The sequence below is a fragment of the Zunongwangia atlantica 22II14-10F7 genome (assembly GCF_002094855.1).
Lineage (GTDB): Bacteria > Bacteroidota > Bacteroidia > Flavobacteriales > Flavobacteriaceae > Zunongwangia > Zunongwangia atlantica.
On sequence record NZ_ARYN01000001.1, the window covers coordinates 288,358 to 346,028 of the forward strand.

General features: G+C 36.1%; 37 protein-coding genes (2 of these 37 only partly in view). 27 read left to right on the forward strand and 10 right to left on the reverse strand.

From position 1 onward, the window contains the following. On the reverse strand, positions 1–58 hold the 5' end (the start) of the coding sequence (locus IIF7_RS01230; protein WP_084839844.1) for a response regulator. Its footprint begins 1,142 nt before the window's first position; 58 of the gene's 1,200 nt are visible here — the first part of the coding sequence; it begins with the start codon at positions 56–58; its stop codon lies beyond the left edge, outside the window. 176 nt (positions 59–234) lie between these two features. Here IIF7_RS01230 and IIF7_RS01235 point away from each other — a divergent pair, with 176 nt between their 5' ends. Genes IIF7_RS01235 through IIF7_RS01245 form a run of 3 tightly spaced genes read left to right on the forward strand, consistent with a single transcriptional unit; the run spans position 235 to position 6,093 of the window. Next, on the forward strand, positions 235–3,324 hold the full coding sequence (locus tag IIF7_RS01235) for a hypothetical protein (RefSeq protein WP_084839845.1): 3,090 nt from the start codon (positions 235–237) through the stop codon (positions 3,322–3,324). Beyond that, a complete protein-coding gene (locus IIF7_RS01240; protein WP_084839846.1) occupies positions 3,324–4,550 on the forward strand; it encodes a hypothetical protein in 1,227 nt (408 codons plus the stop codon). Before IIF7_RS01235 ends, IIF7_RS01240 begins: the two co-directional genes overlap by 1 nt. After that, entirely contained in the window at positions 4,540–6,093 is a 1,554-nt protein-coding gene (locus IIF7_RS01245) for a cellulase family glycosylhydrolase (protein ID WP_245801468.1), read from the forward strand. The genes IIF7_RS01240 and IIF7_RS01245 overlap by 11 nt, the downstream gene beginning before the upstream one ends. 7 nt (positions 6,094–6,100) lie before the next feature. Here IIF7_RS01245 and IIF7_RS01250 read toward each other — a convergent pair whose 3' ends face one another. Together IIF7_RS01250 and IIF7_RS01255 are read right to left on the reverse strand one after the other, a co-directional pair. Next, the gene (locus IIF7_RS01250; RefSeq protein WP_084839847.1) at positions 6,101–7,303 is read right to left on the reverse strand and encodes a glycosyltransferase; all 1,203 of its coding nucleotides are present in this window, start codon (positions 7,301–7,303) and stop codon (positions 6,101–6,103) included. Between the two features lie 128 nt (positions 7,304–7,431). After that, complete coding sequence (locus IIF7_RS01255; RefSeq protein WP_084839848.1) at positions 7,432–8,679, reverse strand: oligosaccharide flippase family protein; 1,248 nt, start codon at positions 8,677–8,679, stop codon at positions 7,432–7,434. Between the two features lie 148 nt (positions 8,680–8,827). Between IIF7_RS01255 and IIF7_RS01260 the strand changes: the two genes are divergently transcribed. Then, on the forward strand, positions 8,828–10,888 hold the full coding sequence (locus IIF7_RS01260) for a tetratricopeptide repeat protein (RefSeq protein ID WP_084839849.1): 2,061 nt from the start codon (positions 8,828–8,830) through the stop codon (positions 10,886–10,888). Positions 10,889–10,971: 83 nt separating this feature from the next. On the opposite strand, the gene IIF7_RS01265 is transcribed toward IIF7_RS01260, so the two are convergent. The 3 genes from IIF7_RS01265 to IIF7_RS01275 all read right to left on the reverse strand — a co-directional run bounded on the left by IIF7_RS01265 (position 10,972) and on the right by IIF7_RS01275 (position 15,367). Beyond that, the gene (locus tag IIF7_RS01265) at positions 10,972–12,105 is read right to left on the reverse strand and encodes a carboxypeptidase-like regulatory domain-containing protein (RefSeq protein ID WP_139801245.1); all 1,134 of its coding nucleotides are present in this window, start codon (positions 12,103–12,105) and stop codon (positions 10,972–10,974) included. Positions 12,106–12,192: 87 nt separating this feature from the next. Next, complete coding sequence (locus IIF7_RS01270; RefSeq protein WP_084839851.1) at positions 12,193–12,729, reverse strand: YfiT family bacillithiol transferase; 537 nt, start codon at positions 12,727–12,729, stop codon at positions 12,193–12,195. A 193-nt stretch (positions 12,730–12,922) separates the two neighbouring features. Continuing rightward, entirely contained in the window at positions 12,923–15,367 is a 2,445-nt protein-coding gene (locus tag IIF7_RS01275; RefSeq protein ID WP_084839852.1) for a DUF4114 domain-containing protein, read from the reverse strand. 249 nt (positions 15,368–15,616) lie between these two features. Between IIF7_RS01275 and IIF7_RS01280 the strand changes: the two genes are divergently transcribed. Then, positions 15,617–18,388 carry a sugar-binding domain-containing protein gene (locus tag IIF7_RS01280; protein ID WP_084839853.1) on the forward strand — a complete coding sequence of 924 codons (2,772 nt, stop codon included), beginning with the start codon at positions 15,617–15,619 and terminating at the stop codon, positions 18,386–18,388. A 71-nt stretch (positions 18,389–18,459) separates the two neighbouring features. Here the strand turns inward: IIF7_RS01280 and IIF7_RS01285 are convergent, their stop codons facing one another. After that, positions 18,460–18,651 (reverse strand): hypothetical protein, encoded by a 192-nt coding sequence (locus IIF7_RS01285; protein WP_084839854.1) that lies wholly within the window; start codon positions 18,649–18,651, stop codon positions 18,460–18,462. A 451-nt stretch (positions 18,652–19,102) separates the two neighbouring features. Here IIF7_RS01285 and IIF7_RS01290 point away from each other — a divergent pair, with 451 nt between their 5' ends. After that, positions 19,103–19,972, forward strand: a complete 870-nt coding sequence (locus IIF7_RS01290) for a glycerophosphodiester phosphodiesterase family protein (RefSeq protein ID WP_084839855.1) — start codon at positions 19,103–19,105, stop codon at positions 19,970–19,972. An 84-nt stretch (positions 19,973–20,056) separates the two neighbouring features. Here the strand turns inward: IIF7_RS01290 and hemG are convergent, their stop codons facing one another. After that, positions 20,057–20,584, reverse strand: coding sequence for a menaquinone-dependent protoporphyrinogen IX dehydrogenase (gene hemG, locus IIF7_RS01295; RefSeq protein ID WP_084839856.1), 528 nt, complete (start codon positions 20,582–20,584; stop codon positions 20,057–20,059). Positions 20,585–21,184: 600 nt separating this feature from the next. On the opposite strand from hemG, the gene IIF7_RS01300 reads away from it, so the two are divergent. The 20 genes from IIF7_RS01300 to IIF7_RS01395 all read left to right on the forward strand — a co-directional run bounded on the left by IIF7_RS01300 (position 21,185) and on the right by IIF7_RS01395 (position 55,955). Next, positions 21,185–24,175 carry a SusC/RagA family TonB-linked outer membrane protein gene (locus tag IIF7_RS01300; RefSeq protein ID WP_217806669.1) on the forward strand — a complete coding sequence of 997 codons (2,991 nt, stop codon included), beginning with the start codon at positions 21,185–21,187 and terminating at the stop codon, positions 24,173–24,175. 11 nt (positions 24,176–24,186) lie between these two features. Next, complete coding sequence (locus IIF7_RS01305) at positions 24,187–25,839, forward strand: RagB/SusD family nutrient uptake outer membrane protein (RefSeq protein WP_084839857.1); 1,653 nt, start codon at positions 24,187–24,189, stop codon at positions 25,837–25,839. Between the two features lie 32 nt (positions 25,840–25,871). After that, positions 25,872–27,119 (forward strand): glycoside hydrolase family 88/105 protein, encoded by a 1,248-nt coding sequence (locus IIF7_RS01310; protein ID WP_245801469.1) that lies wholly within the window; start codon positions 25,872–25,874, stop codon positions 27,117–27,119. Positions 27,120–27,123: 4 nt separating this feature from the next. Beyond that, complete coding sequence (locus IIF7_RS01315) at positions 27,124–28,752, forward strand: glycoside hydrolase family 43 protein (RefSeq protein WP_084839858.1); 1,629 nt, start codon at positions 27,124–27,126, stop codon at positions 28,750–28,752. A 6-nt stretch (positions 28,753–28,758) separates the two neighbouring features. Next, a complete protein-coding gene (locus IIF7_RS01320; RefSeq protein WP_084839859.1) occupies positions 28,759–29,607 on the forward strand; it encodes a rhamnogalacturonan acetylesterase in 849 nt (282 codons plus the stop codon). Positions 29,608–29,612: 5 nt separating this feature from the next. Continuing rightward, positions 29,613–31,508: a pectinesterase family protein gene (locus IIF7_RS21035; RefSeq protein WP_084839860.1), complete on the forward strand. Its 1,896-nt coding sequence runs from the start codon at positions 29,613–29,615 to the stop codon at positions 31,506–31,508. A 1-nt stretch (position 31,509) separates the two neighbouring features. After that, positions 31,510–33,168 (forward strand): glycoside hydrolase family 28 protein, encoded by a 1,659-nt coding sequence (locus tag IIF7_RS01330; RefSeq protein WP_084839861.1) that lies wholly within the window; start codon positions 31,510–31,512, stop codon positions 33,166–33,168. A gap of 1 nt (position 33,169) precedes the next feature. Then, positions 33,170–35,776, forward strand: coding sequence for a glycoside hydrolase family 3 C-terminal domain-containing protein (locus tag IIF7_RS01335; RefSeq protein ID WP_084839862.1), 2,607 nt, complete (start codon positions 33,170–33,172; stop codon positions 35,774–35,776). Between the two features lie 352 nt (positions 35,777–36,128). Beyond that, complete coding sequence (locus IIF7_RS01340) at positions 36,129–39,434, forward strand: SusC/RagA family TonB-linked outer membrane protein (RefSeq protein ID WP_245801470.1); 3,306 nt, start codon at positions 36,129–36,131, stop codon at positions 39,432–39,434. 10 nt (positions 39,435–39,444) lie between these two features. Continuing rightward, the gene (locus IIF7_RS01345; RefSeq protein ID WP_084839864.1) at positions 39,445–41,253 is read left to right on the forward strand and encodes a RagB/SusD family nutrient uptake outer membrane protein; all 1,809 of its coding nucleotides are present in this window, start codon (positions 39,445–39,447) and stop codon (positions 41,251–41,253) included. After that, positions 41,243–42,925 carry a DUF4957 domain-containing protein gene (locus IIF7_RS01350; protein ID WP_245801471.1) on the forward strand — a complete coding sequence of 561 codons (1,683 nt, stop codon included), beginning with the start codon at positions 41,243–41,245 and terminating at the stop codon, positions 42,923–42,925. The genes IIF7_RS01345 and IIF7_RS01350 overlap by 11 nt, the downstream gene beginning before the upstream one ends. Before the next feature lie 57 nt (positions 42,926–42,982). Next, positions 42,983–44,416: a pectate lyase family protein gene (locus tag IIF7_RS01355; RefSeq protein WP_217806670.1), complete on the forward strand. Its 1,434-nt coding sequence runs from the start codon at positions 42,983–42,985 to the stop codon at positions 44,414–44,416. Between the two features lie 19 nt (positions 44,417–44,435). Next, on the forward strand, positions 44,436–46,658 hold the full coding sequence (locus tag IIF7_RS01360; RefSeq protein WP_084839866.1) for a pectinesterase family protein: 2,223 nt from the start codon (positions 44,436–44,438) through the stop codon (positions 46,656–46,658). Positions 46,659–46,874: 216 nt separating this feature from the next. Then, the gene (locus IIF7_RS01365; RefSeq protein ID WP_084839867.1) at positions 46,875–47,807 is read left to right on the forward strand and encodes a FecR family protein; all 933 of its coding nucleotides are present in this window, start codon (positions 46,875–46,877) and stop codon (positions 47,805–47,807) included. Further along, on the forward strand, positions 47,800–48,387 hold the full coding sequence (locus IIF7_RS01370; RefSeq protein WP_084839868.1) for an RNA polymerase sigma factor: 588 nt from the start codon (positions 47,800–47,802) through the stop codon (positions 48,385–48,387). The genes IIF7_RS01365 and IIF7_RS01370 overlap by 8 nt, the downstream gene beginning before the upstream one ends. Positions 48,388–48,444: 57 nt before the next feature. Then, positions 48,445–51,612 (forward strand): TonB-dependent receptor domain-containing protein, encoded by a 3,168-nt coding sequence (locus IIF7_RS01375; protein ID WP_084839869.1) that lies wholly within the window; start codon positions 48,445–48,447, stop codon positions 51,610–51,612. 10 nt (positions 51,613–51,622) lie between these two features. Continuing rightward, positions 51,623–53,029 (forward strand): hypothetical protein, encoded by a 1,407-nt coding sequence (locus IIF7_RS01380; protein ID WP_084839870.1) that lies wholly within the window; start codon positions 51,623–51,625, stop codon positions 53,027–53,029. Positions 53,030–53,074: 45 nt separating this feature from the next. Continuing rightward, positions 53,075–54,358, forward strand: a complete 1,284-nt coding sequence (locus tag IIF7_RS01385) for an alkaline phosphatase family protein (RefSeq protein WP_245801472.1) — start codon at positions 53,075–53,077, stop codon at positions 54,356–54,358. A 250-nt stretch (positions 54,359–54,608) separates the two neighbouring features. Further along, positions 54,609–54,878 (forward strand): ArsR/SmtB family transcription factor, encoded by a 270-nt coding sequence (locus IIF7_RS01390; RefSeq protein WP_084839871.1) that lies wholly within the window; start codon positions 54,609–54,611, stop codon positions 54,876–54,878. Between the two features lie 36 nt (positions 54,879–54,914). After that, positions 54,915–55,955, forward strand: coding sequence for an LLM class flavin-dependent oxidoreductase (locus tag IIF7_RS01395; protein ID WP_084839872.1), 1,041 nt, complete (start codon positions 54,915–54,917; stop codon positions 55,953–55,955). A gap of 101 nt (positions 55,956–56,056) precedes the next feature. Here IIF7_RS01395 and IIF7_RS01400 read toward each other — a convergent pair whose 3' ends face one another. Then, the gene (locus IIF7_RS01400; RefSeq protein WP_084839873.1) at positions 56,057–56,449 is read right to left on the reverse strand and encodes a response regulator; all 393 of its coding nucleotides are present in this window, start codon (positions 56,447–56,449) and stop codon (positions 56,057–56,059) included. 151 nt (positions 56,450–56,600) lie between these two features. Here IIF7_RS01400 and IIF7_RS01405 point away from each other — a divergent pair, with 151 nt between their 5' ends. Then, on the forward strand, positions 56,601–57,512 hold the full coding sequence (locus tag IIF7_RS01405; RefSeq protein ID WP_084839874.1) for a bestrophin family protein: 912 nt from the start codon (positions 56,601–56,603) through the stop codon (positions 57,510–57,512). 31 nt (positions 57,513–57,543) lie between these two features. On the opposite strand, the gene IIF7_RS01410 is transcribed toward IIF7_RS01405, so the two are convergent. Further along, a protein-coding gene (locus IIF7_RS01410; RefSeq protein ID WP_245801473.1) for a nuclear transport factor 2 family protein crosses the window boundary here: on the reverse strand, positions 57,544–57,671 show its end. The gene runs 232 nt beyond the window's last position; only the last 128 of its 360 coding nucleotides appear in the window; its start codon lies beyond the right edge, outside the window; it ends in the stop codon at positions 57,544–57,546.

Genomic DNA, 57,671 nt, shown 5'->3' on the forward strand with positions numbered 1-57,671 from the left:
AACGTCTCTTTAAAGGAAGAAGGACTAACTGCTGGTCGTCGATGGCTAAAATTTTCATGGCATTAGAGTGTTTATATGGTTCAAAAGTAGATTGATTTAGAGTGTATTACGTTGGATATTAGATGAAGAACAAATTTTAGTTAGACGAGTGGTTAAATTGTATCGATAAATGCATTGCTCTTACAATGAACATTCTTTTATATTTATCGTAGTTTTATAGAACTTATCTAACGAATGAAGGAAAAGACTAATAAATATTTAATAGTAGCTTTGATTATTGGCGTTCTTTTTCATGGGACGGCGATATTCTTTACTATAGAAAATACTTACGATGCCTTGATTCATTTATTCTTTGCAGATCATTATGCCAATAGTTGGTGGGAACCCTGGAACTACGAATGGTACACGGGTTTTACCGTAATGGGTTATCCGCCGCTGGTGCACCAGGCGATGGGATTGTTAAGTTATATTGGCGGACTAAAATTTGGGTTATTCACGGTTGGGGTTATTGGTATCATTCTATTTATCACTGGGGTTTATCGATTTTCGCTAATGATGCTAGCAGATCGAAAGGCTGCGGGATTTGCAGCGCTATTGGCGGTTTTTTCGTCCTCTTTTGTAGAAACCCTGCATATTTTTGGTCAGTTACCCAGTATTGTGGGAGTTTCGGTGCTAATGCATTGCATGCCTGAAATTTATATGTGGATAAAAACCGGGAAGCTTGGTTCATTGGTTAGAGCCATCTCTTTATTAGCGGTTACCGTTACCTCGCATCACGTAACACCGATCTTTGGAATGGTATTTTTTATATTTCCGTTAATCGGGATGGCCTTGATGGATAATTCGCGAGAGCGAGTAAACCATATCAAAGAAGTCACTTTTAAAGTTTTTCTGAAATCGTTTTTTGAAGCCTTTAAAAGGATCGTTCTTTTTGGCGGAATTTCACTGGTCATCATCGTGACCTGTATTTTGCCGTATTGGATCAATTCAAAGAAAAATCCAATTACTCAGGTGCCAATTCCGCATGGGAGTAGAGATAACTTTTTAGAAGTCACTTCTTCTGGCTTGGTATTCTTTACCATTCCGTGGGGAATTTTGTTGTTTCTGTTACCTTATATTTTTTATCGATATTATTCAAAACGATATATCTTTTTCGGTTTGTCGTTTACCTTATTAACCATTTTGGGAACCGGTGGAACTACACCAATTCCCAGAATGATGCTGGGCGATACCGCCTTTAATATTCTTACTCTAGATAGATTTACGCTGTGGGCATCGATCATGGCTTTGCCGATATTCGGTGAATTTGGATATCGTTTTGCTGAAGGTGATCTGCGTTGGAAAATTCAGGAGAAATTAGGCGCGGTTTATCATCGGGTTTTAGGAGCTGTATTAGTAGGAATGTTTCTTTTTATGTGCATTTTTACGATCACGCTCGGCTATTTTAGGCCTATGCAGCCACAAAAAATAAAAACCTTGCCCATTACCAATTTTCTAAATCAGGATCAGCATGATCACTGGCGATTCTTGACTTTAGGGTTTGGCGACCAGATGGCGTGGCTTTCAGCGCAAACCAATGCGCTAACCGTCGATGGAAATTATCATAGCGCCCGGCGTTTACCAGAACTCACCACCAGGGCAGTAGAGCGATTGGAAAATTCAAAATTCCGTGGGGTAGAAGGGATTGGTTCTTTGCAGCAATTCTTAACCGTTCCAGAAAAATATAACCTAAAATACATATTTTCAAACGATAAGTTTTACGATCCTATTTTATATTTTTCGGGGTGGCAGCGGCTTCAGCAGTTAGAAAATGGGATCATGGTTTGGGAAAAACTAAATGTCCCGCCACTTAGTAAGATTTTACCCAAAGAAGATGTGCCTGTTTTTCTTAAAATAATGTGGGGCGTGATTCCGGTGCTCACTGTTTTGATTGCATTCTTTATTAATATTCAGTTGATCTGGTTTCAAACGCTAAAGATCAAAATCCCCGAGAAACCCGATTTTTTAAGATTTAAAACTAATTACGACGGTTTCAGCTGGAAGCTGATCAAGATTAGTCATATTTGGGCGGTAATTTTATGCGGCGTCATTTTCTACGGAATTTACCTTTTTTACATTAAAAATGCGACACAAATAAGTGCTGAAAACGTAGTGCGATCGTATTACGATGCGCTCGATTTTAAAGAGTTTGAAAGAGCACATTCTTATCTAGATCCAAAAAGTGATGTGACGATCGCACAATATATGCTTGAAGTTTCAGTGACCGACGGGATTTTAAGTTCTTACGCCAAAATGGATTCGATCGGGCTGGAAGTGCTAAGCGAATCAAAGAACAGGGCTAAGATCTTAGCGCATACCGAGTGGATCACTCCGCTCGAAAAGATCGACAAAACCTACGAGCACGATGTCATTAAAATAGGAGGAAAGTGGTTTATAAAACCGAGTACTTACGATCTGGATATTCCGCCAGATCAGCTTTTTTCAGATAATCTAACGCAGTTTTATAATCATGGTCGTCGGCGAATTACCACACAGCAAACCTATCATCAGGATGTTTTAAAACAGCCGGTTTTAGAAGTGCTTTCAGCAAAATTGGTAAAAAAAGGCGATCGTTATGCGATTATTGGCGAAATTCAGAATGTCGATAATGTGCCTGCCGATGTGGTGATCAAAGGAACCTTATACAACCAGGAGAACAAAGAACTTGCCGGCTATAGTGCAAAATATGTGATGAGCCATAAATTGCTTCCGAAGGAAATTAGCAGTTTTAGAGTCGATTTTGAAGGGATCGCCTGGTTGGGGAAAAACGATAAAATTCCGGAGACGTTTAATCCAGATGAATTTACTCCGGTAGAATTGCCAGAACCGCCTACCAAATTTAATTTGCAATGTGCGGGAAATGTAGCCAATACAGATCTTTATAAGTATGTAGCACTGGCCGATGTAAATTATGCTGAAGACCAGATCTCTGGGACACTTTTTAACTACGGAATCCAGGAAGTGACCATTCCCGAGCTTATTTTTTCGTATTATGATGAAAATAAACAGCTTGTTTGGGTGAATCAGGATTTTATGCGAGAAGGCGTACGGGTGCAGCGGAAACAATATTTTGATTATGATTTGCCCAATCTTGAAGAAGTAGAAATCATCAATTCTTCGATGGAGAATATTTTTGTGAATGGTTTGCCCAATAAAGAGATCGCCATAAAAGTGATTCCAGATCGTAAAGAAGATCATCCAAAACAGCAAATGCAGGCTTTGGAAGGAAAAGGCTATAATTTCATTAAATTAGAACTGAATAATTACGTTGGAAATCCAAAATAATGAGACTAAAAATTAGATTCATCATATTGCTGAGTTTGGTCGTTTTAGGCTCTTCTTTTGGATATTTTTATACTGAAGTTGATGCTGAAAAAATCGAGCTTGTAAATGCCAAAGATCGATATACAGCCGGCGAAAAAATTCAGTTGAAATTCAACAATATCGATAAAAGCTGTAAACTTTATCTTCATCATTCTTATTCGCAAACGATTCTAAAACCTAAGATTGCAGAAAATAAGGCTTCTTTTTTAATTCCTGATTTTCTAAGTGCTAAAAGCGGGGAAGTCAATTGGATTTTGCTCAAAGACGAAGAACAATTACAAACCGGAAGTTTCGAGATTCTGCCAAAAGTTGCTTCTAAAACGGTGATCGAAAGTTATTTTGGGCCACGAAGTATTCAGGCGGGCGATCGTGATTATTCGATGCTTGTGGTAGTGCCAATGGACGCGATGGATAATCCTTTGCCCGATAGCACAAGTGTGATGCTGCATAAACAGTTTTACGAGGAGATTGATTCCGTAGAAATATTTACTGATAAACTCATGGCTTGGAGAAACATTACAGCCTATCGAAAAACAGGAAATATCAATGTTTCTTCGACGATTTTGGGCGTAAATTCGATCGAATTAACTACCAATGTTTTTCCGTCGAACGCTACAGATTTTCAGATCTCCTCATTCAGAAATCACGATTTTGCCGATGGAAATCAGATTGCAGAATTTACCACTTCAGAAATAAAAGATGAATGGGGAAATACGATTAGCGATGGGACTTTGGTCTCGTTTTATATCGAAAATGAAGCTGGAACAATGCTTACCACCAGAGGAAGTTCGATCGAAGGAGTGGCGACGGCAAAAATAATTCATCCAGATCATCCCGATACCTGGAAAATTAAAGGCTACGTGACCGGTTTGGCTGAAAGTAACGAAATTGAAATTAGTTTTACACAAGCTTTAAAAGATTTTGAAGTGGAATTTTCTAACGGAAACCGAACCATCAAAATAGGGCCGCTGCAAAGTTTTATGCAACAGCTAATTCCCGATGGTGCTGTAGTGAAATTGCATATTTTTCATCAAAATAAACTAGTTGAAGTAAAGCAGGAAACCTCGAACGATGGTTTCGTGACTTTTCGATTAACCAAAAGTTTTTATCCTGAAAACAGCTATAGTTTTAAAATTGAAGCCCTGGGAAAGAGCAAAACCACAGAAGAACTGAGTTATGAAGAATAAGATGAATAAAAATATTTATCGTGCCGGGTTGATCGTCACTTTTGTGGCGCTAAATGCGTTGGTGCTTTTTGGATTAAGTTCGGTTTTGGCGTGGTTAAATACAGGAGCCGAGCGCACAGGAATGTTACATACCGAGGTGTTGAGCAAAGATGTTTATTTGCCAGATATCGAATGGGGAAGTTTAGAAAATCCCGGCCGGCCAATGGAGCAGCAGACTTTAGGTGAAATTCAGCAGGATTATTTGAACGCCTGGTATGTAAAACACGTGGCTTATAAAACCAATAATCCTTACGGAATCGAAGATTATTATACCGATAGTTCTCGCGTAAATCTTTTTAAAACCATTGCATTTAATAAAGAAAATGATATTCATTTAGAGGCAACCACCTTAAATCATCATCCCAAATTAGAGTTTTATAGTGCAGATGGGCAGTTGGTGGTGATTACTGATGATGAGGTGATCGAATATCAGGAAATTTACAAGCAGGATAAAAAGCTTTTAACGCATCAGGACACCTCTTCTTACCGCGTAATGATGCTTTTGGAAGATGGGTTTTGGAGAATTCGGCATATGGTAAAACAATCGGCTAAAGCACAAGAAGATTCGGTTGTGGCCAATAAGATTGCTGAAGTTAAAGGCAAAAAAATAATTGTTGAAAATAGCGAATTTCAGATTAAGGGAATTAATTATTATCCAAAGGATTCGCCCTGGGATATGTTTGGAGAAAACTTCAGTAAAGATACGATCGCTAAAGATTTTAAAATTATCAGAAATGCTGGATTAAACAGTATTCGGATTTTTATTCAATATGAAGATTTCGGAAAAGCTGAAGTTCTTCCGCAGAAATTAGAGAAACTAAGAACGGTTTTAGACTTGGCCGAAGAAAATCAATTAAAAGTAGTGGTCACTTTGTTCGATTTTTATGGAGATTATTCGGTTTTAGATTGGACGCTCACCCACCGGCATGCAGATGAGATCGTTTCAGCTTTTAAAGATCATCCGGCAATTTTAGCCTGGGATCTAAAAAATGAACCCGATCTGGATTTTGAAAGTCGCGGTAAGGATTTGGTGTTACAATGGTTATCTCACGTTGCAGATGAGATTAAAAAATACGATCCAAATCATCTAATTACGATTGGATGGTCGTCGCCAGAAGCTGCGGTAAATCTTCAGGATAAAATAGATTTTGTGTCTTTTCATTTTTATAAAGATCTAGAAAAATTAGCTTCAGATTTCAGTAATCTTGAAAAAGAAATTCCGAATAAACCTCTGGTGATGCAGGAATTTGGAATGAGTTCTTATCACGGTTTATGGAATCCTTTTGGAACAGATGAAGAAGCACAGGCCGGTTACCATAAAAAAATGCAAGACTTCTTTAAAAAAGCGGATCTTGCATTTATGTCCTGGACATTGTATGATTTCGAGGAAGTTACTTCGCAGGTGGTAGGTAGATTACCATGGAGAAAAAGCAGGCAAAGATTCTTCGGGTTTTTAGACCAGAATGGAGAACCTAAGCCTGCTTTTAAGTATATAACTCACTAACACGAATCTATTGAACTACGCTCATTCCGTTTTTAAAATTTTTGTTCATAATTCTATGGAATTGCTCTAAGTACATATCGGCAATTTTTTCCATTGGTAAAGAACATGAAGCTTTGTAATTCTTTTTACCAAGCTCTACGCGATATCCATCGTTAGATATGATCGCATCGATAGACTTTGCTAAAGAATCTACATTTGAAGGTGTGAAGAACTGGCCACGATAGCCTTCTTCTCTTACCAAAATCCCTAAGTCACCAAGATCTGGAAGCACTACTGCTTTCCCGTAACTTCCTGCCTGGTGTAAAACCCCGGAGCTTCCGGTAGTTGAGGTGTAGGGGAATACAACTACCGCACTTTCTCCGAAGATCACCGGTACATCTTTTTCTTCAACATAACCGGTAAATGTAAGATTAGGAACATCCTTATACTTCTTTTTCATGCTTTCGATATAACCAGGCGTATTAGGACTATCGGTTCCTGCTATTACAATTTCCATTTCCTGCTTAGAGGTTTTTCTTAATTTCTCGATCGCTTCAATTAAGATCTCTACTTTTTTATAAGTTCCAAATTTGCCAAAAGTCATGATCTTTTTTGGACCTGCTGGTAGATCGTAAGTTGGCTCTGGCGGTGTTTCAAAAGCACCATGCGGAATCAACATTACGTTCTTTTTTCTGTATTTCGATTTTAAAATGTATTCGTATTTACTAATGGTTACGGCTACAAGATCTGCTTGTAATACTAATCTTGTAAGTGTAGAACCTATAAAATTGTACATTTTTTGCATCAATTTATTCTGAGTAAATCCTGCTTTTTCAAGATCTACAGTTTCCAGAATGTTATGCAATAAAACGATCGTTGGGATTCTTTTTATCTTGAAGATCATAGGAAGCATTAATCCTAAGGCTGCAGCAGCTTTCTTATCTCCAAATTTCATGAACTGCAGATTGAATAAAATAGCGTCTGGTTTTTCTGCTGAAATTGCCTTGTAAATATTTACAATATTGGCGTAACTGTTAAACTTCCAGCAGTCTTTAACCGTGATCTTGCAATTAGCATCAAAGTCAATTTGCTTTTCTTCTTCTGTATGATCTGTAATTAATACGATCTCATCTACTTCATCCTTTAAAGCAAAATGCTTTACCAAATGATATCCATACTCCGTTAAAGTTACTTTGCTAGGAGGGAACGCTGTTACGATTGCTAGTTTCATGGTAAATTTGGTTTTAAAAATCCTCTTTTAGAAGGAGTTAGTTATTTTAGAAAATCTTATTTTTTTAATTATGATTCAAATATCTATATAAACCTGTCTTAATTTTTTCTTCTTCGATAAACGGTAATTTACTGTAGGTGAGCTTTCTTTTTGTGTTGGTAAAAGAAATAAGCAAGTTGAATTAAAAGCAACACCACCATAATAATGATCTGTACTAACACCACCTGTTCTAAACTATTATGAAAGAAAACAATTAGTCCTACCTGTCCCAAACCAAAGATCCCAGACAAGGCTACCGGCATGTATTTATCGATCGATAAAAAGTAATACACAAAAACATTAGAGATTGCGAATAAAGAGGTAGCTAAAGCATATTTCCAAAGTAAAGGTGCGATACTGGTATAAGCATCACCAAACATGATATCTATAATTAACTCGGGTACAAAATAGGTCACCGTAATTATACTTATCGCTAAAAGACTTACAAAACCAACATACTTAAAAAGCACAGGTAAGGTATTTTCGCCATTTTTCTTTTTTTGTACAACGGTTGGCAATAAGATCATTACGAACATCCAGGCTACAAAGTAAACCAAACGGCCAATCAAAGCCAGCGAGGCATATAATCCGGCCTCGTAAGAATCGAAATAATGCTTTACCAGTAATATGTCGCTGTTGTTGATAATGATTTGTGTAAGCTCGTAAAAAGCGGTGATAGCGATAAAATTTACAAGACTTTTACGATCTGATTGTTCTAAGGTCACTTTTGCGAAAAAATTGCCGCTATTTTTAAACGGAATCAATCCAAATACAAAAGAGATCAAAATTCCTGAAGCAATTAAAACCGAAGATCCATTAGCCAAAAGCGTTACCAAGAGCAATGTGATCACTAATCTGCTAAACATTTCGGTTTGATAGGTTGCAGAAAGTTTATAGAAACTTTTGCTTCCCTGGTAAAAACCACGATTAACGCTCATTAAAAAGTAAAGCGGGATCCCAACACCAAAAATCACGAACATCCACTTACTATCTGTATTAAAAATATTTTGAAGTTGTCCTGCAAATAGAACAACAGCAAGCGAAGCCACGACTCCAATGATAAGACTGGCTTTTTTTACGTAATTAAGGAAATGAAGTTGTTTTTCAGTCTCGTAACCTGCGGTAAACTTAGCAACGCTTAACTGAAATGTCATAGCGATAAACGACAAAACCAGTAAAAAAGTAATTAGGATCGCAGCGTTAGCAAATTGCTCTGGTCCTAAAATTCTACCTAACAACAGGTTGTAGAGGTAGTTTCCTAAATTAACACCCATTGCGCTCAGCATAAAAAACTGTTCCGGCGTTATTTTTCTTACCTTTAGTTGTGATAAAATCATTTTAGTTCGGTTTTAGATTAGTTATCGGCACAAATATCCAGTAGATTTCAGTGAAAAGGGATTCTATTTCGTTGAGCGGAAGTTTTATGTAGATGAATGAAGACCAAAACAGGCTTAACTTGCAACTACAAAAATTAACCAAGTACCCATGAAAAAACTTAACCTATTATTTTTTCTGTTTCTAGGCATTCAATTAGTAACTGCGCAAGATATGCAGGAAGGTTTTGGCTATCTAGAGCAAGGTGATTTTGCGAAAGCTGAAACTTTTTTTGAAGGTATTCTTAATGAATATCCAGATAACAAAACTGCAAATTTGTGTTACGGTAGGGCAGTGGGCTTAAACGGTGAACCGCAAAAGGCAACTTCGATATTTACCGATTTGCTGAAAGACTATCCCGGTGACCTGGAAATAGAACTAAATTATGCCGAATCACTTTTATGGGGAAGTCATTTTAATAAGGCTAAAGATTACTACAGTGATCTTGTACAAAAGTATCCAGAAAACTTTGCAGCACTTTTGGGCTTTGCCAACACACTTTCTAATTTAAAAGAATATGACAATGCTTTGATCTATGTGAATAGAGCATTAGAAACTTCTCCCGGCAATCCTAATGCGATGGTTTCTAAAAAATATATTCGTTTAGGATTTGCGTATCAAAAAATGCAGAATCAGGAATACGAGCCTGCGATCGCTTTGCTGAATGAAAATTTAGAAGATTTTTCTGGTGATAGGGAAACCTTGCTGAATAAAGCAAATATTTACTTAATCACTAAGGAAACCGATGAAGCTAAAAATGTATATCTGGAATTAGCCAAAAACGCTAAAGACAGTATTGTAGCTTTAAACGGAATGTCACTTGCTGCGCATATTGCTGAAAATGAAAAAGAAGCCCAGACGCTTGCTGAAAAAGCTATTGAAAAAGCTGAGGTTCTGGGAGATTCCACATCGATACAGGCTTCAAGAGAACGATATGCTCAAACATTGGTTTGGAATAAAGATTTTAAAAATGCTGAAGCTTACATTTCAGAATTAATAAAAGAATACGGCGAAGAAAACTGGGTCTTGTCACTGCGTGCAACTTTAGGAATGTATAGAAGTGATTTTAAAGAAAGTATAGCCGATTATCAGCAGATATTAGAAAAAGACACCGCTTCTTTCGATGGAAATTTGGGAATTGCCAATGCTTATTTTGCAGATGGTGAAACCGAAAATGCTTACGATGCCGCTTATCAAACTTTAATGGTGTTTCCTAATCAAAAAGATGCGACCAATTTCTTAGGGAAGTTAGATCGAAGTTTTACACCGACTGTAGAAGAGAAAATAAATTATACTTTCGATAATGGAGATAACAAAACTTATGCTACAAATACCAATATTGAATTTCCAGTTAGCACAAAACTGAGTTTTAATGCCAATTATAATTACCGAAAAACCCGAAATAGCATTACAGAAAACGAAGCAACTTCAAATAATTTTAGTTTAGGTGGAAGCTATAAGTTTCATCCAAAAGCTAGTTTTCATGTTTTAGGAGGAATAAATTCGGCTAACTCTTTCAGTAATAATTATAATCAATTCTTAGCGCAGGCTTTTTTCAAGATCAAGCCATATAAATTGCAGGATCTGGAAGTTGGTTATAACCGCGAAGTGCAGAATTTCAATGCCGATCTTTTGGATCGTGAAATCGTAGTGAACAATTATTACATGAACTATAATATGGGCACCAATTTTAATTTGGGTTGGTTTACACAGTATTATTACAGTTCGCAGAGTGATGAAAATAGCAGGAATTTGCTGTTCACCTCGTTGTATTACAATTTTCTTTCGAAGCCGGTTTTAAAAGGAGGTCTAAATTATCAATTCTTAAGTTTTAAGAATCAGGTGCCAACGATCTATTTTAGTCCGTCACGATTTAATGCGGTAGAGATTTTTGTCGACTTTTTGATGGATGAAAATGCTGTGGAAGCCAAAAGTCTGTTTTACGGATTAACTGCAGCAACCGGTTACCAGTTTATCGAAGACGATCCCAAGCAATCTACTTATCGTATCCAGGGTAGGTTTGGTTATAAATTTTCAGAGCGTTGTTTAGCGAATTTTTACGGAACCCGAAGTAACATAGCTTCTGCCACTGCAGCTGGTTTTACTTTTACTGAATTTGGATTTAGATTAAAGTGGATCTTTTTAAATAAGCCGGTTTTTGAAACGAGGTAAGTTCAGAAATAAGCAAATAAAAAGAAGCCCTAAAATATCGAAAATCGAGTAAAGACAATGTGGTTTAGAAAATCGAAATAGAATTAATTAGCATAAATATCTTTTAAAATATTTAATTCTTCAATAGTCATGGGAAGCATTTCACTATTGGTCCATTGCTGCTTTTGTTTGAATTTAGCCACGGTTTTATTGAAGGCCTTTTTCGAATTATAGTTGCTTCTAAATTTTTTGACTTTTTTTCCTTGAATTAATTTATTGAAAGCGATTTTACTACTTATCTGAAAATCAAAAATAGAATCATTTCCAAAAAGTATTTTTTTATCATTAATTATTTCAGCGTACGACAGAAATTGTCTGTTACTATTATCGGTGTTGAATTTGATAAACGAAGCAACTCGTGTCGTATAATTTGGTTCCTCACGAGTTAATTCTGGTATCTTGTTTCTTAAATATTCAACTTTAATTTCTTTTAAGGCAAGATTGTTTTCGCTTAGAAAAATATGTCCTGAGACTAAACCCTGGTCATCAGAAAGTTCGACCTTATAAATACTTTCGTTTAAATTTTTAATTCGGCCTGCATAGCTAAAATTGAAGATTTTTAATTTTTCAATCAATGGAGCGTTTGACTGTGAGAGATCCATTAGATTTAGGATTTCAGCAACACCGGTATTTAAGTCAAGCAAATATTTTTCTGTCTTTTTTACTTCAGAGATTTTGGTTTTGTTTTCTTCTTTTATAGAAGCTTTATAAGAAAGAAAGTCGGTTTCGATCATTTCTACTCCTTTACCATCCTTTTTTAAACTATATCTAAATATTCCTTCCTGGTTGTATGCTTGTGATAAAAAGTTTTTTGGGATATTTTCAAAAGCTTTTAAAATGGTATCTCTTGCATTAAAATTGTGCAAAACAACTTCATCCAAATTATACGCTAAAGCTTTTAAATATAAGGTGTCTTTAAGATCTTTCGAGGATAGTTTTTTGGTTTGATAACCCAAATGAGAAAGAATGTACTCCTCATAATCTTTTGGGGTAAAGATAATTCCGTCTTCATTACTTACACTTCCTTGATTATTGCCAAAATTCAGATTAGCGTAGGGAATAGGTTCTAGACTTAGCGAATCTAAAACCAGCGCTTGTTGAGCATATCCATTAGAATTGTAAATGAATAATATTACAATCAACATTAGCCCTTTTGGGAAGTGAGATGTAGAAGACATTCTTAAATTTTAGACTTTGAAGGAATTAAATTAAGAAAAAGAAAGTTAACGGCAAAGCCTAAAATTTGCTTCAAAAAATCTTCACTATTACTCAAATTTCCCCTGAAATTTAATCGCCTGTTCGATATGCGCCAGGTGATGATTAGAATGCCAGGCATACATCCCGATAGCGGTTTTTAAAGTGAACTTTTGCTTTCTTTCTGGATGATAAAAAGTCTTTTGCAGTTCATTTTCGCTAAAATTCTCGATCAATTTTATCCAACGATGATGTAAACCTTCTAGCAATATCAAACTTTGGTTGATATCACACGAATAATCATCTAATTGTGCCCAGGCAGTTTCGTCATAACCTCTAATGGCAGGATCTTCTTCGGTTAAAGCGATTTTAAACCTGATGATACTGTTCATGTGACTATCGGCCAGATGATGAATCACCTGTTTTATTGTCCAGCCTTCAGGGCGATATTGCCAGGATAATTCTTCTTCAGAAAGATCTTTAGTAAGATTCGATATTTTGGCGGGTAATTCAGCAATGTCCTTAGTCCAGGTTTTAAGCTGTTGCGGAGTAATTTCCGCAGGATTTATAAAGATGCCAATGGGATATTTTAGTTGTTCGAGTGTCATATTGTTATGATTGAAAAACGAATTTAGTAAATTATCTCGGTGTAAGCCCACAAGATTTTTTTTGAAATAGATTTTTAATTTCGAGAGAAGCCTCGGGGTATTATACTCTTTGGCGGTGCCAATAAAAAAGAAAATGCCGGGTAACCACTCCCGGCATTTTCACTCATAACTAACCTAACCAACTAACCAACCATTAGTTTACGACTAATCCTATTTGGGATTTATCTTTATTATCTACGATAATTATGCTGTTATAGATTCCCGGAGGCACACTTTTTAATTGAATTGGGACTTCTATTTTTCCGTTTTCCAGTTCATACTCCTTGTTATGCACCATTTTGCCGCCCATATCAAAGATCATCACTTTTACATTTTTTCCTGATTTTGGTAGCACCAAACTTGTATTATTTCTAAAAGGATTTGGGTAATTATAGGCTTTTTTTACAGGAGTATCCACTACCGCAATTGGATTTTCCTGTGAAGGAATTTCCCTAAAATTGGTAAACTGAACATTTTCGATGTTTACATTAAATTGCTGAAATGCGCTATAATTCCCTTGTACAGAAAATACTATTCCTTTTAATGGCTCGCCTTTAAAACTCTCAGAATCATTGCTGAAATCTGATAATCTTAAGTTGTAGATTTTTCCATCTTCATTGGTTTCTATAGCGTAGCGATATCTTTTATTCCAATCTGTTAAACCATCGGTAACCAGGATCACTTCAATAGGAAGATTGCTTTTAGAAGTAAATTCTAAGGCTTCAAATCCATCAGTATAAAACTGTTGATCTCCGGCCAGAACATTTCTGAAAACATTTAAAATTCCGTAGATTTCACCATTTACATTTACGTTTCTTTCTATCTGATAAGAATTGTTGCTGAAATTATGCAATTTCGCCTCTGTAATACTGAAGGAATTAATTTTGGTTTCAGCTTCAGAATAATCGATTCCCCAGGGGCCATCGGCTAAATAAAGTGCATCTGCTTTTGGTGAATTATTCCCCTGAATTTCTAAGCCTACATCAAATAAACTTCCGGCATTTATCAACACTTCTTCTTCATATTCAGCAGCTAAAGCGATGTTTTTATTGAAATCAGTTTCAGAAGCCACTTCAGTTGAACGAATATTTCCCTGGAAATTTACCGCCGTTGCACCCGAATTATTTTTGATGCGTAAATGTAATTGTCCGTTTTTATAAACTCCTTTCTTTACAAAAACACTCGGGATCTCACTTTCTTCAATATTAAAACTTAATCCATTTGTAGCTTTAAAGGTATCGATCACATGTTTAGCTAAAGTGCTTACCTGCCCCATAGAGCCGCCCCAAATCTGGAAGTTTGCGTAATTTCCTTTTGGATAATCCCCAATATTCCAGAAGCTGTACAATTTGTTTCCACCAGAGCCATTAAGTTGAACAGAAAAATTAAGTGCATATTCTAATTGACCACTAGCTCTTAGAATTTTGATCATGATAATTTCGTGACCTGCTAATTTAATTGTTCTAATATCTTCTAAACTAGAGCTGTTTAATCGATCGCAAATTACTTTAGAGTGATCGTAAATTCCGTTATCTGTTAATGTAGCCAAAGCTGCAGCAACACGCATATCACCCTGATAATAGTCTACCGAGAAGATCTCTTTCGCATTAGTGATCGCTAAAAGATCTTCTGGGCTAGACTCATATGATTGCTCAGAGCCAAACATCCCGGTTTCTGGTAGTAGGGATTCCAGTTTAACCTGGGAGTTTTTCATAAATGGGCCCTGAGCTTTATATTTTGATTGTGTACGTTTATGATCTTTAAAGTTATTTTCTTTAATTCTGCTAAAATTTCTTTTAGCGATTAGAGAAGCTAAATCTCCATTACTTTCTAACCCTCCAAGGTTTGCAGAACTTACATCTGTAGCCGATTTAATATCTACGTAATTAGCGGTTCTTATCGCATCGTAAGGATTAGCCGTTACGTAGAATAAAGCGTCATTAAAATCCTGATCACAGCTGGCATAATCACGACGAATGTCTTCGAAACCAAGGATTACTCGTTCGTTCTCTGGATCGGCCAGTAAAACATTATGCTTTCTTAATTCTGGATCGGCTTCTGGGTTATAATCAGGATTAGAAAATACCTGCCAGTGACCACCGGTTACATAACCTTTCCAACCATTAGCTAAAAGCACCCAGCCAATACCGGTTCCTGCCTTAAAATCTCCAATTTTAACTTTATCTCCGGCATATAATCCGCCACCAGATCCCGCTCCAGAAACATTAGGGAAGATAATGGTGATATCCTTTGGTTCTGGTTTTGGTTGTTTTGGCGCATTAATATCGTAAGTATAAAAGCCTAGAACATTTTTATAACCAGCACCTTCTTTTACAAAAGTTACCCATACAGCAGCATCTTTATCCAATATAAGATCGGTGTCATAACCTGCTGTAATGTAATGCGGATTATAATCTGGTACCGGATAACCTTCGGGTAATGCATCAGAAATCATTTGCATGGTTGCTGCACTTATATTGTCGCGACCAACTAAATAGTTTGGAACACCTTGATCATCATAAGTACCCAAGAAGTTGTAATCCTGTGCTGTTCCGAAAAAAGAAACTAAAAGACAAAGAAAAAGTAATTTTTGCTTCATGATCTGGCTGATTTATATCACGAAAATAGATCAGCTTTAGGCTTTTACCTTTCCTAAATCGACAGGCTATTTTTTAGTGTCGATGAATGGTTTAAAGTCTAGGACGAGTTGTCTTATGAGAAAATTGAATTGTAGGATGAACAGTTTAAATAGAATGATTGGGTAATAAAGTATCGAAATAAGGTATAATTAGGCTAAGTTTATAGTTCTAGTTTTCCGTTTTTATTAGTTCTTAAATGAACTAACCAAATGTCATATTATACAAAAATCGCCACTATTTTTTTGGTTGCTGTTTGTGTTTTGCAAATATCCTGCGTTTCAGAAAAGGAAGCAGAATCTAACAAAATCGACCTTTCTGGAGAATGGAGTCTTCGATTAGATTCTCTAGATACTGGCGCCAAGGAAAATTGGCAAATGGCCTGGGAAAATGAGAACCAAAAAGTACAATTGCCCGGAACTTTAGATGAAGCCGGGATCGGTACAAAAGATACTCTTACGCCTGCGCTCAATAATTATGTGCTATCTAGCTTAACACGTAAACGACAGTATATTGGGAAAGCCTGGTATCAAAAGCAAATTGAAATACCGAAGAAATGGGAAGGGAAATCTTTGTCGCTTAATTTGGAAAGAGTTTTATGGAAATCTACTGTTTTTGTGAACGGAGAAGAAGTAGGCTCTAAAGAGAGTTTGATCGGGAATCACCAATATGAGCCTTCAAACCTAAAAGCTGGCGAGAATACGATTAGTATTTTAATTGATAATTCAGATTTCTACCCAGATGTAAATGTGATTGGCGATCGTTATCCGGTAAAAGTAAATCAGGAAATGGCTCACGCTTATACCAATCATACTCAAATTAAATGGAATGGTATTTTAGGAGATATTTCTATTACGCCTGTTAGCCAAAAGATTTTTAAAAATGTTGAGGTTTATCCTGATACTAAAACTGGTAATTTGAATATTGAAGTTACTACAGATAGCATTATTTCTAAGCCAATTTCAGTAGAAGTTTTAGATAGCGAGGGAGCTTCAGTTATTTCAGAATCTATTTCAGATTATTCCGAAGAAGAAAATAAAATTCAATTTCAGTTTTCTGTAAAAGGAATTTTAGAAGAGTGGGACGAATTTAATCCGCAGCTTTATACGGTTCAGGTAGGTACTGAAGAAGAAAAGATCACCAAGACTTTTGGATATCGTAGCTTAAGTCATGATGGCGGAGAACTTACGCTAAATGATCACCGAATCTTTTTACGTGGAAATTTAGAATGTGTGATTTTCCCTTTAACCGGCCGTCCGCCAATGCAAAAACAAGAGTGGTTAGATCTTTATCAAAAAGCTAAGGCTTACGGTTTAAATCATTTTAGATTTCATTCCTGGTGTCCTCCTGAAGCTGCTTTTGCTGCAGCCGATGAGATTGGAATGTACCTTCAGATAGAATTACCACACTGGAGTTTAAAAGTTGGGGAAGACGAAAAAACTTGGCAATTTTTAGAAAGCGAAGCCGATAAGATCATTGCAGATTATGGGCATCATCCTTCGTTTCTATTTATGTCTATGGGGAACGAGTTAGAAGGAAACTTTGATTTGCTAAATAATCTGGTTTCAGAATTAAAAGAGAAAGACACTAGACATTTGTATGCAACTACGAGTTTTTCATTTCAGCAACCTGTAGGAACTCGTCCAGAAAAAGAAGATGAATTTTTTGTAACGCAGTGGACCGATAAAGGATGGATAAGAGGACAAGGTGTTTTTAATGAATACAGCCCTAATTTTAAAACCGATTATACCGCGAATAGCGAACATATTAACGTACCTCTAATTTCTCACGAAATTGGGCAATACTCGGTGTATCCAGATGTTAACGAGATCGAGGATTATACCGGAGTTTTAAAGCCATCAAACTTTATAGCCGTTAAAGAAGATCTGGAAAAGAAAGGTTTATTGTCGCTGGCTCCAGATTTTACCAAAGCTTCTGGTAAACTGGCAGCGATGCTTTATAAAGAAGAAATTGAAAGAGCTCTTAAAACACCTTCTTTTGATGGTTTTCAGTTATTGCAATTGCAAGATTTCCCGGGGCAGGGGACAGCATTGGTTGGACTTTTAAATGCATTTTGGGAATCCAAAGGAGCTATTAGTGCAGAAGAATTCAGCAAATTTAATAGTCCTTTGATTCCCCTGGCTCGATTTGAAAAAGCTATCTATAAAAGTGGAGAACAATTTAAAGCTGAACTGGAAGTGGCTAATTTTTACAAAGAGCTGAAGGGTCAAGAATTAGTTGCGAGTCTAACCAATAATAAAGGTGAAGTTGTTGCTGAAGAAAAGCTTGAAAATGTAAATCTATCTATAGGGAATAATACTGCTTTAGGTAATCTTCAAGTAGCAGTAAATGTTAGGAAGGCTGAAGAGTGGGAACTTAAAATAAAAGTAGCGGGAACCGACTTTGAAAACAGCTGGCCGGTTTGGGTTTATCCTGAAGAGATTACAAAACCAGAAAGCGATGTTTATGTAACAGCTTCTTTTGTTGAAGCAGATCAACTTTTAAAACAAGGCAAAAAAGTATTGCTAAACCCTGCTTTAGACGATTTAAACGGAGTAGAAGGTAGGTTTGTGCCGGTATTTTGGAGTCCGGTGCATTTTCCAGATCAGCCAGGTACCATGGGACTTTTAATCGATACTGAACACAAGGCACTAGAAAATTTTCCAACCCAAGAATATACCCAATGGCAATGGTGGGATCTATGTAAACAGTCTAAATCGATAATATTAGATGATATTTTAGTGAAACCAATTGTGCGAGTGATCGATAATTTTGTAACCAATCACAGTATGGGGAATTTATTTGAAGTAAAAGTAGGAGACGGGAAACTACTGTTTTCTTCGATAGATCTTCAAAAAAATCTAAAAGAAAGGCCTGCAGCACAGCAGTTAAAGAATAGTTTGATTCAGTATATGAATTCAGATCAATTTACCCCGCAGCAAGAAGTAAAATTTGAAGATTTACAAAAAGCTACAAAGAAATAAGCTAGTTTAGTTGCTTATATTGTTGATTAGAGAGGCCTGTTTTTTAAAAACAGGCCTTTTTTATTCATGTATTAATCCAAAAGATTAACCACCACGATTAGCACATAATTATCACGCCTATTTAATGAAAGGTCTACAGATTGAATGTGATATTCGCCATCTAGATGACTTAGCATTCTATCTTTTATAAGACTTTCGATCACAAATGGATTTTCGAAGTCTATGGGCTCTAAGATTTCCAGGTTAAAGGTTTTGTTATTCATTTTTCAATTTTTTTTGATAAAACTTTGTAAGGTTAATGTGTATTTATACACTTTATTGTAGTACGGATACTAATTTTTTTTGAAGAAGTATAAAATCTGTTTACAAGCTGAAATTGTAAGATTTTAAATCAAATTTTTAGTGTTCTTAGGTTTAGGATGTTTTTTAATTTCCGCAGAAAAAGCAAACCTAATATTGATTTAACATTTGGTAACTTTCGTATAACTTTTAAAGCCTTAATCCCACATATTTTTGCATCAACAAAAGACTTTTCTTCATATTTTTAACAGTTTAGTGCATTAAAAGTGGGAAGGCGTAGTTTCCTTCTCACTTTTTTTAAAAATTCAAGAAAAAGAAAAAAAGTGAGTCAATAAATGACCAGAATCATAATTTGGAATAGCTTAAAAAAATACTTTTCGGTTACTAAAAATTGCGGAGAGATTTAGTTGAATTATGAGATATAAAATTTTAATCGTATTTCTTTTAATATTCGAATGTTGCAAGGCACAATCCTTTAATTCTTTCGATTATGCCAAACAGCATCTTTTAGATCCATCACCGGCAGTTATATTAGTTGCATCGCATCGCGGGATGCACATTAATTATCCAGAAAATTCTATTGCTGCTATCCAGGACGCCATCGATCATCATATCGATATTGTAGAAATAGACGTGCAAATTACCAGAGATGGTATTCCTGTTCTTATGCACGATGAAGAAATAGACCGAACTACAACCGGATCTGGGAAAGTGAAAAAAATGAATTATGCTGAAATTTGCGAATTTAGGCTACTGGATAAAAATGGCAGGGAAACCGAGTTTTATGTGCCAAGCCTTGCCGAAGTTTTAGAGCTAAGTAAAAATAAGATTTTACTTGATATAGATCTAAAATTAAAAACCAGGTATTTAAAAAATGTGGCACAGGTTATAGAAGAGCAACAGGCGTTAAATTCGGTTTTCTTTTATCATGGGAAGCATTCAGTATTAAAAAAGCTAGAGAAATACCTGCCTTCAGCAATGCGAATGACAAAAGTTAGCGCAAATAGAAGAGCAGTAAAAAGAGCAATGCTTAAGGTAGATCCAGAGATTGTTCATTTAGGGAAATCTGAGAAGGATCGTGATCCTGTTTTCATTAAAAATGTTCAGGAATATTATAGAAAACCTGTTTTTGCCAATGCTTTGGGAAAATTAGATGTAGAGGCTGAAAAGAATCCAGATACCTTAAATTATTTTATCGATAAAGGAATTAACGTGATCCAAACCGATAGGCCAGATCTGGTTTTAGAATATTTAATTGCCAGAGGTAAGCATTTTAAGTTTTAGAATAGGTTTTCTTTCTACGGAAAAAAGGATCTAAAAAGTTCAAAAATCAGTAGTACTAATATTGGAGGTTTTAGAGCACTTTTTTTAAGACTGAATAATTTTTTGTGAGAAATCTTCCACGCGTTGCCAATCTGTAAATTCTATTGGTTTTTCGGTTTTTGTTGGGCCATGCGTCATTTTCATAATCATTTTGATTAGAATTCGGTCTATAAATGAATAAGATTGATAATCTAAACGCCCGGCAAAGACATCGATTAATTTTGGCTGCCAATCGATACTATTAAAAAATTTAATTACATAAGGATTGGTGTCAAATCGACTTTTCTCTGGTTTTCTGGCCACTAAATTAACCGAAAAGAAAGCCGAATTAGTCTGTTCCAATTCTGTTTGGTGATTTTCGATAAATTCAACTACATTTTTATTATGCTTTCCATACCTGATACTGGCACCAATAATAAAATTAGAATAATTAGAGATCGAGTTGTCAAAATTGGCAAGATCAAATAATTCGGTCTTAAAACCTGCATTTTCAATATGGCGGGCGATTCTTTTGCAAATTTTAAGCGTATGGCCATCTACAGTAGAATATAATATTCCCACTCTTTTTTCCATTTTCAGGGGCTTTTAGAGTAAACTTTTTATGCTGAATTCCGCTTGTGCCAATAGTGGTAATTCAGATATTAAGTTACTTATTTTTTATCGAATTTTTGGTGTGAACTGTCATTAAAATAATTGGTTCTCTTAGAAAATGATCAACGAATTTTTTGAAATGTTTTATTTTGAAGTTTATGAAATGCCTTTGCTTAAAAGGATCACGGTTTTAGTGTGAACTGCTAAAAATAAGCAAATGTTAAAATATGCTCTATAAATGAATTATTTAATAATTATTAAAGCTTTTGTTTGATAATTCGATATTTATAAATTATACTTGTAGTCTAATAAACCATTAGTCTTTTTTGAGATTAATTTTCCCCAATTATTTGTCTGGATTATTTAAAAGATAACCAAACAAATAAAAAATTAACGAAATCGATATCGTGAAATCCTATTGCTTATTGTGTAGTAGGATGAAGTAAGAAACTTATGATTTCCCAGCTATATAGGGGACAATCTCTATAAACTAAAATTAAAAATGAGTTCTTAAAACTGAATCAAACTAAACTATGTTTAAGGTTAAAAATGTAATCGATTGCATCATTTAAAATGAGAATTATGGAGGAAACAAAACTTAAATCTTTTAAAAGATTTTTTCAGCTAATCATGTTTATGACGTCCAGTTTAGTCTGGTCTCAGGATTTGATTACTATTTCTGGAAGTGTAGCAGCAGCAAAAGATGGGATGCCTCTTGGAGGGGTAAACATTTTTGTTGAAGATACAGATTATGCAACAGTATCAGACTTTGATGGTAATTTTGAAATAGTAGTTCCATCAAATGCAATTCTTACTTTAAGTTATATTGGATTTCAAACGAAAACGATTGATTTATCGGGAAGGGATAATTATGATTTCGTTTTAGAAGAAGATGTTCAATCACTTGAAGATGTTGTGGTAGTAGGGTATGGCCAGGTTAAAAAATCAGATTTAACCGGCGCAGTTTCTACTTTAGATCAGGAAGAGATTACCGCTATACCAACAACCAATGCTTTAGAAAGTTTGCAGGGTAAAGTACCTGGTTTAGATTTAACCAAATCTAGCGGACAGGCTGGTGCCAGCTTAAGTTTTAATATTAGAGGAAATAGATCGCTAAATGCTTCTAATGGGCCTTTAGTAGTTGTAGATGGTATCATTTACGGAAATACATTAGACGTTAACCCAAATGATATCGCTTCTGTAGAAGTACTTAAAGATGCTTCAGCAACTGCAATATATGGGACTTTAGGTGCTAATGGTGTTATTCTTATTACCACTAAAAGTGGTAAAATGGGTAAAAGCAGGGTTTCTGTAAATAGTTATTATGCAATACAGGATCTTGGTGGTTATGCAAATATAATGACGGGGCCAGAGTGGGTAGCTTTAAGAAGAGAAGCCAGGCGTACCGTTGGAGAGTGGAATGGTGTAGAAGATGATGTTAATATCTTTAATCCAACACAACTGGAAAATTTTCAAAACGGAATTTATACTGAATGGGCAGATGAGATTTTGGGTACAGGTAGTATTCAAAATCATCAGGTAAGTGTTTCTGGAGGTTCAGAGAAAACAGCCTATTATTTTTCTATGGAATATTTTCGTGAAGAAGGATTACTTAGAAATGATAATCTAGACCGTTACAGCGGGCGTTTGCGAGTAAATCATGAAATTTTAGACAACCTATCTGTAGGGACTAATATTCAGTATTCTATAAAGGAAAGAAATATTAGAAGAGATCCTTTAAACCAGGCCAATAAAATGAGTCCGCTTGGAGCTCCTTACGATGCTGAAGGTAATTTGCTTGTTTTTCCGGTAGGAGATAGTTCAACACTAAATCCACTTGTAGACGAGCAGCCTGGAAATTATGTGAATAACGAGGAGAATAATAGATTTTTTGGGAATGTAAGTTTAGATTGGAAACCCTTTGAAAACTTCACATTTACCTCAAGACTAGGAATAGATCGTACTAATTATAGAAGAGGTTTATTTTCTGCATCCAATACTTTAGAAGTGGGGGCAGATGGATTATCATTAGCCCGCGCAGAAAATGGATTCTTTAACCGTACTACTTTCGAAAATTTTATGAATTACAGTTTTTCTTTATCAGAGAAACATGAATTTCAAACTTTACTGGGATCTAGTGTTTGGAAAACCACGCAGGAAGATTATCTGGCAGAAGGACGCGATTTAGCTTCTCCAACAATGCTTTTTAATAATCTTGGTGCATTGCAAACACAAATTCAAAATGATAGTAGTTTAGAAGAGCGACAATTAGCTTCTTTCTTCGGAAGGTTAAATTATAAGTTTGACGAACGTTTTCTTGTAACTCTGTTACTAAGAACAGATGGATCTTCAGTGCTTGCACCAGGAAAAAAATGGGGGTATTTCCCATCTGCAGCACTTGGATGGGTGATGAGTAAGGAAAAGTTTATGGAGAATACCAATTGGATCTCTAATTTAAAACTTCGTGCCAGTTATGGTATTTCTGGGAATAGTGCAGTAACTCCTTATCAAACTTTAGGAGGACTTTCAAGAAGCACCTATGCCTTTGATGCTGGTAATGACGAGCAACCGGCATTTGGTTATTATCCATCTTTAATTGCAGCTTCAGATCTTACCTGGGAAACAACTGCCACTACAAATTTTGGTATCGATTTTGGCTTTTTCAATAACAGGCTTACTGGTACATTAGATATGTACGAGCAAAATACTTCAGACCTTTTGATGCAAAGAGCACTTCCTACAACTTCAGGATTTTCTATTGCCTGGGATAATATAGGGAAAACTAGAAACCGCGGACTAGAATTGGTGTTGTCTACCAGAAATTTAGTTGAAGAAAACAATGGAATTAGCTGGACTTCAGATATTACGTTTACTACTAATAATGAAGAAATCGTTGAATTGCCTGAAGGTGATAGAGATTTAGCAAACTCATGGTTTGTAGGACAACCTATCAATTCATTTTATAATTATGAAAAAATAGGAATCTGGCAATTGGGAGAAGAGGATCTTGCTGCACAATATGGCCAGGAACCAGGAGATATTCGGGTTAGAGACCAGAATGGTGATGGCGTAATTACACCAGATGATCGTACGATTATTGGTAGTACAGTGCCAGATTATACACTTGGTTTTAATAATAGAATCTCTTTTAAAGGGATAGATCTTAATGTATTTGTATATGCAAGACAGGGACAAACCATTACCAGTGAAGCCGCAGGATCTTATAAAATAGACGGACTTGAAAACGGTCCATTAGTAGATTATTGGACTCCAGAAAATCCAACCAATGCCTATCCAAGACCTGATGCCGGAACTAGTAGGGCAAGTACGCAGTATTATTCTACGCTTCAGTATGTAGATGGTTCTTTTTGGAAAATTAGAGATATCACTCTTGGTTATAACTTGCCAGATAGTGTTTTAGAAAATTTAAAAGTTAGTAAACTAAGATTCTATGCTACGGCCAAAAATTATTTTGTGTTTAGTGGTATGGATCCTTACGATCCTGAAAGAGGAGGTAATCTTAGCTTCCCAATGACAAGGCAGATGGTGTTTGGATTAAACTTAGAATTATAAAATTGAAAAAAATGAAAAAAGGAACATATTTATTTATAGCGATATTGGTCATTTTAGGCACGTTTTCTTCTTGTGAGGATTTCCTGGAAGAAGATAACAAATCTGGACTAACAGCAGACGCTTATTACGGCACTTTAGAAGGAATAGAGGCACTGGTGAATTCCTGCTATACCCCTATGCGGTTTTGGTATGGGAAAGAAGATGGTATTGCCTTAACCGAAACCGGAACCGATATTTTTACTCGTGGTAACGGGATGGAAAATCCGCCGGTAGCCTTATATAATGCAGAACTGAATGGAGCAAACCAACCAATAGAATTTCATTGGACGCGACTTTACTCGGCTCTAAATACCTGTAATGCTGCTATAGGCCGTATTCCAGAATCTCCTTTAAGTGAAGAACTTAAGGTAGTAAGAGAGGCAGAAGCAAGATTCTTAAGAGCCTTCTACTTATGGCATATTGTAGAGACCTGGGGCGGAGTTCATTTATCTCTGGAAGAAGTAGAGAATATTCAGGAAACTGCCAATCGTACTTCAGAAGAAGATTTTTATAATCAGATTTTTACAGATCTAGAATTTGCAATTAATAACCTACCAGAAACTTCTTCCCAGAGCGGAAGAGCAATTAAACCAGCTGCTGAAGGTTTTATGGCCAGAATGCTTTTAACCAGAGGTCAATATCAGGAAGCAGCCAGTTATGCTAAAAATGTTATTGAAAACTATAATTTTCAGCTGGAAGATAATTATGCTGATTTATGGGATATCAATAATGTACAAAATTCAGAAGTTGTTTTTAATGTAAACTTTACGGCAAATCTTGTTTTTAATGAAGAATTAGATAGTCCCGAAGGCGATATTACTATTCGAGGTGGAGGTAATCAGGCACATCTTTTCTTTTTAATGACCTACGATCAACTACCTGGCATGATGCGAACCATAGATTATGGTAGACCATTTGCCAGATTTATGCCTACTGCTCATCTCTTAGATCTTTTTGATGAATCTATAGATGCAAGATATGATGCAACATTCCAAACGGTATGGTATTGTAATAATGAAGCTAACGCACCAGAGGGGATGCAAATTGGGGATACAGCAATTTATGCTACCAAGTATGTGGTTCCGCAATCTGTAAAAGATGAAAGTCTATATACAATTATCGATAGAAGTCGTACTTACGGAGATAATGATCAACCAATTGTTAGAGATCGTTTTATGTCTCTTAAAAAGTTTTTGGACCCATCTAGAGAAACGATTTCTCAACAACAAGGAAAAAGAGATGCCTTTGTAATTCGTCTTGCTGAAATGTATTTAATTGTTGCTGAAGCTGAAATGGAAACTAATCCTGCTGAAGCGGTAGAATATTTTAACGAAGTGCGAAGAAGGGCAGCTATTGATGGTTCTGAAACAGCGATGGAAATTACCGCCGATCAGTTAGATATCGATATGATCTTAGATGAAAGAGCCAGAGAGTTTGCTGGAGAACAATTAAGATGGTTCGATTTAAAGCGTACCGGGCAATTGGTAGAACGAGTGCAACAATGGAATCCAGATGCAGCCTCAAATATTCAGCCATATCATAGGCTAAGACCTATACCACAATCACAACTGGATGCGGTAACTAATAAAGATGAATTTACCCAGAACGAAGGGTACAATATGTAAATTAATTCAGCAATTAGTAAAGAAAAATTAGTTTGAAAACTATCGAATTTCAAAAATACAGAAGCTTCCTGTTCATTATTATTCTGGCTGTTATGGCAGTTGGTTGTAAAAACAAGGAAGAAAAGAAAACAGGAGCTGTTTCAACGGAGTCTGAAATGAAAATTTCAGATTCCCTGAAATGGTCTGAACGTATGTTACTTTCAGAAATAGCACGTTTCCCAGATCCTACACTTTTAGATTTTAGGGAAAAACCAAAATGGAATTATACCAATGGTTTGATTCTTACTGCTACACAGCGAGTTTATGAAGAGACAAATAAGCAGGCGTATTACGATTATATCTACGAGTTTGGAGATAAAATGGTAAATGAAAATGGAGAAATAAAAACCTACACGCAGCAAGATTACAAATTAGATGTTCTTAAACCAGGCGATGCTTTACTTTATCTCTATTCTCAAACTAAAGAGGAACGATTTTTAAAAGCATTACAAACTTTAAGAATGCAAATTACCGGCCAACCCAGAACTTCAGATGGTGGCTTTTGGCATAAAAAAGTTTATGAACATCAAATGTGGTTAGACGGTCTTTATATGGCACAGCCTTTCTATGCTCATTATACAAAAATGTTTAGTGAAGGAGAAGAGGCCGAAAAAGCTTATAACGAGATTGTAAAACAATTTGCGCTTATTCAAAAGCACACATTAGATGAAAAGACAGGTTTGCTTTATCATGGTTGGGACGAGAAAAAGCAACAGGATTGGGCAGATCCCAATACCGGGACCTCTGCCAATTTCTGGTCTAGAGCGATGGGATGGTACGGGATGGCATTGGTAGATGTACTCGATTATTTACCTGAAGATCATTCGGGTAGGAAAGATTTAATATCTTACTTAAATCAATTTGTAGATGCTGTAGCTAAAGTTCAGGATAAAGATACAGGTTTGTGGTATCAGGTTTTAGATAAAGGTGATTTAGAAGGAAATTACCTTGAAGCAACTGGATCGTCTATGTTTGTTTATGTAATGGCCAAAGGTGTTAATCAGGGATATTTACCTACAAAATATAGAACAATAGCTGAAAAAGGTTTTCAGGGGCTTTTAGACCATCTAGTTGAAGTAGAACCAAGCGGAATGGTAAATCTTAAAAAATGCTGTGCTGTAGCCGGTTTAGGAGGTGATCGTGATGGTTCTTTTGAATATTATATTAACGAAGAAGTTAGGGCCAACGATCCTAAAGGAACAGGCCCATTTATAATGGCAAGTTTAGAATTAAATAAATAAAGCAATGCGAAAAATTACATTTATAGCTTTACTACTATTAACTGGTTTTGCAAAAGCACAGGATTCAGACAATTATAAATCTGAAGTTTGGGTAGCAGATCAGGGAGACGGAACCTATAGAAATCCAATAATACATTCAGATTATTCAGATCCAGATGTTACCAGGGCTGGTGATGATTATTATATGACTTCCTCTAGCTTTAATGCCGCACCAGGTTTGCCAATTTTACATTCAAAAGATATGGTGAACTGGGAGCTTATCAATTATGCACTCCCAAAGCAGGTTCCGGTAGAACATTTTAATACTCCACAGCACGGCAATGGCGTATGGGCACCGGCTTTTCGCTATCACAATAACGAATTCTACATCTATTGGGGAGATCCAGATTTTGGAATTTATATGGTGAAAACAGACGACCCGGCCGGAGAATGGTCAGATCCTGTTTTAGTGATGGAAGCAAAAGGAGCTATAGATCCTTGTCCGTTATGGGACGAAGACGGGAAAGCTTATCTAGTTCATGCCTGGGCAGGTAGCCGTGCTGGTGTAAAAAGTATACTTACCGTACACAAAATGAGTTCGGATGGGACAAAAGTTTTGGACGACGGAAGACATGTTTTTGATGGTCACGACGATCATCCAACAGTAGAAGGATCCAAATTCTATAAAAGAAACGGCTATTATTACATTTTTGCACCTGCCGGTGGTGTTTCAACAGGATGGCAGCTTATTCTACGCTCTAAAAATATTTACGGCCCTTATGAAGAAAAAATTGTTTTAGAGCAGGGAAGTACTTCAGTAAATGGTCCACATCAGGGCGCTTGGGTAGAAACTCCAAAAGGTCAGGATTGGTTTTATCATTTTCAGGATGTAGATGCGTATGGAAGAATTGTTCATTTACAACCTATGGATTGGAAAAACGACTGGCCGGTGATGGGAGAAGATCATGATGGTAACGGCATAGGAGAACCGGTAATGACTCATAAAAAACCAGATGTTGGCCAAAATTATCTCGTGGTAACACCAAAAGAAACAGATGAGTTTACTGGCGATAGCCTTGGAATTCAATGGCAGTGGAATGCCAATCCAAATGTGCTATGGCATGCTAAATTACCGGGTAATGATTACTTAAGATTGTTTAGTATTTCACAACCTGAAGAAGCAAAAAACCTTTGGGATGTGCCTAATTTATTATTGCAGAAATTTCCGGCGCCATCATTTACAGCAAGCTCAAAAATTACTTTAATTCCTGAAGATGCCGATAAGCCACGGAAAGCCGGGTTTATCGTAATGGGAAGAGATTATGCTACGCTTACAATCGTTGAAAAAGATGGAGAATTTTATCTGCAACGAACTGAAGCTATTAATGCCGACCAGGGGAAAGAAGAAAAAGTTTTAGAGGAAGTAAAACTGAAATCTAATACGGTGTATGTAAAAGTAGAAGTTACGACTCCAGATGCGATGTGCCAGTTTAGTTTTAGTGAAAACGGAAGGCGTTTTAAAGAGATAGGCGAGCCTTTTAAAGCAAGGGTAGGAAAATGGATTGGAGCAAAGCTTGGCTTATTTAGTGTTAGTCCGGCCGATGCTAAGCGAGGAGGTTATGCAGATGTAGAATATTTTAGAATCACTAAATAAATTATAATGATGAAATTCGATAAAATCATACTTGTTTTTTTATGCTGTCTTTGCCTTGTGTCGTGTGGATCAAAGGAAGAAAAGACAGGTGATAAAGAACAATCTGAGTATGAATCACCGCTAACAATTTATTTGATAGGAGATTCTACGATGGCCGATTATAGCGGAGACTACGATGATAGAGATTATATGAAAACAAGATATCCTGTTATGGGATGGGGGCAGGTTTTTCAGCAATTCTTTATTCAGGATAGCTTAACCAAACTAAGCGGAATTATTAAAGCAGATTCTGTAATCGTAGACGATCGCGCCAGAGGAGGTCGTTCTACCAGAACCTTTTTTCAGGAAGGAAGGTGGCGAGCAGTATATAAAGATCTAAAAGAAAACGATATCGTTATTATGCAATTTGGGCATAATGATGGCTCTGAAAGTCATCCAGATCGTTATGTGAATATAGAAGGTTACAAAGAATTTTTAAGATTGTTTGTGAGTCAAACGCTACAAAAAGATGCGCTGCCAATCATTTTAACTCCGGTTGCGAGAAATTATCCCTGGAAAGATGGTCATCTGGAAAATGTTCATGGAGACTATGACCAGGCTCCAAAAGATATAGCCCAGGAAATGGACGTTCCATTAATCGATCTGAATAAAATGTCTATGGACTTTTTTTCAGAAAAAGGAGAAGAATATGTTTCTGAAAATTACTTTATGAATTTACCGGCTGGTAAATATGAAGCCTATCCCGAGGGGCAAAATGATAATACACACTTTCAGCCGCAAGGAGCTAAAGCTGTTGCGCAATTGGTTTTTAAGGGTTTAAAAGATTTATCCGATAGGTCAACTTCAGAAAAATAGCTTCAATGAAAAATTATGTACTGACTTTTATTTTCTTTTTAATAGGGTTTACTTCAGTAAAAGCTCAAAAGGAAAAACTGAATTTAAAGCCTTATTCGATTGAAACTACCTACGATCATTTAAAAAAATATCATCCGTTTGTAACGCCTATTCAGGAGTTGTCTTCAGAAAATATTCAGTCTAAAAGGGAAGTTGTTTACAAAGAGACTTCAACTTCAGCATTAAAATTAGACGTTTTTTACCCTAAAAATTCTACTGGTGAAAAATATCCGGGAGTTTTGCTTATTCATGGCGGAGGGTGGTTTTCAGGAATAAAAGAAAATCAGGCTGTAATGGCACAACATCTGGCAGAAGCGGGATATGTTGCGGTTACGGCATCTTATCGATTGGGAGAGGAGGCTAAATATCCCGCAGCAATTCTAGATTTAAAAGATGCCATTCGATGGATGAGAGAACACGCAGCCGAATTTAACCTGAATACTGAAAAACTAGCCACTTTGGGTGCATCTGCCGGAGCGCATTTGGCAATGCAGTTAGGAGTAACACCAGATTCTGAAGTTTATAAAGAAGAAAACAAAAATTTTTCAACTAAAGTGCAGGCGATCGTAAATATAGACGGAGTTGCCTCTTTAGCACATCCCGAAGCTGAAAAAGGAGCTTTATTAGATGCCTGGTTGGGAGAAACTTTTAAGGATGATCCCGCACTTTGGAGAGAAGCTTCACCCTTGGAATATGTAGATACTACAAGTCCGCCAACTATTTTTATTAATAGTGCGCAGCCAAGATTTCATGCCGGGCGAGATAGTTTTGTAGCCCTTTTAGATAAATATGGAATTTATAATGAGATTCATACAATCCCAAATTCTCCCCATTCATTTTGGTTGTTGCATCCCTGGTTTGAAGAAACTCTTAAGTACACCTTAGATTTTTTAGATAAAACTCTGAAAGATAAGTATGCAGAACCTTACCGAAAAATAACAGTCGCTAAGGATGGAACTGGTGATTTTAAAAGCATTCAGGAAGCAGTAAATTCAGTTCGAGTTTTTGGTCCGGGCGAAGTACTTATCAAAATAAGCAACGGAGTTTATAAGGAGAAATTGGTGATTCCGGCGCATATATCTAAACTCACTTTAGAAGGAGAAAGCAGGGAAAAAACGATGATACTTAATGATGATTATGCTAGTAAAATGAATCCCAAAACAGGCGAAGAATTCGGAACATTTTCATCGTATACCGTATTGGTGAGAGGAGCCGATGTTCATTTTAAAAATCTAAGTATTAAGAACTCTTCCTGTAACCAGGGGCAGGCGGTTGCTTTGCATATAGAAGGCGATCGTTTTGTAGCTCAAAATTGTAATATTTTGGGTTGCCAGGATACTTTGTACACCGCAACAGAAGGAGCGCGAGAATATTTTCAGGATTGTTATATCGAAGGTACGACCGACTTTATTTTTGGACAGGCCACGGTGATTTTTAATTCCTGTGAGATTAAAAGTCTGGCAGATTCTTACATCACGGCTGCTGCTACACCCAGAAACCAGGATTTTGGATATGTTTTTTATGATTGCAAACTAACTGCCAGTGATGATGTAAAGAAAGTTTTTCTGGGACGTCCCTGGCGTTCTTACGCGAAAACAGTTTTTATAGATACCCAAATGCAAGATCATATTACTGAAGAAGGATGGCATGCCTGGCCGGGAGATGATATGTTTCCGCATAAAGAAAAAACCACTTTTTATGCCGAATTTAATAGTAGTGGCCCAGGAGCGTCGCCGGAAACTCGGGTAGATTGGTCGCATCAATTAGCTAAAAGACAGGTTGAAAAGTATACGTATCAAAACATTTTTAGAGGTTGGATTCCATTGATGGGAAAACAGCTTAAAAAACCTTATAAAGAATAATATGAGAAATAAAGTCTTAGGTATTATTTCTATTTTTTTACTGAATTTATCTTTTGCATTCGCCCAGATCGATAAACAGGTTGAAGAAGAAATTTATGAAGGAGTTAATTTTCCCATGAAGCATTGGGACACTCCTAATATTAAAAATCAGGATTTTCTAATAACCGATTTTGGAGGTTTAGGAGACGGAATTTTTAAAAACACTTCAGCATTTAAAAAAGCCATTGCCAAAGCTACAGAAGTTGGTGGCGGTAAAATCATTGTACCAAGAGGAATTTGGTTAACAGGTCCAATTGAGTTAAAAAGCGGAATCAATCTTCATCTTGAAGCCGGAGCCGTTTTGTTATTCAGTAAAGATTTTGACGATTATCCTTTAATCGAAACCAGTTATGAAGGTTTAAATTCAGCACGATCTACCTCGCCAATATATGCCAATAATGCTGAAAATATAGCCATTACCGGTAGTGGTGTAATCGACGGAAATGGCCAGGCTTGGCGACCGGTTAAGAAAGCAAAAATGACCGATCATCAGTGGCAGGATTTGATAAATTCAGGCGGAGTTTTATCTGAAAATAAATCGGTTTGGTATCCTTCAAAATCAGCATTAAAAGGAAGCGAGTCAGATTTAAGCAGCTTTTCTTTAGAGGAACTTAAAGAAGTAAAAGCCTTTTTACGCCCTGTAATGGTAAGTCTTGTAAACTGCAAAAATATTTTGTTGGATGGGCCTACATTTCAAAATTCGCCGGCATGGAATATTCATCCTTTAATGAGCGAAAATATTATTATCAGAAACCTTAATATTAGGAATCCCTGGTATGCGCAAAATGGAGATGGTTTGGATATCGAATCCTGTAAAAATGTGTTGGTTTATAATAACACCTTCGATGTTGGTGACGATGCGATTTGTGTAAAATCTGGGAAAGATAAAGATGGTCGTGATCGCGGTATTCCTACACAAAATGTGATCATAAAAAATAATACGGTTTATCACGGGCATGGCGGCTTTGTGATTGGTAGTGAAATGTCTGGTGGTGTTAAAAATGTACATATTTCAGATTGTAATTTTATAGGAACCGATACCGGTTTACGTTTTAAAAGTACTCGTGGCCGTGGCGGTGTAGTCGAGGATATTTATATTTCTAATATCAACATGACGGGAATTACGACAGATGCCATACGTTTTAATTTATATTACGGCGGAAAGGCTCCAGATCTCTCAGATCTTACCAATATTAAAGAGGACGAGGATGATTATCCTGAAGTTTCTATAGAAACACCAGCTTTTAAGAATATTTATATGGATAATATTCAGGTTATTGAAGCTGAATCTGCAGGATATTTTATGGGACTTCCTGAAATGAACCTGGAAAATATAAAGCTTGAAAATTCTAAAATTCAGGCTAAAAAAGGAATGCGAATTATCAATGCAGACGGGATAACTTTTACCTCTGTTAAACTGATTACTGAAGAAATTCCAATTAAAATACATAATGCTAAAAATGTTGATTTTAGCGAGTTATTTTTTCAATCTGATTTTGAAAAACCTATTCAAATTTCAGGATCAAAAACAGCTAAAATTGAACTTAATTTTAATGAAGCTGGCAAAAGCTTCGACTTACAGGAAGGCCTTCAGGAATCTCAGATCATAAAAATAAATTAAGATGCTTAGAAAAGTAACCTACATTTTGCTGTTTGTACCATCGCTGATTTTTGCACAATACCCTTTTCAGGATTCAAATTTATCTACTGAAGATCGGGTGGAAGATTTAATAGGACGATTAAGTACAGACGAAAAGATCGATCAATTAATGAACGATGCCCCTGCAATAGAACGATTGGGAATCCCTAAGTACAACTGGTGGAATGAAAGTTTACACGGAGTGGCACGCGCTGGATACGCCACGGTTTTTCCGCAATCGATAAGTATTGCTGCCTCCTGGAATAAAGATTTGGTTTATGACGTCGCCACTACTATCTCTGATGAAGCAAGGGCAAAATACCACGAATATCAGCGAAGAGATCAGCATGATATTTACCAGGGATTAACCATGTGGTCTCCAAATATTAATATTTTTAGAGATCCAAGATGGGGAAGAGGTCACGAAACTTATGGCGAAGATCCTTATCTTACTGGTCAGTTGGGGATGAATTATGTAAAAGGGCTACAAGGGGATAATGACAAATATTTTAAAGTTGTAGCGACGGCAAAGCATTATGCCGTGCATAGCGGTCCTGAAGTTTCCAGGCATGTGTTTGATGCAAATCCTAGTCAGCGTGATTTATGGGAAACCTATTTGCCGGCATTTAGAACTTTGGTGAAAGAAGGGAATGTTCAATCGGTAATGACAGCGTATAACCGAATTTGGGGAGAGCCGGCCAGTTCTAATACTTATCTATTTGAAGTTTTACGAGATTATTGGGAGTTTGATGGTTATGTAGTTTCAGATTGCGGGGCGATAAATGATATTTGGGAAGATCATAAGACCAGTAAAAATGCAGCTACAGCTTCAGCATTAGCATTAGAAAAAGGAACCGATCTAAATTGCGGAGATACCTATAAAGCTTTGAAGCAGGCCGTAAAAGAAGGTGAAATTTCCGAAGAAAAAATCGATATCGCATTAAGAAGATTATTCATGGCACGCTTTAAATTAGGAATGTTTGATAACAATGCCGAAGTGCCTTACGCACAGATTCCTTATGCTCAGGTAAATAATTCAACTCACCAGGCACTTGCCAGAAAAGCGGCAAGGGAAAGTGTGGTTTTATTAAAAAATGATAATCAAATATTACCAATTTCAAAAGATATCAATCGAGTGGCTGTTATTGGTCCTAATGCCGATAATGTTCAATCCTTGTGGGGAAATTATAATGGAACACCTAAAAATGCGGTGACCATTTTACAGGGGATAAAAAATAAATTATCTCCTGAAGTGGAGATTCTTTATGAAGAAGGCACACCAATTGCCAGTGAAATCCCCAGTATGTCTACGATACCTTCCATCTATTTTGAAAATAGCGAAGGAAAGCAGGGTTTAGATGCCTTTTATTACGATAATAAAGATTGGGAAGGAGAAGCATTGTTTTCAAGAATCGATGATAATATCGATTTTATTTGGGATATCAATCCGCCCGATCCTCGTTTAGCTTTGCAAAATTATAGCGTTAAATGGGAAGGTTTTATAAAAGTTCCTGTAAGCGGAACTTATTATTTTAGCGATTGGGGTAAACCTTATTTAGATTTTAAAATAGGCGACACAATTGGAGGCGGAAAACATAAACATCATCCTTCTTTGAATCCAAAAGAGATGAAACTTGAAGCTGGAAAAAAGTATCCTATCACAGTAAAATATAGCAATTTATACGGAAATGCTGAAGCAAGTATGAAATGGAGCAGGCCAAACAGCAGTTCTAAAGACAATGCCGTTAAAATAGCCGAGCAATCTGATATTGTGGTTTTAGCTTTAGGTTTAAATGAACGTCTTGAAGGTGAAGAAATGAGCGTTGAGGTTGAAGGTTTTTCTCGCGGAGATCGTACAAGCTTAGATTTGCCAAAAAATCAGGTGGATTTAATGAAGGCTGTTGTGGCAACAGGTAAACCCGTAGTTCTGGTTTTAATTAACGGTAGTGCATTATCGATTAATTATGCTAACGAAAATGTAGACGGAATCCTAACTGCAGGATATCCCGGGGAGCAAGGAGGTAATGCAATTGCTGATGTTCTATTTGGCGATTATAATCCGGCAGGTAGATTGCCAGTAACCTATTATAAATCTACAGATCAATTACCAGATTTTGAAGATTATGATATGGAGGGAAGGACTTACAGATATTTTGGTGGCGATCCTTTATACACTTTTGGGCATGGTTTAAGCTATACCAGTTTTAAATATTCAGGCCTTAAAATAACGAATATTGATATTAATGATGAATTAACTTTCTCTGTGAATGTCACAAATACGGGAGATTATGATGGTGACGAGGTGGTTCAGTTATATTTTAAAGATGAAAAAGCAAGTACGCCAAGACCAATAGTTCAGTTGGCAGCTTTTAAACGGATTCATCTAAAAAAGGGAGAAACTAAACAAGTGAATTTAAGTATAAAACCAAGCCAATTAGCTTTAATAAATGCTAAAGATAAATTGGTGATAGAACCAGGCTGGTTTAGTATCTACGTTGGAGGAAAATTACCCGAAATTGGAAGGAAATCAAATGAATTTTTAAAAGATCGCTTTAAGATTAAGGGAGAAGATATTCCTGTAAATTATTAAAATAGATTAAATAATATAGATAGAAACTTAAGAGACTAAAATTTTACTACATAGGGATAATTTTAGTCTTTTCTTTTAATTAAAATTGAAGAGAATAATTGGATCAAGTTTATACCCTGGTAATGCTAAATCGGTTATTCTTTTTATTGAATTATTAGTGTTAAATATACATTTAAAATAATTTGATAAAATATCGTGTTATTATTTGATAATTAACTATCTATTATGTAAACTTGTGGTCAAATTAACTATTCTTTAATATTTATTACGAAAACGATATAGTTTTCGATTAAAAAGGAAATCAGAAAAATTTTTAAACTAATGTGTAATCGATTGCAAAACGAATTTACTTATGAAATATAACTACCATAAGATGAAAAATTCCTATTTTAAAATCGCAAAATTTAAGCTTAATAAGAACGCAATTTTAAGTTTTGTGATTTTTGTTCTATTTGCTTTTACTGGTTATTCTCAGGAAATAACAGGTACAGTAAAAGATACTAAAACAGGTGATCCCCTTATGGGAGTAACCGTTTTAGAAAAAGGTACGCAAAATGGTGCGGTAACAGATTTTGATGGTAATTTTAGTATTACAGTTTCAAGTACAGATGCCATACTGATGTTTTCTTACGTAGGTTTTAAAAACCTGGAAAAAGCTTTAAATGGTGCGACTAATCTGGATGTTAGTCTTGAAGAAGACCTAAATCAATTAGGTGAAGTGGTTATTGTAGATTACGGATACGGAAATGTAAAAAAGGAAGATATGACGGGATCTGTAGCTACCATGACGAGCAAAGAATTTGCTAAGATTCCGGTTTCCAGTGCTGCAGAAGCTTTAGCTGGTAGGCTTCCCGGGGTGAATGTCCAAACTGCAGATGGTGAACCAGGAGCTGCAATTAATATTAGAGTTCGTGGCGGTGGATCTATTACCCAGGATAACTCTCCTTTATACGTTGTAGATGGTTTTATAGTTGGCGGGATAAACGATATTCCACCTAATGATATAGAAACGATTAACGTATTAAAAGATGCGGCAGCTACTGCAATTTATGGTGCTCAGGCAGCAAACGGAGTTGTGGTTGTGACTACCAAAAGTCCTGTTGTTGGTAGGGTTTCTATAGATTATAATAACTTTTTTCAGTGGAATTTCCTACCTAAGGATAGAAAGTATGAAGTTTTATCTCCTTACGAATACGTTTTCGCTAATTATGAATATGCTAAATTAAGATCTGAGGCAGATGTTAGAAATTACGAGCGTTATTTTGGAGTATATGATGATATCGATTTATATCGATCGATGAATGGTACAGATTGGCAGGATGAATTATTTGGAGATGCTAAAGTTACTCAATTTCATAATTTAACGGTAAGTGGAGGAACTCAGCAAACAAAGGTACGTCTAAGCGTTAGTAATAATAACGATGAGGGATTACTTTTAGGCTCAGGATACGAAAGAACTGCGATCAACTTTAAATTAAATCAGCAATTAGTTGAAGATAAATTAGATTTAGATGTATCAGCACGTATTACGGATACCGAAATTGATGGAGCAGGAACATCCCGAAATGCACAGATTGGGATTAAGGAAGCAGTACAAACAAGACCGGTAAATGGATTGGCAGATGAATTAGATATCGATCTAAATCAATTAGGGTCTGATAATGATTTTCAGCAGTTTTTATTAAGCCTTATAAGTCCGGTTGAATTGTCCAAACAAGACTGGAGAAAGAGAACAGAAAATGATTATGTTTTAAACGCTGCAGTGAACTGGAATATTTTAGATAATCTTAGTTTTAAAACTACTTATACAAGATCTAAAGATTATAGAGAAGAATTACGCTTCTATGGGCCATTAACAGGAGAATCTTTTAATAATGGAGGAAGTTTACCATTAGGTTTTAAAGACAATCGCGAGAGCTTTTCTTATCGATGGTTAAATACATTGAACTTTAAATATAAAGAGTTAGAAAATCATAGTTTTGATTTGCTTTTAGGGCACGAGGTTTATTCAAGCGGAGGAGATCAATCATTTATTAGAGCTGAAGATTTTAGACTATCTATCACTCCTGAAGAGCTTTTTGCAAATATGGCTTTTGGTAGAGTAGATAATCAATATACCAGAGAGTTTACAGAAAGTAACAGGCTGTCTTTCTTTGGTAGATTAGATTATCAATTTATGGGTAAATATCTAGCCACAGTAACTGTTAGAGCAGATGAGTCCAGTAAATTTTCCAAAGAAAACCGTCTTGGTGTTTTTCCTGCTGTAGCACTTGCCTGGAAGATAGATCAGGAAGATTGGCTACAAGATTCAGATGCTATTAATTCTTTAAAACTGAGACTTAGTTACGGTGAGACAGGTAATGATAGGATAGATGCCACTGCAACTCAGTTTTTATTTAGCGCTACCACAAATAGAGGTCCTGGTTTTGGCAATATGGATAATGTTTATTACACGCCAAGTAGTGATGTTTTATATAATCCAGATTTAGTTTGGGAGACTACCATAAATAGAAACTTAGGTTTAGATTTTGGATTGTTTAGAAATAAGGTAAACGGAAGTTTGGATGTTTATTATAATACTACAAAAGATCTGCTTTTAAGGTCTGCAATTCCAAACAACACAGGGTTTTCAGAACAATGGAACAACATAGGAAGTACTTCTAATAGAGGTGTAGAGCTTGGATTGAATGCTTATATTGTAGAAAACGAAAACTTCAATTTTTCTACCACCTTTAATTTTGGTTTGAATAGAGCAAAAATTGAAGAACTAGATGGAACAGACGAGCGCTTTTTTAGATCGAACTGGGCAAGTACAGATCTAAATAATATCAATGATTATTATCTAAAATTAGGAGGAACTATTGGTGATATTTATGGTTATGTTACTGATGGATATTATACTGTAGATGATTTTGAAAGTTACGATGAGGTAGCCGAGGAGTACATCCTAAGAGAGGGAGTTCCCGCTTCTGGTGCGGTAGTAGGAAATTCAGATATTCGTCCTGGATTCCTTAAGCTAAAGGACCTCAATGGAGATGGAGTTATCAATGCAGATGATCGCCAGGTGATAGGAAATACTTTACCAAAATTTCAGGGAGGTTTAGGTTTTAATGCCAGCTGGAAAGGTTTTGATGCCTCTATCTTTTTCAACTTTCAATATGGGAATGATGTTTATAACACCGGGAAGATTCAATTTAATCAATTCCGTCGTGTAACTTATGGTAACATGTTACAAACAATGAGTACCGATAATCGCTACACTTATATAGATGCCAGTGGAGATATAACTGGTACACCGGGAGAAATCGTTACAGATCTAGATCAATTAGAAGCCTTAAATCAGGATAAAAATATATGGTCTCATGCCAGCCACGGTATAGCAGGCGCAGTAGTACATTCCTGGGCAATAGAAGATGGCTCTTTTGTAAGATTAAATAACTTAACACTTGGGTACAGCTTACCTAATAAATTGATCTCTAAACTTGGGATGAATCAATTTAGAATTTATGCAAGTGGTAGAAACCTGCATATTTGGACCAATTATTCAGGATATGATCCTGAAGTAAGTACATCTGGAAACAATTTAACTCCCGGGGTAGATTATTCTTCTTTTCCTAGAAGCAGATCTTATACTGTGGGACTTAATTTAACTTTCTAAAAAAATAACTATGAAAAATAGAATTTTACATATCATATTTTTAGGATTATTAGCGACCTCGTGCTCAGATGATTTTATGGAGCCGGTATCGAGATCGACCTTTGATAATCAATATATATATTCTAACGTAGATGATGCCAGAAATGGTGTAAATGCCGTGTATTCATACTTCAATCAGGATGCATTTAGATCCAGATTGTCTAATAATATGGCAGGAAACACAGATATAGAACATTCGTCTGGTTGGACGAGTGAAGGTGATCGTTATCAAATTTGGGATCTAGATGCTTTACCAAGTAACAGGGATTTAGACATTGTGTGGACGTATGCCTATAGAGCGATTAGAGATGCTAATATTTCTATAGAAAGCATCCAGGCTAGTGGTTCTTTAGAATCACCAGATCCAAACGAGCAGGCCGATTTTTATCAATTATTAGGTGAAGCTTATACTTTAAGAGCGTATTGGTACAGCATGCTTATCTTTTATTTTGGAGATATTCCTTATGTAACATCTGCGCCTGTTGCTGGAGATGATTTCAATTTACCAAAAACAGATAGAAATGAAATACTTTCAGGAGTAATTCAGGATCTAATTGATATCGAGCCATACATGAAATGGGCAGACGAGCTGCCTTATGGAATCGAGCAGGTAAACCGTGAGTATACTTTAGGAATGATCGCAAGATTATCCCTGCAAAGAGGTGGTTATTTCTTAACACCAGATTTAAGCATGGATAGAGAAGGAGATTATCTGGATTACTATCAAATTGCAAAGGATTATACTCAGAAGTTGATAGAGCTTAAGGATAGACCTTTACCAACAGATTTTAGACAGGTTTTTATGAATCAGGCAAAGTTTATATCACCTGTTAATAGTGATATATTATTTGAAGTTCCATTTTCTTTAAATAGTGGAGATGTTGCCTGGAATATTGGGATGACGGTTATGGGAGGCCCAACGGCAGCTCACGATTATGGATCTGGGAATAACTATATGGCAATCCCGCCAACCTATTATTTTTCTTTTGATACCTTAGATATTAGAAGGGATGTAACCTGCGGTTTATATCAGATAAATCAACAATTTGAGAAAGAATTTGTGAACTCTCCGTCCAATATCTCTCAGGGTAAATGGAGCCGACACTTTTTGGATAATCCACCAGGAGCCTCTTCAGCAAAAGGTACAGGGATAAACTGGCCTATGCTTAGATATTCTGATGTTTTATTGATGTATGCCGAAGCCGAAAATGAATTGAATGGTCCAACAGCTTCAGCACAGGAAGCATTGGCAAGAGTAAGACAACGTGCTTTTGAAGATACTTTCTGGCCAGAGAAAGTAGATCAATATATCAGTTCAATTTCAGGATCTAAAGAAAGCTTTTTTGAAGCTATTGTAGATGAGAGAGCCTGGGAGTTTGGTGGAGAAATGATTAGAAAATATGAATTAATTCGCTGGGGTATTTATGCTGAAAAAACTCAGGAAACGGTAGAAGAGTTAAAAGATCTGGCTGATGCTGCATTTGCCGGAACCACAAATTTGCCAATCTATATGTATTGGAGAACAGATGAAAGTGGCGATTTTGAAATCTTAAATCCTAACCGAAAAGTTGTGGCGCCACCAGATGATACATGGAGTCAGGTTCCGTTTTTACTAAGTCTGCATAGTGATGAAACACAATATCAGGAATGGATACTTTATGATTGGGAAAATTACTACAACGGGCCAAACCCGGGGGTAGCAAGATATATATTCCCAATACCTACAATTGCTATCGAAAATAGTCAGGGAACTTTAAAAAATGATGGTTATGGTTTTTAATATAATGCGAGGATTCAAAAATAAATATGCATTAAACATTTTTGTTATTCTGGTAGGAATAATCATGTTTAGTGCTTGCGAAAAAGATGAAGAAGTTTTTGATAGAACAAGACTTTTTAGACCTGTTTTAAACGAAGATTTATATTCTGAAGGTAACGTAATTATTGTTAACCTTGGTAATATGCGAAGTGCTGAATATTATACAATAGAAGTTAGCCGTGACACATTTGCTACTATCGATTTTACAATAGAAACAGATACAAATTATGTAGAGATCAATGAGGATTTGATAGGGGAAGAACTTTACTGGAATACCTTATATCAAATTAGAGCAACAGCCCATGCCGATGATCCTGAATTTGATAGTAAAATTTCAGACTTAGGAAATGTAAGAACCCAAAGATTTCCATCAATACTTAATGTTCCAAGTCGCTTTGATGTGATCGATACGGCTGCCAGGGTAACCTGGACGGCAGCGGGAGCTCCCGTTACGGGCATTCAGGTTTTTGCAGCTGAAGATTTATCACTAAATACTCCTCTTTTTGCTGAACGACCGGTAAACCAACAGGAACGAGATTCTACAGAAGCTATTGTCTATGGCTTAGATCCAGAAACCGAATATCAGATTGCGCTTTATAGCGATGATGAATTAAGGGGTTGGGTTAATTATACAACTTTACCAATGGATATAAATTCTAATGATGCTAATGTAATCGATATTAGAGGCGCTACAGATTCTCTGGCAGTTTCTAACGCAGTAGCATCTGCTCCAGATGGTGGAGTGGTTTTAATTTCAAGAGGAAGTGTTTACAAATTCCCGGAACAAAACCTGAATAAATCGATAACTATTCGTGCATCCTATGGTTTTGGAGAAAAACAAGCCATGTTGTATACCACAGGGAACTGGGATATTGATGACAACTCGAATATAGATCATGTTCGATTTATAGATTTAGAAATTAGAGGAGAAGATTACACGGGTGATTACGTGTTTAATCCAAACCGAAGCAATGTGAATGTAGGAGAAGTTTTATTCGAAAAATGCCATATTTCTAATTTTAGAGGTATTATGAGAATAAGAACTACGGTACAGATAGAAGAGTTTACTATAAGCAATTCTATAGTAGATACTATTGGGGGATACGGAATTTTTACCACAGATACAGATCCTTCATCTGGTACACCAACTGCTTCAGTGCAGGAGATCAACTTATTGAACAGCTCATTTAATTATATCGATACTGGAATTCAGTCTAGAAACAACTCACAGTCTATTACCATAGACGGTTGTTCTTTTGCGAACTTTATTGTAACCGGCGGCCGATTCTTTAGATATAGAGGTGGTGATGGTAACGATAATGTTACTAACGGGATTACAATCAGTAATTCGATTTTTGGACATAGCTGGGATACCAGTGATAGTGATAACTACGGAATTCAGGGAATTGGCCAGGGATTAGGGAATACTAATTTCAATATTGTAAACAACTATTCAACTGCGAATTTCTTCTTTAGCGGAGGTGAAATTCCAGGATTTCCAATTGCCAATTATAATGGAACACAGGACGATCTTTGGATGAACGTAGCCACGCAAAACAATTTTAGTTTTCAGGATAGAGGATTCTCAGGACGTTTTGATACTGGTGATCCACGATGGAGAATTGAATTATAGCCTTTAATAATGATCAAAGCTGGAAAATTCCAGCTTTGATTTTTTTAAACCAAGATTGTGAAAATTATTCTATATTTTTTTACGGCACTTATTTTTTCCTGTTCAGATAATCATAATCAGGAAGATGAGGAATCACCAGTTCGCCACGAGCCTGTTCAGGAAGAAGCTTTTGCTTTTCCTACTGCCGAGGGTTTTGGCAAAAATACTACTGGAGGTCGTGGTGGTAAGGTTATATATGTTTCTAAATTATCAGATGATGGTTCAAAAGGAACTTTGCGATATGCCATAAATCAGTCTGGCGCCAGATACATTGTATTTAATACTGGTGGGACAATTTTTTTAAATTCAGAATTAAAAATAGAAAATCCCAATCTTACCATTGCCGGGCAAACTGCCCCGGGTGAAGGGATTAGTATTGCCGGTTATCCTGTAAGTATTGCAGCCGATAACATAATTATCAGGTTTTTACGATTTAGAATGGGAGACCTAAATAATGTAGAAGGAGATGCTATTGGATCTCGATTCAACAAAAATATTATTATCGATCATTGTTCTATGAGCTGGTCTACAGACGAGTGCGTTTCAATTTATAACAACGAAAATACAACGGTACAATGGTGTCTTATTGCTGAAAGTTTAAGGAATTCGGCTCACGCAAAAGGAGCGCATGGCTATGGCGGAATTTGGGGAGGTAAAAATGCCAGTTTTCATCACAATTTATTAGCCCATCATGATAGCCGAAATCCAAGATTGGGAGAGTATGCAGGATCTGCATTTGCTTTGACAGATTTAGTTGATGTTCGAAATAACGTAATTTATAATTGGCAGGGCAATAGTATTTATGGTGGTGAAGCAATGAATGTTAATATTGTAAATAATTATTATAAACCGGGACCTGCAACTTTAAAGAAAGAACGAATTGTAGCCATCGATAAAAATCTTAATGAGGATACCGAAGTTTATAATATTTGGGGCAAGTTTTTTATAGACGGAAATTTTGTTGAAGGAAGTACACGGGCAAGTGAGAATAATTGGGAATTTGGAGTATACAATCAAATTCATAGTAAATACGGTAGTTTAACCCAAGAAGATAAGAATGCTATGAAGATTGAATCTCCACATCCTATCAATGACAATGTAGAAACTCAGAGTGCTCAGCAGGCTTATGAAGCTGTATTGGCTAAAGCTGGAAATACCATTTTTAGGGATCATATAGACGAACATGTAATTGCAGATGTACAAAATAAAAGTTTTACCTATTCTGGATCGCGTGGAAGCACTAACGGAATAATTGATACCCAAAGTGATGTTGGTGGCTATCCAGAACTAGATAAAGGAACTGCTTTAAAAGATTCAGATTTAGACGGAATGCCAGACGATTGGGAAATTGAAAACAATTTGGATCCTGAGAATTTTGATGCAAACGATAACGATCTTAGTACAGGTTACGATAATCTGGAAGTATATTTAAATAGCCTAACCCCTAACTAATAAACCGAAAAAAACAACCATGAAATACCGAAAATCGATAAAATACCAGCCTTTTTTTATACTGAATCTTTTTCTGTTGTTTCTCTTTAGTGGAAACTCTGTTTTTGGACAAAATTTAGCGTTTCCTGGGGCAGAGGGATTTGGTAGATACACCAAAGGAGGAAGAAATGGAATTGTTTACAAGGTTACCAACCTAAATGATAGTGGAGAGGGAAGTCTTAGAAAAGGAATTCAAAAAAAAGAACCCAGAATTATCGTTTTTGAGGTTTCAGGAACGATTAATTTAGAATCAACTTTAGATATAAATCGAGGTGATCTTACGATTGCTGGGCAAACTGCGCCGGAAGGCGGAATTACACTTAAAGGTTACCCAATTAAGATAAAAGCCGATAATGTAATCATTCAGTATATACGATTTAGGATGGGCGATATTAATGGTGTAGAAGACGATGCTTTAGGAGGTCGTGGTAATTCAGATATTATGATAGATCATTGTTCAATAAGTTGGGCAACAGACGAAAATTCTTCATTTTACTGGAATAGAAATTTTACCATGCAGTGGTGTATAATTTCAGAAGCATTAAATAGATCGGTACATCATAAAGGTGCACATGGTTATGGCGGAATCTGGGGTGGGCAAAATGCCAGTTTTCATCATAATTTAATTGCCAGCAATAGTAGTAGAAATCCACGTTTTGGAGGATCATCTTCGGTTCCAAATAAAGAGGATGAACTGGTCGATTTCAGAAATAATGTCATTTTTAACTGGGGATTTAATAGTATTTACGGTGGCGAAAAAGGCAGGTATAATTTGGTAAATAATTACTTTAAACCGGGACCTGCCACAAAAGATGATGTAAAAGACCGAATTTTGAATCCAAGCAAGCCTTATGGTCAATTTTTTGTTGAAGGAAATTATGTTGAGGGCTTGCAAACCGTAAGCAGGGATAACTGGAAAGGTGGTGTACAATGTGACGATCCTGCTAAAACCAAGGCTTCAGAAATGTTCGATATTTTGAATAATATTAATACTGAAGAAGCTTATGCTGCTTACAATAATGTTCTGAAACAAGCTGGTGCCAGTCTTTACAGAGATGAGGTGGATGAACGAATAATTACAGAAGTAAGATCTGGTAAAACAACTTTTAAAAACGGAATTATAGATTCCCAGGAAGATGTTGGCGGATGGCCAATTTTAAAAAATGGAAAAAGTAAAAAAGATAGCGATAGCGATGGAATGCCAGATGATTGGGAAAGGACAAACAATTTAGATCCTAATAAAAACGATGCAACGCAGCACCAATTAAGTGAGCAGTATACTAATGTCGAAATTTATATTCAGGAATTAACAAAATCGGCTCAATATGATTTTGTTGTCGCTAATGATGGTAGTGGCGATTTTAAAACACTTACAGCGCTCATCAATAATTTGCCTGATTTCAGAAAAAATGAAACGCGAGTGTTTATAAAAAATGGGATTTATAAAGAAAAATTGGTTTTACCCGCTTCTAAAACCAATATTCAGTTTATAGGCGAAAGTAAAGACAGTACGATCATAACTTACGACGATTATGCGAGCAAACTCAATCGCTTTGGGGAAGGTTTGGGAACAACAGGATCTACGTCTTTTTTTATTTTTGGAGACGATTTTTATGCAGAAAATATCACGTTCGAAAATAGTGCCGGGCAGGTTGGGCAAGCCGTTGCTGTTAGAGTAGATGGAAATAACGCTCATTTTAAAAAGTGTAATTTTCTGGGGAATCAGGATACACTTTATCTACATGGTAAAAACAGTCAGCAATTTTATGAAAACTGCTATATCGAGGGAACGGTAGATTTTATTTTTGGATGGTCCTCGGCTGTTTTTTATCAATGTGAGATTAAAAGTAAACGAGATGGCTATGTCACGGCAGCTTCTACCGAAGAAGGTGCGAAATACGGTATTGTATTTATTGAATGTGATTTTACTGCGGAAGGAGTTGAAGCAAATTCAGTGTACCTGGGAAGACCGTGGCGAAATTACGCGCAAACCGTACTTATTAATTGCCATCTTGAAGATCATATTAAAACAGAAGGCTGGCATAACTGGGGAAAACCAGAAGCCGAAGAAACCACTTTTTATGCTGAATACAATTCTACCGGGCCTGGAGCCTCAGGCGACCGAGTAAATTGGGCAAAATCTTTATCTGAAGAACAACAGGAATATTACTTAAGCTTGATAAATAAGAATAAGCAGAATTAGAAATATTTTCTAAAACCTTCAATTTCCAACCAGGGAGTAATTAAAAATTACTCCCTTTTTTTATACAATTTTGGTTTTAGCCCTTGAAAAATGGGTACGTAAACGATCTCGTTAATTTTTTGTTACCATAAAAAAATTTCATTTTACAATTTGTTGATTTTCGTTTTTACGGGAAAATTCAACTTTCGGGACTCCTTATAGTAAAGGACCTGATGAATGAAAAAAATAAATAAAAAAGAACTAAAGTGCATTCGATACCTCGCCGGCGAGATGTCTTTAGAAGATCGATCGGTTTTTGAGATCGAATTATCCTTAGACGAAACTTTACGAGAAATCTTCGATAATTATAAATCTGTTTGGGAGCAATACGATACTGAAAAAAGTATTCCCATAAGTTTTCAGGAGAAAACACTTTCTCATAAAAATGTAATGCTTGCAAGTGCTACGGCTGTTGTTGGGATCGTATTATTCTTTTGCTTTTCCTGGTTTAGTGTAACGCCAAAATGGAATCATATAATTGCTGAAAATGGGCAAAGAAAAACACTTTTTTTGTCAGATAGCAGCAAGGTGATTTTAAATGCCGGGAGTAGCCTTTCCTTTCCAGAAGAGTTTACAGATTATAGAGAAGTAAAACTTACAGGTGAAGCTTATTTTGAAATATCCAAAGATGCGGCCCATCCTTTTATTGTTAATAGTACCGACTTTAAAGTGAAAGTGCTGGGAACGCAGTTTTCAGTTAATAATGCATACGCTAAAAAGGAAGTTGCATTAAAAGAAGGTGCGGTAGAGTTTATTCAGAATAACAATAATGATAAAATTACACTGTCACCTGGCGAGCGTTTAATTTGGGATACGGCTAATAATCAGGTTCATAAAGAAAGTTTTAATCCTAAAGTTGAGTTAGCCTGGACAACCAATACGCTTTTACTTGATAATATTTTATTCAGAAATGCCCTTAAAGATATTAACCAGTTTTATGGGGTAAGTTTTGTAATTAAGAATAGTGGTTTATTAGATCAACACATCACAGGCATATTTAAGGACGAGAATTTAAACGACTTTATCCATTCTTTAGAGTTTATCGCAGACGTAGAGATAGAGGAACTTCAGGATAAAATATTCCTAATTAAATCCAAGCAAAATGATTAAGCCACTAAAATCTTTAGGAGTTACCAAGTCTACAGATAGGCAACTTTTTATAAGAATGAGCAATGGCGAGTATAAAGCCCTGAATATTCTTTTTAATAAATACTATTCAGCCTTGTGCAAATTTGGCAATCTCTACGAGAATGATGCCGCACTAGTAGAAGAAAAAATTTCAGATGTTTTTATCCAATTATGGAATAAAAGAAATCTGCTAAAAGATATCACAAACCCAAAACCATATTTATATGTAACAGTTAGAAATAAACTTCTCAAAAAGAGTCAAACTCAACTCAACCTTCAGTACCTGGACGATCATAAAACTGATATTGGACTTTTGCATGCACCCAGTATCGAGGAAGAAACGATTATCGAGGAACAAAAAGAGGGTGTTAAACAGTTTCTTAACCGGGTTTTAAATCTTCTGCCAAAAAAATCGAGAAGGATTTTTGTAATGAGTAGGGTAGAAGGGTTTAAGTACCATGAGATTGCTGAAATTATGGAGATTTCTCCAAGAACTGTCGAGACACATATTGCTATTGCCATTAGATACCTAAGCAAACAACAAAAATTTCCGAACACCTAAAACTAGGAACAAAAGAGGAGTCCGTAGCTATTTACGTTGCTCACAAAAACTAACAAAATGGTAAAAAAATTATTTTTTATACTTTTTGCGTTTGGTTTAAGTACAAGCTTTTACGCAAATTCTTTCAGGGAAAAATCAAGTCCTGAATCATCCAAAATCAAATTTAAAGACAGATTAATTGGGCTAGATATTAAGAATAGTCCTTTAACACAGGTTTTTTTAGAGATCGAATCTCAAATAGAGAAAAAATTTATCTATCTACCAGATCAGGAAATCTATAAATCTAAGGTTTCTTTAAATATTAGCAAGGCACCTTTACAAGATGTGCTGGACAAACTGGAACAACTGGTTGCGTTAAAATTTAAGGTTACAGAAAACGGAATTTTAGTAAAAGAAAAATCGAAATCTGAAACCAAAAGTTTACAACAGGTACGTATTCAGGGAAAAGTTTTAGACGAGCAGTCTTTACCAATCCCTGGAGCAACGCTTATGTTAACTTCAGAAAATAGAGGAACGGCTACAGACTTTGATGGTAACTTTAGTATATCTTTAAATACCAGCGACTTGCCGGTAGAGCTTAAAGTAACTTTTGTTGGCTATAAAACCAGGTATATTCCTGTTACTGAAGCTGTAAATGATCTTCAGATAATTCTTGAAGCCTCTACAGAAAGTTTAAACGAAGTAGTAATTACCGGGCAGGGAGCAGATGTTCGTAAAAAGAGGTTATCTACCTCTGTAGTGACAATAAACGAAGACGAATTAAATAAAATCTCTGCACAACGTATAGACCAGAAATTATCTGCTGAACTTCCAAACGCTCAGATAAATTTAACTGGCGGGCAGGCAGGTGCAACATCTATTATTCGTGCAAGAGGGGTAAACTCGGCCTTTTTAAGTTCTACACCAATTATTTACTTAGATGGGGTAAGAATGGATAATCTAAACACCCAAATGCAATTGGGAGGAACTTCACAAGGATCTGCGATTAGTGCCTTGGCAGATATTCCTATGGATAATATTGAAAAGATCGAATACATTAATGGTGGTGCAGCAACAACTTTATACGGTTCTGATGCCGCAAATGGTGTTATCCAGATTTTCACTAAAAAAGGAGGGAAATTAGGAACCAGTCTTACACTTGAAGCAGAAAGCGGAGTAGAAACTCCTACCAACGATTACCTGTATTTTGATCGTACCGATGATCTTTTATTTAGAAATGGTTTTTACCAAAAATATAGGCTTAACTTAAACGGAAAAGGAGAAGAAGGTTTTGGTTATACTTTTTCGGGTAGTTTTAGAAATAGCTCTGGAGTACAGATCCACGATCAAAACGAGAATTTAAAGGCCGATTTTAGTACTGGTTTTAGAGCTAAACTTAACGACAAGCTTAATTACGAAAGTTCTTTTATTTATGTGCATAACGAATATAAAAGAAACAGAAACGGAAACCAGGGAGGTTATACCGGGCTTTGGTTTGCTGAAGATGGAGCTTCTTCTTTTACCGGTCCTGGTTTTAATAATCGTTTAGACGAACTTACAGATCAGGAATTTCAGGATATAAAATCTTATATCGATAACGCTGAGCGCTTACAGGATAATCAAATTGTTGTTAACCGTTTTACAACTTCACAAATCTTAAAATATAAGCCATTAGACAATCTTAATTTTAGGTTTACCGGTGGTCTGGATTATCGTGCACAAGATCAAAATGTAGTTTCTACAAACGAATATCTTACTGCAACTCGCGGGCAGGAAGTTATGGATGAAGGTAGTATCCAGAATGTACAACGTAATTATCTTGGTTTAACATTAGAACTTACCGGGCAGCATAATTGGGATATAGGAAACTTCTCTTTAATTACCACTTTTGGTGGGCAGTTCTTTAGAACCAGTGATCACCAGATTTTGTATAGCGGTTCCAACATTCGCGATGGTGCACAAACCATAAGTGATGCAGCGGTTAAAGATAGCGACGAGTATTTAAGCGAAGTGCTAAACTATGGTGTTTATCTTCAGGAAAACATAGGTTTTAAAGATAAATTATTCATAGATCTTGGTATACGTGGCGACCGTAACCCGGCGTTTGGAGAAAATATCGGGACTCAGTTTTATCCAAAAGCAGGTGTTTCTTATATGCTTTCTTCTGAATCCTGGTTTAATTCTGAATTATTTAATTCGGTTAGACTTCGTGGAAGTTATGGGGTAGCGGGTAATTTACCACCAGCATACACCAACGAAAGAACTATTAGATTCGACGGATTTTTAGGTGAACAATCTGCCTATTTTGGGCAACCGGGTAACGAAAATCTAAGACCAGAAAAAACAACAACTTTTGAAGGTGGTATAGATCTTTCTTTAGCGAATAGCCGTATTAATTTTTCAGCAGGGTATTATAGAGCGCTTACAAGAGATGGATTATTTTATGTGCCATCTGCTCCTTCTACAGGATACAGCATTAGTCAGCTATATAATATTGGAGAGATTGAAAATTACGGTTTAGAAATCAGCGCAAACTTTGTTCCTATAGAAACTAAGGATATGAATCTAAGTATTAGCGCTTCATTTAACACATTGCATAATGAAGTTTTAGATTCTGGCGGTGCACCTGCTTTCAATATTAATGGTTTTAGTGCACGTACTTTGCAAACCGTGGTTCAGGAAGGATATCCGGTAGGTTTTATTCGAGGAAACTACGGAACTTTTGATGAAAATGGTGTTTTAGAAACCTCTGTTCCTCAATCATATTTAGGAACTACCATTCCAGATATTTTTGGAAACTTAAGTCTTAATTATTCTTATAAAAACTTCAGTTTGTTTGCTAATGCTTCTTACCAGGCAGGTGCTTATGCTCATAACTGGGATGCACAGTTTAGATATAATTATGCAGCTTCTGAAGATTATATTCCGGCAGGAGAAATTGAAGCAAATGGTAGAAGTAACTGGCTTTCTTTTACAAATAGATTTGTAGAGAAAACAGATTTCTTAAAGATTAGAACTATTGGTCTTAGTTATACACTTCAGCCAAAAAATGAGGCAATGTATAAATCGATCATGTTTGGTTTAACTGCTGTAAATCCATTAAACTTTACGTCTTCTTCATTCGATCCAGAAGCAACTATTAGTGGAGCGGCTCAAGGCCAGGGAGGAGCAAGTACCGGTGGTATTTCTTATGCTACCTACTCGGCTCCAAGACAATTTTTAGGTTCAATTAGAATTAACTTATAAACATACGATCATGTATTCTTATATACGAAATAGTGTTCTGGCAACGGTAGTAATGCTACTACTTATAGGTTGTGTAGAAAATCCAAATGTAACAGAAGAAGTATATCTGGAAAACCCAAATGCAATGCGCAGTTGGGTAGTAGGATTGCGAAGACAATTAGCGGTAACTACCAACACAGTAAATATTAATACTGTAATTACTTCAGATAATTATTATAATAATTATACGCAGTATACCAAGATTTTCGATCGTTTACAGATCGATTATTTTGATACAGATGTAAATAATCTTCAGGCAGATATTCAGGAGTTAAGAGCAATGGCTATTTATGGCTTAGATGTGGTATTACCAGCAGATATGGCAGCAACTTCAGAGCAGGAAGCTTACCTGTATTTCTGTTTAGGTTATGCCAACCTTTTAGGAGGAGAATTATTTATTGGTTTGCCACAAAATAATTATGGAGAAGTAGAATCCTGGGAACAATTGCTAGAAAATGCTATTACTGCTTTTGATAGTGCCATGGCTTTAAACACTTCAGCCCAGATGAACAGAGTGTACACTTTATTGCAGGCAAGAGCATATTATTATTTAGGTGATCGTGAAAATGCAGTGCAATTGGCCAGCCAGCTTATTGGGCAGGACGTTCTTTATAGTGTAGAATTTGATGGGCAAAACGGCGTATCCAACGAAATGCAAAATGCAACTTTCGATGCTTTACCAAACCGTTTGGCTCCTTTGCCAAGATTAGACTTTTTAGACCCTAAATATTATTCGGTTGGTACGCCGGCAACAGATCAAAAGCCGGTAGCTATAGCTAAAGTAGAAGAAGCTTATTTAATTCTTGCCGAAGCTAATTTAGGAAATGGGAATCTTGCTGCTGCACAATCTAATCTATTGCAATTATTACAGGTTGTAGAAAATAGACTGGTAGCGATGATCGATGATAGTGGTGAAACCCGTAACGGTGGAGATCGTGTAGATTATCCTTTACAAGAAGTGCCAGTACGATTTACTGAAGAGGGAGAATATCAGGATGGCTATGTGTTAAATCGCCAGCAAGGTGCTATCCCAGCCTACACCGTATCTGGAACAAACGTAACTCCGGCTGATATTAACAGCGCAAATACCTTAGAAGATCTTTTGTATCTAACCTATCGTTTACGCCAGGAAATCTTTATTAGTGAAGGAAGACGATTATCTGATCTTGGGATTAAATTCCCGGTTTCTGAAATCGAGCAGTTAAATAATCCAAATGTGCCCGAGGAATATATTATTACTCAAATTCCATCATTTTTACCAGCAGAAACTATGGACGATTTTAATGTTGCTGACGATGGAAGCATTACGATTATCGAAGACCTTAACCGTTTAATTATTCAGAATAGAACGCTACAAGAAGTAGTTCCTTTCTTTTAAATATATATGATGCTGAAAAGAATTTTAATTAGTAGTTGTTTGTGCATGCTTCCATTTTTTGGATTTGCACAAAAAGTAGAGCATGTTATTTTGGTGAGCATCGATGGTTTTAGACCAGATTTTTATAGAGACAGCCATTGGCCAACACCAAACTTAAAAATGTTGGCAGAAAACGGAGTCTCTGCAGATGAGGTAAGAACTATTTTTCCGTCGGTTACTTATCCTTCGCATACCACTTTAATAACTGGTGTTTTGCCAGAAAAACACGGTATTTATTACAATACCATTATTAAAGACGATGGCAGTCCCGGTGGCTGGGTTTACGATTTTGCTGAAATTAAATCGCGCACTTTATGGCAGGCAGCCAAAGAGAAAGACTTAAAAACAGCTTCGGTTTCCTGGCCGGTATCCGTAGACAGCCCGTTTATAGATTATAATATTCCTGAATTTTGGTCTTTTACAGATCCTTTAGATCGAAGAGAAGCAACTTCAGAGCATGCGAATCCAAAAGGACTTTTTGAAGAAGTAGTAAAAAATGCAACCGGAGATTTATCTAAAAACGAGTATAATCTTACTTCTTTAAGGATGGATCAAAACCTGGGAAGAATAGCAACGTATATTTTAGAGAAGTATAAACCTAATTTTTTAAGTCTGCATTTACCAAATCTGGATGGAGCCGAACATGCTAACGGAAGAGAAAGCCAGGAAGTTTCCAGAGCGATTGCGGGAGCAGATTTAGTTGTAGGGCAAATTTACAACGCTTTAAAGCGTGAAAAAATGTTAGAAAATACGGTGATTATTGTAACTGGTGATCATGGTTTTGTAAGTACGCACACCAGTATTAGTCCTAATCTTTGGTTAAAAGATATGGGATTAGAAAATGAAGCATTTTTCTTTTCTGCTGGGGGTTCAGCATTTCTTCATATCACGGGAAAAAATGAAAACAAGATCGTGGAAACTGTAAAATCTGGATTAGCTAATTTACCATTGGCGCAACAGGAAATGTTCAGATTGGTAAGTTTAGAGGAAATTCAAAAAATGCAAAGTGATCCCAGAGTGAAATTGGCAATTTCAGCAAAAGAAGGATTTTCCTTCAGCAATGAGAAAGAAGGCGAATTACTTCAGAAGAAAAAAGGAGGAAAACACGGTTATTTTCCAGATTTCTATAATATCTACACTGGTTTTGTGGCTTCAGGTGCCGGCTTAGCTGAAAATCAAAAAATTCAGCATATGCAATTAGAAGATGTAGCGGTAATTATCGCTAAACTTCTAGATCTTGATATGCCACAAGCAAGCGGAATTATGTATCCCGGAATTTTAGCCGAATAAATTGTTAGCCTATAGAAAACCCTCGGTACTCGAGTAAAGTTTGATTTGTTTTTGATTAGAAAGGGCTGTTTTGCAGCCCTTTCTTGTTTTTTATAAAGCCGATTTTGTAAGAATTTAGAGGCTTTTTTTAGTGCTTAAAAAATCAAATCATAATAAAAAATATATGTTTTCCTGTAAGGTTAAGATTGTTTTCCTACTCACTATATAGCATAAAGTAAATTAGTGTAGTCGATTAATAGCGATATAGATTTTGGAATTAAAACAGGTAGAAAAAATAGCAAAAGCCTTAAGTGACCACAACAGGCTTCTTATCTTAAAGGCGATACGGGCCAATAAAGGTAACTTAGATTGCTCGGCTATTGTAAACTCTATCGATCTTGCGCAGCCTTCGATTAGTCATCATATTAAAAAACTGGTAGATGCAGATATTATTTTACCACACAAAGAAGGCCGATTTTACTCGTATTCTATTAACGAGCAGCTATTGGATACTTATTTAACTACACTAAAAAAGCTTTAGTTTTTTAATGAATTATATATTGAAGTATTTAAATATATGAATAAGAAAGATATAAAATATTCGATTCTCGAACTGGCACATGTCTCTAAAGGGAGCACGTATAAACAAACTTTAAATAACTCGTTAGATTTGGCCCGGTTAGCTGAAGATAAAGGGTATCATAGGTTTTGGTTTGCAGAGCATCATAATATGGAGCATATTGGCAGTAGTGCTACTTCACTTTTAATGGGATATATCGCAGATAATACCAAGAAAATTAAAGTTGGTTCTGGTGGGATAATGCTTCCAAATCATTCGCCTTTGGTGATTGCCGAGCAGTTTGGAACTTTAGCACATTTGTATCCCGGTCGTGTAGATCTTGGTTTAGGAAGAGCACCAGGAACAGATCCCAAAACCGCAAGAGCCATACGATCTGATTTTATGCAGGCAGCGCAATCATTTCCTTCGGAAATTGAAAAAATAGAGCGATATTTTTCTGCTGAAAATAAGACCTCAGATGTGCGAGCAGCTATTGCTGAAGGTACCAATGTTCCTATTTATATTTTAGGATCTAGTACAGACAGTGCGCATTTAGCGGCAAAAAAAGGTTTGCCGTATGCATTTGCCAGCCATTTTGCGACCAATCATTTGCATAATGCATTACGAATTTATAGAGAAGAATTTACGCCTTCAGAAGTTTTAGATAAACCTTATAATCTTGCTGGTGTAAACGTAATTATAGCAGAAACCGATGAAAAAGCAGATGAATTATTCACTACTTTAATTCGTATGTTCTTAGGAATTTTAACCGGAGAACGAGATGGTTTAAAACCACCAACGGCAATGACTTCAGAATTGCAAGGCGTGTTGCATCACCCGCAGGTGCAGCAAATGCTTAAATATTCTTTTGTAGGAAGTAAGGAAAGCGTAAAAGCACAGGCAAAAGAGTTTTTGGATGAGACTGATGTAGATGAGTTAATTGCGGTTTCAGCGATTTATGATGCTGAAGATCGCAAAAAATCTGTAGCTGCTTTTGCTGAAGTTATACAGGAAATCAATAAAGAAAATACAGCGCTAGAAAAGGAAAAAACGGTATAAATTTACCCCGAAATTGTTTAAAACTGACTGGTTTTTTTATAAAAGCTAGTCAGTTTTTTGTTTTATACTGAAAAAATAATGCCTCAAATCTTATAAAATCATTATTTATTGAAAATATATTTTTTTAGGATCTTTTGAGTAGGTTCAAATAAAATAGGCTTGCTTAAAAAATCGTCTATTCCTGCAAGTTTTCCTTTGCTAAGCATATCTTCCATTTTATTGGCGCTTAAAGCCACGATAGGAATAGGTCGATTTTGGGCAATTTTCTTAATCATTTTGCTGGCTTCGTACCCGTTAATTCCCGGTAGCTGAATATCCATTAAAACAAGATCGAAATTGGCCGATTTTCGAAATATTTCTATGCCTTCTTCACCGTCTTCCGCAGTAATAATCTCAGCTTTTGGGCATAATTTAGAAATGATGGTACGTATTAAAAACAAATTCACCAGATTGTCATCTACAGCTAATATTCGTATGGGTTTCTGGGATTTCATAGCTAATTCATTACTTACTAAATATACCTAAAAAGATATAATTTTAAGGAATTATGTTCAAAAATACGAAGCACTAGCACGCCGGTAAAAGTATTTCAATATTAATTAGAATAGTATCTAATATTCGTTATTTTAGAATAAAATTTTTTAGATGCTAATTTCAAATAAAGTCAGTATTTCGAGTGTGATCGAGGGATCCTGGACTTATTTTCTTATCGATTTTTTTACCTGTAGTATTACTTTTGCGCTATCTGAATATTTTAATATCATCAATATCCCTATTCCTGCATTGTTGCCTACCATTTTAGGTACTGCGCTGGCATTTTTTATTGGTTTTAATAATAATCAGGCTTACGATAGATGGTGGGAAGCCAGAAAGATCTGGGGAGGATTAGTAAATGACAGTAGAACCTGGGCGCGACAATTATTATTTCTGAAAATTGATAAAACCGAATTTAATACTGAAGACAGGAGCTTTATTGAAGTGTTAATACGCAGGCATATTGGTTTTGTATATGCTTTAAATCGCGGATTACGAAAATCTAAAGATGTCGATTATCTTAATTTTCTAAGTGAAGACGACTACGAATATTTGCGACAGGAATCGAACAAAGCGAATGCTGTTTTGAATTTGCAAACCAGAGATCTAAATACCTGGTATAAGAACGGCAAGATCGACGGCTTTCAGTTTATGCAATTAAACCAAATGCTTATCAACTTTTGTGATCATATGGGGAAATCTGAACGTATCGCAAATACCGTTTTTCCAACCACATATAATTATTATACCCGAATTTTCGTTTGGATCTTTATTATTTGTGCTACGCTGGTTACTGCTGAAACCATAGGAATATGGTCTGTAGTTTTTGGTACTTTGATTGGTTATGTGTTTTTAACCATTCACAAGATTGGTGTTTCTTTGCTGAATCCTTTTGAAATGTTACCAACCGGTGTACCTCTAAATCTAATTTCACGTACTATTGAAATTAACCTTCTAGAAATGCTTAGAGATAAAGATATCCCTGAACAGGTTAAAAGCGTAAACGACGAATATGTGCTATAGCAAAGCGCTGCGGAGTTACCGAATTTCAAATTTAATCTGGAATAACAAAAGCCTGTAACTCGGCTAATTTCTTATTTTCGAAACGCCAGATATCGCAATAAGAATATTGTGATGCTTTGCCATCTTTATCAGTTAGGGTGATTTTTCCTATTGCGGTAA

Coding starts and splice junctions, on each gene's coding strand:
- IIF7_RS01245 (WP_245801468.1), top strand. CDS start 4,540: ATGAAGAATAAGATGAATAAAAATATTTATCGTGCCGGGTTGATCGTC.
- IIF7_RS01270 (WP_084839851.1), bottom strand. CDS start 12,729: ATGACACTCGAACAACTAAAATATCCCATTGGCATCTTTATAAATCCT.
- IIF7_RS21035 (WP_084839860.1), top strand. CDS start 29,613: ATGAAAAATTATGTACTGACTTTTATTTTCTTTTTAATAGGGTTTACT.
- IIF7_RS01380 (WP_084839870.1), top strand. CDS start 51,623: ATGTATTCTTATATACGAAATAGTGTTCTGGCAACGGTAGTAATGCTA.
- IIF7_RS01315 (WP_084839858.1), top strand. CDS start 27,124: ATGCGAAAAATTACATTTATAGCTTTACTACTATTAACTGGTTTTGCA.
- IIF7_RS01375 (WP_084839869.1), top strand. CDS start 48,445: ATGGTAAAAAAATTATTTTTTATACTTTTTGCGTTTGGTTTAAGTACA.
- IIF7_RS01235 (WP_084839845.1), top strand. CDS start 235: ATGAAGGAAAAGACTAATAAATATTTAATAGTAGCTTTGATTATTGGC.
- IIF7_RS01335 (WP_084839862.1), top strand. CDS start 33,170: ATGCTTAGAAAAGTAACCTACATTTTGCTGTTTGTACCATCGCTGATT.
- IIF7_RS01280 (WP_084839853.1), top strand. CDS start 15,617: ATGTCATATTATACAAAAATCGCCACTATTTTTTTGGTTGCTGTTTGT.
- IIF7_RS01350 (WP_245801471.1), top strand. CDS start 41,243: ATGGTTTTTAATATAATGCGAGGATTCAAAAATAAATATGCATTAAAC.
- IIF7_RS01250 (WP_084839847.1), bottom strand. CDS start 7,303: ATGAAACTAGCAATCGTAACAGCGTTCCCTCCTAGCAAAGTAACTTTA.
- IIF7_RS01285 (WP_084839854.1), bottom strand. CDS start 18,651: ATGAATAACAAAACCTTTAACCTGGAAATCTTAGAGCCCATAGACTTC.
- IIF7_RS01405 (WP_084839874.1), top strand. CDS start 56,601: ATGCTAATTTCAAATAAAGTCAGTATTTCGAGTGTGATCGAGGGATCC.
- hemG (WP_084839856.1), bottom strand. CDS start 20,584: ATGGAAAAAAGAGTGGGAATATTATATTCTACTGTAGATGGCCATACG.
- IIF7_RS01365 (WP_084839867.1), top strand. CDS start 46,875: ATGAAAAAAATAAATAAAAAAGAACTAAAGTGCATTCGATACCTCGCC.
- IIF7_RS01290 (WP_084839855.1), top strand. CDS start 19,103: ATGAGATATAAAATTTTAATCGTATTTCTTTTAATATTCGAATGTTGC.
- IIF7_RS01255 (WP_084839848.1), bottom strand. CDS start 8,679: ATGATTTTATCACAACTAAAGGTAAGAAAAATAACGCCGGAACAGTTT.
- IIF7_RS01360 (WP_084839866.1), top strand. CDS start 44,436: ATGAAATACCGAAAATCGATAAAATACCAGCCTTTTTTTATACTGAAT.
- IIF7_RS01320 (WP_084839859.1), top strand. CDS start 28,759: ATGATGAAATTCGATAAAATCATACTTGTTTTTTTATGCTGTCTTTGC.
- IIF7_RS01385 (WP_245801472.1), top strand. CDS start 53,075: ATGCTTCCATTTTTTGGATTTGCACAAAAAGTAGAGCATGTTATTTTG.
- IIF7_RS01395 (WP_084839872.1), top strand. CDS start 54,915: ATGAATAAGAAAGATATAAAATATTCGATTCTCGAACTGGCACATGTC.
- IIF7_RS01400 (WP_084839873.1), bottom strand. CDS start 56,449: ATGAAATCCCAGAAACCCATACGAATATTAGCTGTAGATGACAATCTG.
- IIF7_RS01260 (WP_084839849.1), top strand. CDS start 8,828: ATGAAAAAACTTAACCTATTATTTTTTCTGTTTCTAGGCATTCAATTA.
- IIF7_RS01240 (WP_084839846.1), top strand. CDS start 3,324: ATGAGACTAAAAATTAGATTCATCATATTGCTGAGTTTGGTCGTTTTA.
- IIF7_RS01345 (WP_084839864.1), top strand. CDS start 39,445: ATGAAAAATAGAATTTTACATATCATATTTTTAGGATTATTAGCGACC.
- IIF7_RS01340 (WP_245801470.1), top strand. CDS start 36,129: ATGAAATATAACTACCATAAGATGAAAAATTCCTATTTTAAAATCGCA.
- IIF7_RS01370 (WP_084839868.1), top strand. CDS start 47,800: ATGATTAAGCCACTAAAATCTTTAGGAGTTACCAAGTCTACAGATAGG.
- IIF7_RS01275 (WP_084839852.1), bottom strand. CDS start 15,367: ATGAAGCAAAAATTACTTTTTCTTTGTCTTTTAGTTTCTTTTTTCGGA.
- IIF7_RS01265 (WP_139801245.1), bottom strand. CDS start 12,105: ATGTCTTCTACATCTCACTTCCCAAAAGGGCTAATGTTGATTGTAATA.
- IIF7_RS01305 (WP_084839857.1), top strand. CDS start 24,187: ATGAAAAAAGGAACATATTTATTTATAGCGATATTGGTCATTTTAGGC.
- IIF7_RS01330 (WP_084839861.1), top strand. CDS start 31,510: ATGAGAAATAAAGTCTTAGGTATTATTTCTATTTTTTTACTGAATTTA.
- IIF7_RS01300 (WP_217806669.1), top strand. CDS start 21,185: ATGGAGGAAACAAAACTTAAATCTTTTAAAAGATTTTTTCAGCTAATC.